Source organism: Acetobacter okinawensis, assembly GCF_002153655.1.
GTDB lineage: Bacteria > Pseudomonadota > Alphaproteobacteria > Acetobacterales > Acetobacteraceae > Acetobacter > Acetobacter okinawensis_A.
Genome location: NZ_JOPJ01000017.1, coordinates 112892 through 170562, shown reverse-complemented (window position 1 = coordinate 170562; position 57671 = coordinate 112892). Strand labels below are relative to the sequence as shown.

Sequence of the window (57671 nt, the reverse complement as noted above, 5' to 3'; positions counted from 1 at the left end):
GGTCCGACTGCCAGAGAGCCTGCATGAAGTCACAAAGATCCTTGATCTGTGGTTTGGCCTGATGTGTGCATCAGGCACTCCACGTGCGCACCATGGTCGGCCGCAGGGGCCGGTTGTGGAGTCTGGTCAGGTGTACTTCACAATGGGGCGCACAAAAGATTTTACGTGAACAGGACAGCAGAAAAGCGTGAAGCAACCATAATGTTTCCAACTCTTATCGGGGCTTGGGGGGGTGTGCCAAGTTTTTTTGTTTTCTTGGGATTTTTTACTTGCGCTTGTGTTGGTTTGGCCGCATATCCACGCCCCTACGCAGCAACGCACGTGCCACTGGCCCTCTGAGGTTACGCAACGACGTCAAGCGTTCTGGCTAATCGGGACCTCTTTGCAGGTCTGCCTTTCGCTGGTCCGTTAGACCGTTTCGCAACGTCCTTCTCCGCACATACAGGCGGGGGAGCCTGAACTGGGGGAGTGGGGACATGAATCCCAAAATCACCCGTTTTCTTGCCGAGCAAAAGCCGGCAACGCCCTGCCTTGTCGTCGATGTTGACCAGGTGGAAGCCCGTTACCGCGCACTGGGCAAAGCCCTGCCGCTCGCGCGTATTTACTATGCGGTCAAGGCCAACCCGGCCATGCCCATCCTGACCCGTCTGGTCGGGCTTGGCTCCTGCTTTGATGCGGCATCGTGGGAGGAAGTCTCCCTCTGCCTTGCCGCAGGGGCGGACCCCGAGTCCATTTCCTTTGGCAACACGGTCAAAAAAGTGTCCGCCATTCAGGCCGCTTACAAGGCTGGCGTGCGCATGTTCGTGTTCGACTGCCGCGAAGAGCTGGAAAAAATTGCCCAGCATGCTCCGGGCAGCCGCGTGTACTGCCGCCTTCTGGTGGACAATTACGATGCGGAATGGCCGCTCTCACGCAAGTTTGGCACCACGGTCGAATCCGCGCGTGACCTGATGCTGGAGGCGCGCGCGCTGGGGCTGGACCCGTATGGTCTGTCCTTCCATGTGGGCAGCCAGCAGCTCTCGGCCGAGGCGTACGAGGCCGCAATCTCCCGCGTGGCCAGCCTGTTCACGGACCTGAGTGACGCCGGGCTGGACCTGCGCATGATCAATCTGGGCGGGGGCTTCCCCATCCGCTACCGCGAGGATGTGCCCGAGATCGACCATTTTGCCGGGGCGATCTGCCGCGCCATGACCGAGCATTTTGGCAATGCACTGCCCGAAATGCTGGTCGAGCCCGGTCGCTTTATTGTGGGTGAGGCCGGTGTGGTCCGTACCGAGGTGGTACTGGTGAGCGCACGAGGCCGTCAGGACGGGCCACGCTGGGTGTATCTGGACATCGGGCGCTTTGGCGGTCTGGCGGAAACAGAGGGCGAATCCATTCGCTACGCGATCCGCACCGCACGGGACGGCTCCCCCACGGGACCGGTTGCACTGGCTGGCCCAACTTGCGACGGGGCGGACATCCTGTACGAAAAAACCCACTACGACCTGCCGCTTGACCTGTGCTCGGGCGAGCAGATCGACCTGCTGGGTACGGGGGCTTATGTCTCCACCTACTGCTCAACCCGCTTTAACGGCTTTGCGCCGCTGAGCGAGCACTACATCTGAGCCGACCTGCCGTGGAGTGTGCGCTCCACGGGTCATGCGTCAACGATCAACCCTCATCCGCCGCGCCGCTTTGGCCCGGTGGGTGGGGGTTTTTTCTGTTCTGCTCCCCTCTGCCATAAAGACAGGCCTGTATTGTGCGCGCAGCCCTTTGCAGCAGCCCCGATGCGCTTAACAATTGCCGCAGACACAGGGCCCATGATCGGGGCCTTGGGTAAAGGGAGTTATCATGACACGAATGGGTATGCTGCTGGGTACGGTTCTGGTGGCAACGGCTGGGGCAAGACCTTTGTATGCACAGCAGGCGCCAGCAGGGGCCGCCACCGCCAGCACGGTTGCACAGTCCGCCGCCACGCAGGACTTCAGCCGTCTTTCCGATGATGGCAGCATGGCGTTCGAATATCTGTCCCTCGCCCGCAACGCCATTTTTGATGGGGATCTGGCAGGGGCCAAGGCCCTTATTGCCAATGCCCAGCAGGCACTGGCCACGGCCCGCTCGGACAACACCGCCTTCCAGAAAGCCGCAGCAGAGTTGATGCCGAGCAAAACCGGCCAGTCCCGCCCGCGCCCCAGTGCTCCGGTTACGCAGCAGGTGGCATGGTTGCCCATTGATGGTGAGTTGGTGCTGAACGCCAATGCGGAGGAAACACCGGAAAAAACAGCCGTTGTGGCGGCTGCCAACCGGCACCTCAAAGCCGGTAACCCCGCCCGCGCGGCTGAAGTGCTGCGCGTGACCAGTGTGGATGCGGATTACGTCATTGCCGCCGTGCCGCTGGAGCAGGTGACGCAGGACGTGGCCCGTGCCGCCAAGCAGATTGGCAAAGACCCCTACAAGGCGAGCGAAGCCCTGCGGGATGCGCAGCAGGCCGTGCGTTATGCGTCTGTGGACATTCAGGCGGTCTCTAACGCGCAGCCTGCTGGTGGTGCGGCCCCGGCCAAGGCAGCACCGGCCCCGGCTCCCGCCCCCGCAAAATAAGGCGGGTTCAACTGGTGTGGCCTGCTCCGCCGTTCTGGCGGGCAAGAGGGCGGGCCACACAGGCTGCAACACAGGGCGGGGACCACACCAGTGGCTCCCGCCTTTTGTGTGTTTGCGGTGTTACTCTGCCGCGGCCCGCAGTCCGGCCCCTGCCGCAAGGGGGCAGAGTGGGAGCGTGCCTGCGACAAAAGCGCCCAGCAGTTCAAGGTCGGGTTGCCATGGCAGCCCGTTGGAGGCGGCATCTATTGCGGCTGCGCCAAAAATCAGGGCGGGGGTTGCCAGTGGCAGGGTCAGCAGGGGCAGCAGCACCCCCCCACGGCGCGCGCCCAGCACAATGGACGCCCCCATACCCCCGATCAGTGACAGCACGACAGAGCCCAGAAACAGCCCCCCCAGCAGCACAGGCAGGGTGGTGGCGGGCAGGCCCAGCATAATGGCCAGCGGGCCAGCCGCCAGCAGGAGCGGGACGCCGGTTGTCAGCCAGTGGGCGGTTATTTTGGCAAGGGCGACCAGTGCCGGGGGTAGGCCAAGGAGGAGCAGCTGGTCGAGCGATCCATCCTCCAGCTCCGCGCCAAACAGGCGGTCCAGCGGCAAAAGGGCTGCCAGCAGGGCGCAGACCCACAGAATACCCGGTGCCATGTGGCGCAGCAGCTCGGGCGAGGGGCCAAGAGCAAGCGGGAACAGCGTGGCGCTGACCACAAAAAACAGCACGGCACCCAGCGTATCCGCCCCGTGGCGTACGGCCAGCCGCAGGTCGCGCATGACAATGCCCCAGAACAGACGGGTCATGCGTACTCTCCCTCATACAGGCTTATGGGTCGCGGGTCGGCGGCACCGGGCAGGTCCAGCGCGCAGGTGTTGTCCAGCGGCAGGGGGACATGGGTTGTGGCAATAATTACGCCGCCCCGTGCGCGGTGTGCGGCCATGGCGTTGCCCAGCAGGGTAATGGCGGCCGAATCCAGCCCCAGACTCGGCTCGTCCAGCAGCCACAGTGGGGCCTGGGCCAGCAGCACGCGGGCAAGGGCGGTGCGCCGCTTCTGCCCGGCGGACAGCAGGCGGGCGGGCAGGTCGGCCAGTGGGCGCAGGTCCATGGCCTCCAGCGCATCGGCCATGCTGGCACCGGGGCGAGTGAACAGGTGCAGGTTTTCGCGCACGCTCAGGCCGGGTTTGAGCGCGTCCTGGTGGCCAATATAGGCCACGCGCTCCGCATGGGCGGCGGGGTCGGCAAAAATGGACTGCTCCTGCCATGTCAGCTGCCCCGAATCGGGTTTGCGCAACCCGGCCAGCACACGCAGCAGGGTGGATTTGCCCGCGCCATTGGGGCCGGTCAGCAGCATGGCGTCGCCCGCGCGCAGGCACAGGCTGACGCCATCAAGCACCAGACGGTCCCCGCGGAACACGCACAGGGAGTCCGCAACCAGCAGCGGCGCAGGGGCCGCAGCGGGGCCGCAGGGGGCATCGGCACGGGTGTTGGAGTGGCTCACGGAGATGGGACTTCTCCTTTTTGTTACCGTAATCACACAAAAAGCGGGAGTGCTCGCGCGCTCGTGGTCGCTCCCCCGCTTGTGCCTTTTATCTGTGCCGGTATGTTCTAGCCCCAACGGGATATCAAGCCGGTTGTCCGAAGAGCGGACACGCACGCAGCGCCGTGCGGAACAATACGGAACACAACGGTGTCCTGAACGCATCACCAGCCATCGGCTGTGATCGGGGAGAAAGCGACGATGAAATCGGTTGGCCACGACTCACTTAAAACAGGCCGCACCCTTGAGGTTGACGGTAAGACCTACCACTATTTTTCCATTCCCGAAGCGGCAAAAACCATTGGCGACGTAAGCCGTCTGCCGGTTTCGCTCAAGGTTCTGCTGGAGAACATCCTCCGGTTTGAAGATGCGCGCTCCTACAGCGTGGAAGATGCAAAATCCATCGCTGGCTGGCTGCCCAAAGGGGCCAGCTCCAAGGAAGTGCCCTTCAAGCCCTCCCGCATTCTTATGCAGGACTTTACGGGTGTTCCCGGCGTTGTGGACCTTGCGGCCATGCGCGACGGCATTGTCAACCTCAAGGGCGACCCGCAGAAGGTCAACCCGCTGGTGCCGGTCAACCTTGTGATCGACCATTCCGTGATGGTGGACTTTGCAGGCACCGATGAAGCCTTGCAGGAAAACATCACCCTTGAGTTTGAGCGCAACGCGGAACGCTACGCCTTCCTGCGCTGGGGCCAGGAAGCGTTTGAGAACTTCTCCGTGGTGCCGCCCGATACGGGCATCTGTCATCAGGTGAACCTTGAATACATCGCGCAGGTGGCATGGACCGCCAACGTGGGTGGCAAGGACTATGTGTACCCCGATTCGCTGTACGGCACGGACAGCCACACGACCATGATCAACGGTCTGGGCGTTCTGGGCTGGGGTGTTGGCGGGATCGAGGCCGAAGCCGCCATGCTCGGCCAGCCCATTGCCATGCTGATCCCCGACGTGATCGGCTTCAAGCTGACCGGCAAGCTGCCAGAAGGGGCTACGGCTACCGATCTGGTGCTGACCGTGACCCAGATGCTCCGCAAGAAGGGCGTTGTTGGCAAGTTTGTGGAGTTCTTTGGCCCCGCCCTTGACCACCTGCCCGTTGCCGACCGCGCCACCATTGCCAACATGGCCCCCGAATATGGTGCGACCTGTGGCTTCTTCCCCGTGGATGAGCTGACGCTGGACTTCCTGCGCCAGACCGGGCGTGACGAACACCGCATCAAACTGGTCAAGGAATACCTGCTGGCGCAGGACATGTTCCGCACCGAAAAAACGCCCGAACCCGTGTTCACGGACGTGCTGGAACTGGACCTGAGCACGGTTGTGCCGTCTCTGGCTGGCCCCAAGCGCCCGCAGGACCGCGTGGAACTGAAGAGTGCAACCACGGCGTTTGAAAAAGAACTGACCTCCTCCCTTGGTGTTCCCGCGGCCGAAGCCGACAAGAAGGTTCCGGTCGCAGGCACCAACTACGAGCTGGGCAGTGGGGATGTGGTGATTGCGGCCATTACGTCGTGCACCAACACCTCCAACCCCGCCGTGCTCATTGCCGCAGGGCTGGTGGCCCGCAAGGCACGCGCTCTGGGCCTGACGCCCAAGCCGTGGGTCAAGACCTCGCTCGCCCCCGGCTCGCTGGTGGTGACCGACTACCTCAACCGCTCCAACCTGACCGAAGACCTGGACGCCATGGGCTTCAACACGGTTGGTTACGGCTGCACAACCTGCATCGGTAACTCTGGTCCGCTGCCGGGCAACATTGTGGACGCGATTGAAAACAACAACCTTGTTGCTGTTTCCGTCCTGTCGGGTAACCGTAATTTTGAGGGGCGTATCTCCCCCAACGTGCGCGCCAACTACCTTGCCAGCCCGCCGCTGGTGGTCGCCTACTCGCTGCTGGGCACCATGCGCAAGGACATTACAACCGCGCAGCTTGGCACATCCAAGGATGGCAAGCCGGTGTACCTCAAGGACATCTGGCCTTCCAACAAGGAAATTGCGGACCTGATCGCCTCTTCCATCACGCGTGAAGAGTTTATCAAGCGCTACGCCAACGTCAGCAAGGGCACCAAGGAATGGCAGGGCCTCAAGGTCGCTACCGGTTCCGAAACCTACAAGTGGGACCCCAAGTCCACCTACGTGCAGGACCCGCCGTACTTCAAGAACATGGCGGTCGAGCCCACGGCTCCGGGCAATATCTCCGGTGCGCGTATTCTGGCCCTGCTGGGTGACAACATCACCACCGACCACATCTCCCCCGCCGGTTCCATCAAGAAGGACAGCCCCGCTGGCCGCTACCTGATCGAACATGGCGTGGAACCCAAGGACTTCAACTCCTACGGGTCCCGTCGTGGGAATGACCGGGTCATGGTCCGTGGTACCTTTGCCAATATCCGCATCAAGAACGAAATGGTGCCGGGTACGGAAGGGGGCTATTCCAAGCACTTCCCCGACGGTAAGGAAGGCGCGATCTATGACGTGGCCATGGAATACAAGGAAGCGGGCGTGCCGCTGGTTGTATTCGGTGGTAAGGAATACGGCATGGGTTCCTCGCGCGACTGGGCTGCCAAAGGCACCCTGCTGCTGGGCATCAAGGCCGTGATCGCGGAAAGCTTTGAGCGTATCCACCGTTCCAACCTTGTGGGCATGGGCGTTCTGCCCCTGCTGTTCAAGGAAGGCACGACCCGCCAGACCCTCGGTCTGAAGGGTGATGAAGTCATCAGCATTTCCGGAATAGACAAACTCACGCCCCGTATGGACGTGATTATGACAATTACAAGAAATGACGGTTCCAAGCAGGAAGTACCGCTGCTTTGCCGGGTCGATACTCTGGACGAGGTAGAGTATTACAGGCATGGTGGCATCCTTCAGTACGTCTTGCGAGGGATGACGAAAGCTGCCTGAGAACCCATCCGTTCAAGGTGAACGTCTTATTGCCGACCCGGTGCAAACCGGGTCGGCTTTTTCTATGAATGACCCCGTAGTTCTGAGTGCGGAACAGTTGCACAAGGACTTTGGTGAGGGTGAGGTGCTGTGTGGCGTGTCCATGCAGGTCCGCAAGGGGGAGCTGGTGTCCATCATCGGTCCTTCGGGTTGCGGTAAATCCACCTTCCTGCGGTGTCTCAATTTTCTGGAAATACCGGACCGTGGGACGGTCACCGCCATGGGCGTGACCATTGCGCGCAATGGTGGCCCCTGGCGCAGCGCGGAGGAGCATCTGGCCCACCGCCTGCGGACCCATGTGGGCATGGTGTTCCAGAGTTTTAATCTGTTTCCGCATCTGAGCGTGCTGGATAACGTCCTGCTTGCCCCCCGCGTGGTCAAAGGCGGCAATGCCGAAGCCGACCGCGAGGAAGCCATGGCCCTTCTGGAAAAAGTGGGTCTGGCCAAGGTGGCGCAGCGTTACCCGGTTTCGCTCTCCGGCGGGCAGCAGCAGCGTGCGGCCATTGCCCGCGCACTGGCCATGCGCCCCGAGATCATGCTCTACGATGAGCCGACATCCGCCCTTGACCCCATTGTGGCCGAGGAGGTGCTCAACGTCATGCGCACACTCGATGACGAAGGCATGACCCAGATTATTGTTACCCACGACATGCGCTTTGCCGAGGTCGCATCCGACACGGTGGTGTTCATGGATGGTGGCCATGTGATCGAGGCTGGTCCGCCAGAAGTCCTGTGTGTGAACCCCGCCCATGAACAGACACGCCGTTTTATGAGGACAGTCCTGTGAAGAACACCCCACAGCCCCGCCCTCGGCGCTTTCTGGGCGCAGTGTTTGGCCTGTTCTGCGCCCTGCTCGCGTTGGGTGGCCCACAACTGGCCTCCACCGCCCACGCACAGAGCAAGCCTTTCCACTGGGCTGCCGATTCCTCGGCCGATGTGCCTTACACGTTCCATGACCTCAAGGATCAGAACAAGCTTACCGGCTTTGAATATGACCTGATGCAGGAACTCAGCCGCCACATGGGCGCGCCGCTCGACTTTATCAACAACGACTGGGACGGGCTTATTCCCGGCCTGCAACGTGGCCTGTACGACATGGTCATCTGCGGGATCGAGATGACCGATGAACATGCCGAGGGCATTGACTTCAGCATCCCGTATTATGTGACATCCGAACGGCTGGTGGTGCGGCGCAAGGGCAAGCAGCTCACCACCATGGCGGACCTTGAGGGCCACACGGTAGGCACAATCAAGGATACGCAGGCCGAGCGTATGCTGACCAACAACACCAAGATCTCCCTGCGCACCTATGATGAAGAGACAGATGCGTTCATGGACCTGGTCAACGGTCGTACTGACGCCATCCTGATCGACGGCCCCATTGCCAAATACTACGGGGAGACCAATCCCGACCTGCATATTGTCGGCGCACCCATTGGCCGCGTGCAGTATGGCATTGCTTTTGCCAAGGGCAAAAATACGGAACTGCGCGAGCGGGTGAACGCAGCCCTTGTGGCCATGCAGCAGGACGGCAGCCTGCACCACATCCTGACACGCTGGGACCTGTGGACGCCCGAGATGGCGCAGCTGACCAACGACCAGACCCAGCCCAACGTCACCCCGGCGGCATGGAACGCCTATGTGGCCGAGTTGCAGGGCAAGGGTGGGTTCCGCGTCAAGCTGGAGCGTTATGCGGGCTTTGTGCCCCAGCTTGTCCGCGCTGCGGGGCTGACGCTGCTTGTCTCGCTCTGCGCTATGGTGGTGGCCGTGGCTCTGGGGCTGGGGCTGGCACTGCTGCGCCTGTATGGCCCGCGCCCGCTGGCATGGCTTGCGGCAACCTATGTGGAGCTGGTGCGCGGCACGCCGCTGCTTATTCAGGTGCTGTTCATTTTTTATGGCCTGCCCGAATTTGGCATCAGCATGTCGCCCTTTGTCGCCGGTGTGGTCAGCCTTGGCATGAACTACGCGGCCTACGAGGCTGAAAACTACCGCGCCGGTCTGCAATCCGTTGCACATGGGCAGATGGAAGCAGCGCTTGCGCTCAACATGACCCACGCGCAGGCTCTGCGTTACGTGCTGGTGCCGCAGGCGTTCAGGCTGGTTATGCCGGTCATGACCAACGACTTTATCTCGCTGCTCAAGGATTCGTCTCTGGTCAGCGTGATTACCCTGACCGAACTGACGCAGACCTACATCCGCCTCTCTTCGGCTTACTTTGACTATTTCGGCACGGGGCTGATGGTGGGTGCGGCCTACCTGCTGCTGGGCCTGCCGTTTGTACGGCTGGCACGGCTGGCAGAAAAGCGCCTGTCCATGCCCCACACCCGCCGCAGGTAATTCCGGCGATTCTGCTGCCATGCCTATAGCTCTAATGCGCTATAGGCATGGCGGGTTCTTGTTCTGTCTATGTTGTATCTGGCTTAACCTTGCTGCAATAGAAAAGGTAACAAGCTCGTAGCCTGACACAGCATGCTGAATACAGGGCGGGACAGTTGGAGCCCATTTTTCGGCACACTCTGAACTGTCTTTCCTGTTGTTGTTGGCAGCACTGGAGAGGGCTGACCGCCTACACAGGAAACGGTGCCGAACTCCATGGATCTTCTTTCCGCACTGCACAGTTTTGTGCGTGTTGCCGCTACAGGCTCATTCTCCGCCGTCTCGCGCGAGACGGGGGTGAGCCAGCCGACCATCTCCCGCCATATTGCCTTGCTGGAGGCGCATTACGGCACCACGCTGTTTGCGCGCACCACCCGCAGCCTGACCATGACCGAAGATGGCCGCAGCCTGCTCCCCCACGCCTATGAGGTGCTGGAAATACTGGAGACGGCGGAAACGGTTCTGGGTCGCAGGCGCGCCTCGGTTTCCGGCCTTGTCCGGCTGGGCGTGACCACGGCTTTTGGCCTGTGCCTGACGCGCAGAATGGGCGAACTGCTGGACCGCCACCCCGACCTGTCGGTGGAGGTTGTCATGCGCGATTCCTTTGGCGATCTGGTGGAGGAAGGACTGGACCTTGCCGTGCGTGTGGGCGACATTGCCGAGGGCACACTGATCGCCCGCAAGCTGGGGCTGGTGCACAAATGGCTGGTGGCTTCCCCCGCCTGCCTGCAACGTCACAACATGCCCGAACACCCCCGCGAACTGACCGAATACCCCGGTGTTGTGTACAACTACGGCTCCAGCCGGCTGGACTGGAACTTTGACCGCGAGGGGGAGGAGAGCGTGATCGCGCCGTCCGCCGTGTTCCGCGCCAATAGTAGCGAGGCGGTCCTGTACGCGGTAGAAGCAGGCATTGGTGTTGGCCTGCTCCCGGCTTTTCAGGTGCGTGACGCCGTGGCCAGTGGCCGCCTGGTCCGCCTGTTTGCTGACTGGACCATCCCCGGCCTGCCATTTTACGCCGTGCATACCGGCCCGCGCACCCTGCCGCTGCGCACGCGCACGGTTATGGATTTTCTGGTCGAAGTCTCGGGCGATCTGCTGCGTGCGGGTGGGGTTTTATCTCCCGTTTCCTAAGGGCTGCTGGTCCGTACGATCTGTGCATCCACAAAAAAGGCCGGGTTCAATGCCCGGCCTTTTTTGTGGGGTGTGCAGCCTGCCCTCTCTTGCGCTGCGGAGCCTTTGCCCCGCCATGCCATAGACCCTAGCCGTGGAAGGCAGGGTCTATGGCGTCTGCTGCCGGGGTGGTGCCGGGGGTCAGCTTGCTGTCAAACCCGCGCTGGAGTGTGGGTACCCAGCCGCGCAGCCAGCTATTGGCGCGCTGCACAAAGTCCGATACCGCAGCCGAATCGGCCATACCCGCGCGGGACCAGTTCTCGGGTGCTCCGGGCACCCGGCGCGCACCAGCCTCGGCCGGGCTGAGCAGCGTGTGCACGCTCATAAAGTCCACCCCTGTGCCGGACTTGCTTTTTTCCACCAGATTCCAGCCCGCATCGACCAGAATGGGGGGCAGGTCAAAGCCCATCATGGTCAGGCGCTGCACGGCGGGGGGAATGTACATCTGGTCACTCAGGAGCACCTGTAGAGCCTCGTTGGAGGTCAGGAACAGGTTGTTCACCACCCGTATGGGGGTGGTCATCCAGCATTCGCTGCGGCTGCCGTTCTGCGGGGCTGCTTCGTTCATGAAGTTGAAGGTGCTGTGGCATTCGTCCTGAATCATGTGCACGGCGGCCACCGGCAGGGACTGGGTTGTGGCCTGCGCAATAATCAGCCCCGTGACAATGCCTTGCGCGGAGCGGACATAAAGGGTTGTCAGCACCTCGCCGTGGGCCACGTCATCCTGAAAATTCACAATAGGGTGCCATTTGCCCGCAGGCAGGGGCAACTGCCGCCCGGCAAAGGCGACAGAGCCTTCAAACTGCGCATCCATGGGGGGGATGGAGACAGTGCGCTGGTCTTCATCAGGGTGCAGGGCGTCGCTGGCTTCACTCCCACCCAGAGCGGAGGGGAGCATGTGGTGGACCTTGCTGCTCAGGGCGGCATAGCCCGGCACGCGCGTGCTCAGCCACGGGGCGGGGAACAGAACGGACAATGTGCCGCATACGCCTGCGGTTATCAGTGCGGTGCGCCAGAGCGGGGCACGGTGCCACAGGCGGGTAAAAGCGGTCATGCGGTAGCCTTGGTTGTGGGGCGCGGGGCTGGCTGGTGGCTCAGGGGGTCAGGCGGGCGTGCAGCCCGTCATCGCGGTTGTCGGCCACTTTGGCCACCACGGTGCCATCGTCCTCCTTGACCAGCCGGACCATGGTGGCCCCCTGCTGGCGGGCAATAATCAGGGATTCGCTTATCATATCCTCAATCGAGCGGACCAGATCACGCGCGGAGGCGGCATCGCCCATGCGGCTCTGGCGGCGCATGACATCAAGCAGGAGGGAGGCGTCAATGCCGCTGGTTTCCACCTTCAGGCCGTACCCTTCGATCATGGCTTCAATTTCCAGCGCGCCAACACGGGCAATGTCGAGCCCACGCAGGGTGCGGAAGACAAAAATACGGTCCAGACGGTTGAGCACTTCTGGCGCAAAACCGGCCTGACGCAGAGCCTCCACCGATTCGGCGCGCATGCGGTCGGGGTCGTCGTGCAGGCGATCGGCAATTTCGGTCAGGGCCTCGGTGGCAATGTTGGAGGTCAGCACAAAAATGGCCCGCACGGTGGAAATCTGCTGCCCGGTGGAGGCCTCGGTAATGTGTCCGTCATTCCATGCGGTCAGGAATTTTTTGAACACATCGGGGTGGGCTTTTTCAATTTCGTCCAGCAGCACCACGGCGTCGGGCTTTTCCTTCAGCCCGCCGGTCAGCTTGCCAAAGGTATCCGAGCCTACGTACCCCTTGGGCGAGCCAAAAAGCTGGGTGGCGGCGTGGGGGCTGCTCATCTGCGTCATGTCAAAATGCAGCAGGGGGCGCTCAAGCTGGCGGGCCATCTGCTTGGCAAGGTAGGTTTTGCCCGTACCCGGCGGACCTGCGAGCAAAAAGATGCCAACCGGTTTGCCACGCACCTGTAGCGCCAGACGGCGGCGGAGCTGCACGGCAATATCCTCGCACACCTGATCCTGCCCGATCACGCGGGCACGCAGGTTTGCGGCCAGTTCCTCGGCGTCTATGGTGGTTTCGCGCTGTTCACGCGCAAGCATTTCTTCCAGTGCGGCGCGATTGGTCAGTCTGGCAAGAACGTCCATGATGAATCCCCGTCGGCGTAGTAGCCCTTTGCGGGCCAGATGTTCGGCCCGAGTTTCAAACAGCAGTCCGGCAACACTCAGCACAAGGCCACTCACGGCCAGCACCGGCCATGCGGAGGCGCACCATTGCAGCACATGCGCCACGGAATGCAGGGACAAGTGCAGGCTGAGTATGATCTGGATGCTGGCGAGTATTAAAAAGACCACCATCATCAGCGGCATCAGCCGGTTGAGTGTCGGGAGCAGGCCCTTCATTGCGCAATCACCGTAAGTGCCAGGGTGTCCCCCTGTTTATAAAGAACGGGCAGGGTCTGTGGGCCAAAAACGGTTATGGCGCCGCTGCCAATGCCCGCCGGGCCGGGGGGCGCCGAGGGGATGATGTCCACATTCCCGCTCATGCTTATGGGCAGGATAACCGTTGTGGGTTTGGCCGTAAGCCCCACGCTCTGCTGCCACGGGCCGCAGACAAGGGTTATCATGCCGCCAGCCCCTGTTGCGTCATACACCGGCATGGCCACCAGCCGCACGTCACGGCGTTTGACGGCGGCCAGAATATCCGCCTGCTGCTGGGCGGAAAAACTGGAGCCAGCCAGTGCCTGCTCTGCATTTTGCGGGGCAATCACGTTTAGCGGCAGGCCCATGCGCTGGGAGTCGGCCCCGATGGCGGAGTCGGCAGCCACGGCGTTGCCGGGCTGGGTCTTGCCCGCGCCATAAAAATGCAGGCCCGCACCCGCCATAAGCACGCAGGCCGCCATGCCAATGAGGCCAAGCCGCATGTTGGGGGATTTCTCGGCCGCCTGGGGTTGAGGCTGCCATGCCGGGTCTGGCTTGTTCTGCATGGTAACGGTCAGCCTCCTTGAGAGCGTGGTGGAGCGTTGCAGATATGTCGCAGCCAAAGCAATAAAAGCATGTCTGTGGGTTCGCGCAATGTGCAAAACTAGTCCAGCGGTAATTTATTTTTTATGGTCAGCCGTGCGCAAACAGGGTGCTGGTGGTTTCTGCCCTTGCGGTCTGGGCCTTTGTGCATTAGATAAGCCATCATCCTTCTCAATTTGAATGACGTTTCGGGGGGTGGCCTTAGAAGGGCCGCCTTTTTTGCTTTGGACAAAGATATTTCTGCCCATTCCGGCCTTGAGGGCCGCCTGCTTGCACTGATTGCTCCCGCCGTAGAGGAAATGGGGTATGAGATCGTGCGCGTGGCGGTGCTGGGGCGCGAGCGGCCTACGGTGCAGATCATGGCTGACCGGGCGGACGGAATGTTGATCAATGTTGAGGATTGTGAGCGAATCAGCCACGCCGTAGGCGCTGTGCTGGACGTGGAAGACCCCATTCCGGGGGCATGGACGCTGGAAGTGTCCTCCGCCGGAATAGATCGCCCGCTCACACGTGCCAAGGACTGGACCCGCTTTGCGGGGCATCAGGCCAAGGCGGAAGTTCTGGTTCCCATTGAAGGGCGGCGCCGTTTTGCCGGTATTTCTCTGGGGTCCGACGGGACAGTGGCCCGTATGCGTCTGGATGACGGCACGGAAGTGGCTCTGCCACTGGCCGAAATCCGCAAGGCGCGACTGGTGCTGACCGATGCGCTGATTGAAGACAGCGCCCGTATGGTACAGCCTGCAACGGATGCAGGTGTGGAGCAGGATGGCAAAAAAGAGCCCCCTGCTTCCAAGGTGCATTGATAAAGCTGCCTGTTTTGGAGAGCTGAGAGCATGGATACCTCCGTTTCCCGTCCTGAACTGCTGCTGGTGGCAGACGCTGTTTCACGCGAAAAGGGCATTGACCGTGAAGAGGTTCTGGAGGCCATGGAGCAGGCCATCCAGAAGGCTGGCCGCGCCAAATACGGGCACGAAAAGGACATTCGCGCCACAATCGACCGCCGCTCGGGCGAGGTGCGCCTCTCCCGCTGGACGGAAGTTGTGGACGTGGTGGAAAATGAAGACGCGCAGATCGCGCTCTCCATTGCCCGCAAGTTCCGCCCCGAAATTCAGGCAGGCGAATATCTGATCGACCCGCTGCCCCCGATCGACTTCGGGCGTATTGCGGCCCAGACCGCCAAGCAGGTTATTGTGCAGCGCGTGCGTGAATACGAGCGCAAACGCCAGTACAACGAGTTCAAGGACCGCGTGGGCGAGATCGTGAACGGTACCGTCAAGCGGACCGAATACGGCAACCTGCTGGTCGAGATCGGCTCCGCCGAGGCGCTGCTGCGCCGCGATGAGCTGATCCCGCGTGAAACCTTCCGCAACTCCGACCGCGTGCGCGCTTATATCTATGACGTGCGTGACGAGCCGCGCGGCCCACAGATTTTCCTCTCCCGCACACATCCGGCCTTTCTGGCCAAGCTGTTTGCGCAGGAAGTGCCCGAAATCTACGACGGGATTATTGAAATCAAGGCCGTAGCGCGTGACCCCGGTTCGCGCGCCAAAATGGCCGTGATCTCGCGCGATGCGTCCATCGACCCCGTTGGGGCCTGCGTAGGTATGCGCGGTTCACGCGTGCAGGCCGTTGTGGCCGAACTGCAGGGCGAAAAAATCGACATTATCCCCTGGAGCCCGCAGGCCGCGACCTTTGTGGTCAACGCGCTGGCCCCGGCTGAAGTCAGCAAGGTGGTGATGGATGAGGAAGCCGGGCGTGTTGAAGTTGTGGTGCCGGATGACCAGCTCTCCCTCGCCATTGGTCGGCGCGGGCAGAATGTCCGTCTGGCCAGCCAGCTGACCCGCTGGGACATTGATATTCTGACCGAAGCGGAAGAATCCGAACGCCGTCAGGAAGAGTTCCGCCGTCGTAGCGGCCAGTTCGTGGAAGCGCTGGACGTGGATGACGTGATCGCAGGCCTGCTGGTGACCGAAGGGTACCACAGCATCGAGGAACTGGCCTTTGCCGACCCCGATGAACTGGCCGGGATCGACGGGTTTGACGACTCGGTGGTGCAGGAACTTGTCCAGCGTGCTGAAGGCCACCTTGTGCGGCAGGAAGAAAAGCTGGATGAGCGCCGTCAGGAGCTTGGTGTTACTGACGATATTGCAAATATGGGTGTGTTCACCAACCAGATGCTTGTGACACTGGGTGAAAAGGGTGTAAAAACCCTTGACGACCTCGGTGACCTGGCTGGCGATGAGCTGGTCGAAATTCTGGGGTCGGATGCCATAGAAGAAGACGCCGCCAACGAGATCATCATGGCAGCGCGTGCGCACTGGTTTGAGGGTGAAGAGGGTGCAACCCCTTCCTCCACGCCAGAAGGCGGGGCAGGCGTCTGAGGCCTTGATACAGGGTGGGTGGTGATTTCTTGCCAGCAGCAGAAGAGAAGGGCAGCCTCCGCCGGTGCGCGGTCACGCGGGAGGAAGGCATTCCGGCTCAGATGGTGCGGTTTGTTATCTCACCCTCATCCATAGTTGTCCCTGACCTGGACGCGCGGCTGCCGGGACGGGGAATATGGTTGAGTGCCCGCCGGGATGTGATAGAACAGGCCAGCAAACGCGGCGTGTTCGCACGCTCCGCGCGGATGCAGGTCAAAGTGCCGGAAGATCTTCTCTCTCAGGTGGAAGTGGGTCTGCACCGGCGGATGATAGAAGTGGTTGGGCTGGCACGGCGCGCCGGTCAGGCCATTAGTGGCTTCGTCAAGGTGCGCGAATGGGTTATGCAGCGTCGTGCTGCTGTTATCGTTCACGCATCGGATGGAAGCAGGGAAGAACTGGACCGCCTGATATCGGGCAGTCGGGACATTCCTGTCGTTGATGCGTTGTCGGCCGAGGAACTGGCTAAGGTTTTCGGGCGTGAACGTGTTGTGAATGTGGCGCTGGCGGCCGGCGGGCTGGCTACGCGTCTTTGTTGTGAAAACAGACGTTTTGCGGGGGTGGCCGTTGGCGATCCCCGGGTCTGCCGGACCTTTCCGGCGGATGGGTGTGAACAGGCGGGTCAATGAGCGAAGGCAAGGATCAGGATCAGGGTAAGGGGCGTTTGTCCCTTCGGCCGGCAGGGCGTCCGGAGGTTGGACGGACGGTTGATGCCGGGTCCGTGCGGCAAAGTTTCAGTCATGGCCGTTCAAAGGTCGTGCAGGTGGAAGTGCGTAAAAAACGTGGTCCTTCCCCGGCTGGCGCCGGTGGGCGCTCCGGCGGGTCCCGCGCAGGTGGCGGCCGTACCCTGACGGCAGCCGAACTGGCTATGCGCCAGCGCGTGCTTCAGGAACAGAAGAAAGAGGCCGAAGACGCGGAACGGCGTGACGCCGAGCGGCGCGAAGCCGAGAAGATCCGCATTCTTTCCGCCGCTGAAGAAGCGCGCCGGAAGGAAGAAGAGGACAAGCGTCTGGCTGAAGAGCGCGAGGCTGAAGAAGCTGCCGCTGCCGATGCCGAGCGCAAGGCCCGGATTGACGCGATCAAGCCGATCGAGGTCAAGGCACCTGTTGTCTCTGCCGTGCCCATTCCCGGTGAAGTCACGCTGGCTCCTCCGGCCGGGCGTCTGCGCCCGCTGGCCGAGCGCGCCATCATGCCTGCCAAGCCGCTCAAGCCTGTGGCTCCGGCCCGTGCGCCTGCGGCTGCTCCCGCAGCGGACAAGGATGTCAGCGCCGCCCAGACCCTGCGTCTGCGCAGTGGTCGTGGCACGGAAGGCGAGGAAGAGCAGCGCCGTGGTCCCGCCCGTAACAAGGCCGTGCCGCCGCGCAAGAACAGCAGCGGTCGTAAGGGTGATACCGGTGGTGGCCGCCGCGCAGGTCGTATTGACGTGCAGGCCGCGATCGAGGGGGATGACGACAAGACCCGCTCGCTCGCATCCGTACGCCGTCAGCGTGAGCGTGAGCGCCGTCAGGCCGAACTGGAGCGCCTGCGCTCCGATCAGGTCAAGGTCGTGCGTGACGTCATCCTGCCCGAAACAATTACGGTGCAGGAACTGGCCAACCGTATGGCAGCCCGTCAGGGTGAGGTGATCAAGGCGCTCATGAAAATGGGTGTCATGGCAACCGTGACCCAGAGCATTGATGCCGATACGGCGGAACTGGTGGTGGAAGAATTCGGCCACCGCGTACGCCGCGTTTCCGAAGCGGATGTGGAGTTGGGGATCGAGGGCGTGGAAGACACGACCGAAGACATGCAGCCCCGTCCGCCTGTGGTCACGATCATGGGTCACGTTGACCACGGCAAGACCTCGCTTCTGGACGCACTGCGCACCACGGACGTGGCAGCGGGTGAAGCCGGTGGCATTACGCAGCACATTGGTGCGTATCAGGTCACGCTGGAATCGGGTGCGAAGATCACCTTCCTCGACACCCCCGGACATGAGGCCTTTACGGCCATGCGTGCCCGTGGTGCGTCCATTACGGACGTGGTCGTACTGGTAGTTGCAGCAGATGATGGCGTGATGCCGCAGACGATCGAGGCGATCAAACACGCCAAGGCCGCCAACGTGCCCATGATCATTGCCATCAACAAGATGGACAAGCCGGGTGCCAAGCCCGACCGTGTTCGTCAGGACCTGTTGCAGCACGAGATCGTGGTCGAATCCATGGGTGGTGACGTGATGGACATTGAAGTGTCCGCACGCCAGCGCATGGGGCTGGACAAGCTTGAGGAAGGTATTCTGCTTCAGGCAGAAATTCTGGAGCTTCAGGCCAACCCCGACCGTGCGGCTGAAGGTGCCGTGATCGAAAGCCGTCTGGACCGTGGTCGCGGTTCCGTGGCGTCTGTGCTGGTGCAGAAGGGTACCCTGCGCAAGGGTGACATTGTGGTTGCAGGTGCTGAATGGGGCCGTGTGCGTGCTCTGGTTGATGACCGTGGCCGTCAGGTCGAGGTTGCTGGCCCGTCCATGCCGGTGGAAATTCTGGGTCTGTCCGGGGTTCCTGCTGCTGGTGCACCGTTTGTAGTCGTGGAAAACGAAAACCGTGCGCGTGAAATTTCCGAGTTCCGCCAGCGTAAGCTGAAGGAGCATCAGGTTGCTGGGCAGGTTGCGGCCCGCGGCACACTTGACCAGATGCTGGCCCGTATTCAGGCCGGTGTGCAGAAGGAAGTTTCCGTCCTTATCAAGGCGGACGTGCAGGGCTCGGCAGAAGCGCTCCAGACGACCGTGCTCAAGCTGGCTAACGAGGAAGTGGGCGTGCGCGTCCTCAATGCCTCGGTCGGTCAGATCACGGAAAGTGACGTGCAGCTTGCCAAGGCATCGGATGCGGTCATTGTCGCATTCAACGTGCGTGCTACCACTCAGGCGCGGCTTCTGGCCCAGCGTGAGGGTGTGGACATCCACTACTACTCCATCATCTATCAGGTGGCGGATGACGTGGAACTGCTCGTACGTGGCAAAATGGCGCCCAAGCATCGCGAAAAGTTCCTTGGCTACGCCGAAATCCGCAAGGTTTTCGAAATCAGCAAGGTTGGCAAGGTCGCCGGTTGCTTTGTGACCGATGGTGTTGTCAAGCGTGGCTGTGGCGTGCGTCTGCTGCGTGATGGCGTGGTGATCCATGAAGGTGATCTGAGCCAGCTCAAGCGCTTCAAGGATGACCAGAAGGAAGTGACCAAGGGTTACGAATGTGGTCTGTCCTTTGCAGGCTACAACGACCTGCGTGAAGGCGATGTGGTGGAATGCTTTGAAAGCGAGTTAATTCCAGCATGAGTCGTCGCCACGGATCAGGCAGTAAAACAGGGGGACCGGCGGACTATCTCGCCGGTCTTTCCTCATCTGGCCCATCGCAGCGGCAGTTGCGGGTAGGGGAGGAGGTGCGGCGCGTTCTGGCTGAGCTGTTCGCACGCACCACATTCCGCGACCCCGACCTGTCGGATGTCGCCATTACAGTGACCGAGGTGCGGCTTGCACCCGACTTCAAACATGCCACCGTGTTTGTGACCCGGCTTGGGCGCAGCGATGTTGCAGCTCTTCTGCCCGGTCTCAAGCGGGTTGCTCCATGGCTGCGTACACAGCTTGCCCACAAGCTGACCGTGCGCACGGTGCCCGAGCTGCACTTCCAGCCCGATACCGCGCTGGATACGGCCATGCATGTGGATTCGCTCCTGCGCCTGCCCGAAGTCCAGCGTGACCTCGGCAGTGCGGACAAGGACCAGCCGGAAGAAGACTAAGCCTGTCCGCCACGTGCACGGGGTGGTTCCGATCACAGGAGCCTGCCGTGGGGTGGCGGTGCAGAATAGGTCTGGGTTGAACCTGCGTTGTGCAAGAACCTGTTGGGGTGTGACCCTGACAGGTTTTTTTGTGCTTAAGGGTGCAGGTTGCCAGTCACTCCTTTTTCCTGCTGCACAATGGGCCTAATGGCAAAGTTGCTTTGAATGCGCACCACGCCGGGCAGGCGGGAGAGTTCCTCCTTGTGGATACGTTCGTAATCCTGCATGTCGCGCGCTTCTACCCGGAGCAGGTAGTCGGCATCTCCCGTCATCAGGTAACATTCCTTTACATCCGGGCATTCGCGGATGCGGCTTTCAAAGCGGCGCAGGCATTCCTCGGTCTGGCGTTCAAGGGTGATCTGCACAATCACTGTGGCCACGGGTGGTGCGTTGCGGCGGGCGATAATGGCCTGATACCCGCGTATAACCCCTTCTTTTTCCAGCATTTTAACGCGCCTGAGGCAGGCAGATGGCGAAAGCCCGATGCGGGCTGCGAGGTCCGCATTGCTCAGGCGGCCATCGTGGCGCAGGTGGCGGAGTATGGCGTCGTTCAGGCGATCTGGCATGATCTGTCTTTTTCTGTTTTTTAGCGCAATATTGTGCGAAAATAAAAAGAATACGCTCTAACTATGCCGCATTATGGCGGGATATGCCATAAAGACTGCGGTAAAATTTTGCTACCGTAACAGACACGGATGTTCGCTGTGACCCAGGCTCCCAATTCCATCCATACAGGTTGGCCCGCATACCGTGCCGGAGCGGTTCTGAGTGTGCATCTGGACGCGGTGGTGCATAACTATCGCCTGTTAAAGGCCCGCGCGCCCCATGCGGTCTGTGCCGCTGTGGTCAAGGCCGATGCCTATGGTCTGGGCGCGGCACAGGTTGCTCCTGCGCTGGTTGGGGCGGGGGCCACACAGTTTTTTGTCGCGCATGTGGATGAAGGTCTGGCCCTGCGCCCGCATGTGGGGGCACAGGTGGGCATTACCGTGCTGCACGGCCCCCGGCCCGATGCGGTGGAGGCCTGTCTGGCGCATGGGTTGCGTCCTGTGCTCAACAGTATGGAGCAGATTGGCTGGGTCCGCGCCGTTGCACGTCAGCGCCAGCAGCAACTTGGGGTTGTGCTGCAGCTGGATACGGGCATGTCCCGCTTTGGTCTTTCCGCCGATGATGTGCGCCAGATTGCTGCTGACCCCACTTTGCTGGATGGGCTGAAGGTGGAACTGGTCATGAGCCATCTGGCCTGTGCGGATGAGCCAGCAAACCCTGCCAATGCCGCGCAGGCAGCCCGACTGGTGGAGTATGCGGCGGTACTGCCTGTGCGTGCGCCACTGAGCCTTGCTGCGTCCTCGGGTGTGTTCTTGGGGCCGGATTATCATTTTGACCTCGTGCGCCCCGGGGCTGCCCTGTACGGCGTGGCCCCACACCCCGGCGCACCCAACCCCTTGCGCGCGGTCGTGAGCCTTAAGGCTCATGTGTTGCAGACCCGTACCCTCAGCCGGGGAGACCGCGTGGGTTACGGGCTGACATGGCGGGCCGAAGGGCCATGCCGTGTGGCGACCATAGCCGTAGGGTATGCGGATGGGTTTATCCGTGCCCGTGCCAACGGGTCTGCATGGTTTGGCGGGCAGGCCCTGCCCATACTGGGTCGTATTTCCATGGATTCCATGACCGTGGATATTTCCGCCATACCCGAAGGCCAGCTGGAAGCCGACGGCATGGTGGAACTTTTGAACGATACATACGGGGTAGACGATGTGGCACGCGCCGAAGGGACAATCGGCTACGAGGTGCTGACATCGCTTGGGCATCGTTATCATCGCAATTATGAGCACGCTGCCTGAGGGCAGAGCAGCAGGGAAAGAGTGAGATCATGAAGGTTCTTGTTCTGGGCAGTGGCGTTGTGGGTGTAACAACTGCGTGGTATCTGGCGCAGGCAGGGCATGAGGTCACGGTTGTGGACCGCCAGCCCGGCGCAGGGCTGGAGACCAGCTTTGCCAATGCGGGGCAGGTCTCGCCCGGGTATTCCGCCCCATGGGCCGGGCCGGGGATTCCGCTCAAAGCTGCCAAATGGCTGTTAATGAAGTATCGCCCCTTTGTTTTCTGGCCCATGCCCGACCCGCATCTGTGGAGCTGGCTGGTGCAGATGCTGGAGAACTGCAACACCCCTGCCTATGACCGTAACAAGGGCCGTATGGTGCGGCTGGCCGAATACAGCCGTGACGTGATGTGCGACCTGCGTCACCAGACCGGCATACAGTATGATGACCGGCAGCAGGGTACGTTGCAGGTGTTCCGCACCCAAAAGCAGATGGACGGCATTGCGCAGGATATTGCCGTGCTCAAGCAGTACAACGTGCCATACGAAGTGCTGAATACGGCCCAGTGCGTTCAGGCCGAACCGGGGCTGGCCCCTTCGGCGGACAAAATTGTAGGGGGGCTGCGCCTGCCGGGTGACGAGACGGGGGACGCCTTCAAGTTCTCCCAGCGTCTGGCGGATATGGCTGCTGCTGCGGGTGTCACCTTTTTGTACAGCACCGATATCCGCAAAATCCGTACCGAGGGCGGGCGCGTCAGCGGGGTGGAAACATCACGCGGGGTGCTCAGCGCGGACAGCTACGTGCTCTCGCTGGGCAGTTTTTCCCCGGCCCTTGTGCGGCCTCTGGGGCTGAACCTGCCGATCTACCCGGTCAAGGGGTACTCGCTTACGGCAGATATTACCGATGCGGCCCGCGCCCCGGTTTCCACCATTATGGATGAGACCTTTAAAATTGGCATTACTCGGTTGGGTGATCGGGTGCGTATTGGCGGCACGGCGGAACTGGCGGGCTTTAGCACCCGCCTGCGCGCGCCCCGGCGCGCTACGTTGGAACATTCGGTCACCGATCTGTTCCCCAATTGCTGCAACGTGCCTGCGGCACAGTTCTGGACGGGCCTGCGCCCCATGACCCCCGATGGCACACCCATTATTGGCCGCACCGGGCTGGATAATTTGTACACTAATACCGGGCACGGCACCTTGGGCTGGACCATGGCGTGCGGGTCTGCCCGTGTGCTGGCAGACATCATGTCCAACCGCAAGCCCGACATTGCGTATGAGGACCTGAACCTGTTCCGTTACCGGCCGTAAGAGAGCAGAGCGGTATTTTTGGTGAGTTTGCGCCTGAACGGGAGCATATCAATCTGAGTGGCGTTGATCTGTATTACAGTCACACCAAGATCAGTTTTGGAAAATTCTGGCCGCCACAATTGTTGCGGCCAGAATTATTTTCAGAAACGTATTGTCGGACTTAAGTTCAATTACGATTTAAGAGTTTTTTCCAGTATTTTTTTGTTGATGTTTCAGACCTGAATATAATTGTATCTTTTCTATATTTTCTTGAATTCATTTTGATTTTAAAATAGCTTTTTACGAAAAACATAGCGTAGTCAGCCAGCTTTGATTTAACGATAGTTACACTTTCACCTTCTTGTTTTTCATAATCATATACTATGACTTCTTTTCTCATAATAAAGTCACTTATTTTCCGGTTAAATCCTCTGGAGGATACTCCCTGCTGTTTGGAAGGACTGAGCAAACCCAAGAAAAGTAAGGGGATCTTCTTCCGCAGTCTTTTATGTGTAAATTTATTGTCCGGATAGACAAAACCATCTCGCTTAGGAGAAGTTGATTTTAATTCATTGTTAAGCAAAGACAATCTTTTTTGAATATTAACGGGATTATCTTTATAAGCTTCTGTCAAAAAATCAATAATGGCCATTTTGTTCATGGCGAGGCCAGTATAGTTCCAAGTTGCTATATTCCTTAGAACTTTTCTAATGAAAAATTTCAGCCCAAATTGAGTTAAATTCTGCGGTGTTGAGAATGTGAAAATAAGTATATTCCGCAGAAGATAATATTCTTCCATAATTTCAGAATATTTTTTATGGAACGGTTCATGCCATACACAAATTCCAGGCAAAGAAATAATTTTTGCATTACAGCGACGCGAAAACTCAATATCATCTCCACGGATGAAAATGGGTAACGGCAAGCCATAATCACGGAAATGCTGTGTTGAAAAAGCGCAAAACCACCATCCGGCTACGCCCTCAATCGGTGCGCAAGTCGCGTTATCAATGACGTCATGATAAGTGCGCAGGTCTTGGAAATGACCTTGATGATGCATTCCGTTATTGTCGATTAAGGTATTTCGTTCGTATTGGAGCCATTTTTCATCCAAGGATAACATGGAGCCAGATAGGAAAAGGCTTTTGTATTCATCTTTAACATAGCTATAAAAATTAAATGTTCTGAATACTGATTCAAAATTTATCTCAATATCATCATCCATAAATATAATATGCGAACATTTTTCGTCTTCGGCCATAAGGGCAGACCTGGTAAATCCTCCAGCGCCACCAAAATTTTCATTTTTCTCTATTCTAACAATTTCATTGTCATTGATATCTATTGGATTGCCATTATTTGATATAAAAATTTTACAATTTATATGTGTTTCTTTGATGCCGTCAGAAATTTTTTCTACATTTTTAGTTATATAACTTTCTCTGTTGTAAGTGCAGAAGCAGCACCCTAGAGAAATATCCTGACTAGGTAGGTCGGACGTATAAAAATGAATTTCCTTTACAGTAACTATTTTATCATAAGAGGAAATTCTGCAATAAATGGCGTCATATTCCTCCCATGACTCAATATTTAAATTCACGTCTCCCGAAAGTTTTTCGGTTAAAATATTTTTTTCGTAAGAATAGCTTAATTGTTTTTTTATTCCGAATACTTCAATTTTCACTTCCCCATCTACACTCGCATATAGGGATAAATTTTGTATATTTGTATATTTGTGTATTTTTTTTGATGGAAAAATATTGTAATATGTATTAAATGAGATATTTGAAAAGCTATCAAACTTTATATTGCCGTCATCAATTATGACGTCTTTGCCGCTCCGAAAAAAAACATCTCGTTCTGCAACATGTGGTGTATCTATACTCCAAACAAAGTTCTGTAGGACAGTTTTATGCATTACATAGGCTCACTTTTAAAAAATTTATTAACTTTACAATATAATAGGTCTTTGATCAAACAAAGAAAATAAATTCAAACGTGGAGAGTTTGAAAAACTCTCTGTTTTGTCTGTGCTTCTATCTTTTCTATGGTAGTTGGGGCGGCCGTGTTTTTAGATGTGGACGCGTGGCTTGTCAGGCTGCGTGGTCTTGGTGATTGTGCCCCGAAGTTTTTTCCACGTGGTGGATTTTCAAAGGGGCTTGGCTGATCTGGGGCTTCGGCTTACTTTATCGGGTGTCAAGGAACCTGTCTGTCGTCCGATTTGGAAATAATTTTCAAGATTTGGGTTTTCGGGCGCTGAATACTTCATCTGGTAAACGGAAGGAGTGTCTGATCAACGAGCGCTAATAGTTTGTGCGTTTTCTCGGCAATGGGCTGGAAGATTGCGTGGTGGCTCCAAAGCGGCATACTGTCTGCGGGCAGAGCATTGATATGCGGCTAGAAGCCACAAGCGGGGTGATTTGTCAGAGCTGTAGGAATACAGTCGCGCAGTATTTTGGGGCCACAACACTTCCGCACGGCTCAAAACATGATGCGAAAGTCATCTCCCAGAACTATCGGTCAACAGGCCATGCACCAGATTGATCTGCGGTCCTGCTCAAGGGAGGCTGTTTGAGCAGGGCCGCCGGTCATTGTTCATAGAGCAAAAAATTGCTCGGATACGGCAAAAATCAATGGTTTTCCCATTCCTTCAAGCCGTAGGAAATACAGTTCAGGCCTTGTAGCCACCAGGGTTATTCTGACGCCAGACAAAAGCAGTCTCAACAATTTTGTCTAATTCTCCCCAGCATGGAGACCAGCCTGTTTTCTGGCGTAAGGTCGTAGAATCTGCCACCAGAACAGCCGGGTCACCCAGTCGTCGGGGGGCGGGTTCCCATGGTACTTTTTTGCCACTTACTCGTTCTACACTTTGGATAACTTCCAAGTTGGAGTAACCCCGCCCGTTACCGAGGTTGTAAACAACGCTATGGTCATGAATGTGATCCAGAACGCGAATGTGGGCGTCTGCCAGATCGGTGACATGAATATAATCACGCACACATGAGCCGTCTTTTGTAGGATAATCCAACCCAAAAAGTTTAAGGGCGGGTCTTCTGCCCAGAACGGCATCTATAGTCAGTGGAATCAGGTGGGTTTCAGGTCTGTGGTCTTCACCTGCACGTCCCTTTGGGTCGGCTCCAGCAGCGTTAAAATAGCGCAGGCACGCACTTTTTAAACCATATATCTGGTCTGCCCAGTGCAAGACCCGCTCAATCATGAATTTGCTCTCACCATAAGGGGAGCCTGGTTGAATCAAGGCAGTTTCGGCAATAGGGTCTGGGCGCTCTGGTCCACCAAAGAGTGCGGCAGTGGAAGAGAAAACAATTTTCTTCACACCATGTGCCGTGCAAGCCTGTATGAGATTCATGCTGGTCAGATAATTTTGTCGCAGGTAGTGGAAAGGGTCCTGCATACTGGCCCCGACGAGTGAGAGGGCGGCAAAGTGGAACACGCCATCCCACGGGCCTTGGGCCACAATCTGTGCTGTTGCCTCATAATCAATAAGATCAACATCATGGCTCTGTACGCCTGCCGGTATGGCATCACGATGGCCAGTGCTGAAATTGTCGAGAACTACGACGGTATGACCTGCATCAAGCAGGGCCAACACAACGTGGCTTCCCACAAATCCTGCCCCGCCAGCAACCAGATAACGCATTGTATGTTTCTCACAATTTAAATAATGACCGCGTTGCTTAAGGCATATCATCTGCTTTGTCATCTGTGGATCGCATGGATCGGTATGTTGAAATTTCTCAAGTATTTGAGGTTATTGTATATTTTTTGTAAAAACCGCGTGCAGTTTACGTAGGGCTAGGCCTAAATATTCGGTAATGATTTAATATTTAGTCGTGCAGTTATGTCGCTTTTGTTGGAATTTAGAGCTCACTTGCATCTGGATCGCATTCTGTTAGGTAAGGTGAAGCGAATGAAGAATGGTGTTGTATTCCGGAGGCTTTTATTGTCATGAGCGAACGTGCACAGCCCGAAGCACACCGCAGATTTTCTACAAAACGCCAATATGTTCTGGCGGAGGATAAGGGCTGGCTGCAGCGGTTCCATTTAATGAAAGATGACCTTCTGGAGGGCATCAGGCTTTATCATTTAGTTTGGACGCTCGCTTGTTCAGATATCAAGTTGCGTTACAGAGGATCGCTGATCGGGCCATTCTGGTTGACTCTCTCAACAGCCATCCAGATTGGAGCCATGGCTTTCCTCTACGCGGACCTGTTCCAGACAGATATTCACACCTATATCCCGTTTCTGACAGTTTCTCTGGTTTTATGGGGCTATATTAGTTCGCTTATTACGGATGGTTGTCACTGCTTTTCTGCGTACGACACGCTCATAAAAGGCACACGTATGCCCTTTTTGGTGCATGCAGTGAGAAGCGTGATACGGAACACGATTATCCTGCTGCATAATGCCGTTGTTATTGTGCTTGTGTTTGTGTTGATGGATGTACACCTTAGTTTTTATAATCTGGCAGCTATCCCCGGTTTTCTACTCTGGTTGATTGATGGGGTTGCCATATCACTTCTGCTGGGTACGATTTGTGCCCGTTTCCGGGATATTCCTCAAATTGTTGCTGCTATCATGCAGGTCGCTTTTTTCATGACACCTGTTATGTGGCAAGCCGCGACCCTGCGGGGGCACCCTGGAACAGAAAGTGTTATTTTATATAACCCATTTGTCTATATTCTGGATGTTGTGCGCAATCCTCTCCTAAATGAACCGCTTGATGCATTATTAGTCATGAAAGCGCTTATTATTTCGGGAGTGCTTATTCTTGTGTCACTTGTTAGCTTTGCCCGATTCCGCGGGCGCATTTCATTTTGGGTTTAATTGAAATGACATATTTAGAAGCTTCCAATATTTCCATTAATTTTCCTTTGTACCATGCTGAAAGTCGATCGCTAAAAAAAGCATTGCTGGGTCAGGTTTCGTCCCGTTTGGGTGTCGACAAAAAAAGCCGTCCAGTTGTGCAGGCTCTCCGAGATGTTTCGTTTTCACTCAAATCTGGGGACAGGTTGGGGCTGATTGGAGGCAATGGTTCGGGCAAGACAACGCTCCTGCGCGCTTTGTCTGGCATTTACCAGCCAACATCAGGGACGTTATCCATGGAAGGAAAACTTATTTCCCTCCTTGACCCCCAGCAGGGCATGAATTTGGAGCTGACAGGGTATGAAAACATACGCCTGAGAAGCTATTATTTGGGCCTGTCCAAAGCAGAAAGCCATGCCTTTAAAACTGACGTGGTTGATTTTACCGAGTTGAAGGAATTTTTGGACATCCCTGTTCGGAATTACTCATCCGGTATGATAGTGCGTCTGGCTTTTGGTATGGCTACGGCTTTTCCGCCCGAGATACTGCTGATGGATGAATGGATCTTGGCTGGGGATGCTGCTTTTTTGGCCAAAGCCAAAAAGCGTGTGGAAGGAATGGTCCAGCATGCTGATATTCTTGTCCTTGCAAGCCATTCCCCCTCTATTCTGGCGCAGTGGACCAATCGGTTGATTTGGCTTGATGGCGGCAAAATTGTTGCTGATGGTCCGCCCATGGAAGTTTTTGAAGCCTATTTACCCCATCAGGACTTTCAGAACTTACTAAAAGAACGTTCCTGAGCGTATGTTTCTGTTCCCTCTGTGATGCAATAAAGAGTCAGACGTGATGCAAAAAATAGCGATTGTTGGCGCGGGTTTTTCCGGTAGCGTTATCGCGCGGGAACTGGCCGAGCGTGGGTACTCCGTGGATGTGTTCGACAGCCGCGCACATGTTGCGGGCAACTGCCACACAGCACGTGATGCTCAGAGTGGGATCATGCTCCATGTTTATGGCCCCCATATCTTTCACACCAGTAATGAACGTGTGTGGGAGTATGTGCAGCGGTTTGATCGCTTTATGCCGTTTATCAACCGGGTTAAGGCGCATGCGCGAGGGGAGGTGTTTTCCCTTCCAATCAACTTGATGACGATCAACCAGCTTTTTAACAAACAGTTTTCGCCAGCAGAAGCGCGCGCGTTTATTGCAGAGCAAGGCGATCAGAGCATTACCGAGCCTCGCACGTTTGAAGATCAGGCCCTACGTTTTGTCGGGCGGAAAATATACGAAACTTTTTTCCGCGGCTATACACGTAAACAATGGGGTTTAGAGCCATCTGAACTGCCGGCCAGTATTCTTAAGCGTTTGCCCGTACGTTTTGACTATAATGACAACTACTATGGCAGCAAGTATCAGGGTATTCCAGAAAACGGCTATACCTACATTGTCGAACGTATTTTGGATCACACCAATATTCATGTGCATCTTTCTACGAGTTTTGTTCGCGAGCAGGCACGGGATTACGCGCATGTTTTTTACAGCGGCCCCATTGACGCATGGTTCAATCATACTGAAGGTCGTCTGAGCTATCGGACGCTAGATTTTGAAAGCGTACGCGCTACGGGCGATTATCAGGGAAACCCGGTTATTAATTATTGTGATGAAGATGTGCCCTGGACGCGTGTTGCCGAGCACAAGCATTTTACACCTTGGGAAGAGCACGAAGAAACCATTCTATTTCGTGAACATAGCCGTCTGTGTGGCGAGAACGATACACCGTATTACCCCATTCGTCTGGTGCATGATAAAGCCCGCCTGCAACAGTATATTGAACGCGCCAAGGCCGAGCGGGGCGTAACCTTTGTCGGCCGCCTTGGTACGTACCGGTATTTGGATATGCATATTACAATTGCTGAAGCACTGGATGCAGCCGAGCAGTTTTTGACTGCACAGGGGCTTGGTACTTCAGCACCAACATTCTGTATTGACCCACTTGCATAATGGCTTTGTTGTAAAAAAACTTGCGTTTCATGCCACCCTTTATCGTCTGAGCATAAAGGATGGCATGAACCACTCCCGTTTGCTCAGGACACTCCTGCAAGTGTCATAATCTCTCTATGTTTGCGTGTGGTATCCTGACAAAATCCGTCCCGTATTGCGGTCAGTATCAGGGCTTGAACATGGGGGATTGCTCTGTTCTTCCAGTATAATTTCAGAATACTGAATAGAAGTAAGAGTGCAAAAAATGGAAAGAGCCAGCCTGCAATTTTTTTATAAAAAAGAATTCTGTTTCTAACAATGTAGTATATTTTCCATCGGTTTTTCTCAAAGCTGATGGTGGTGCTGCAATCATGATAAAAACGGATATTGGGAGCAAACAGGATTTTCCGCCCTAAACACCGTAATTTCCAAGTGTAGAGTGTATCGTCAGCGTAAATGAACAATTCAGTCTGGGGCAGACCCAAGGGGCCACGCACCAGCTCAGATCGAACGAAAAAACCGACAAAAGACGCGTAATCGACTGCAACTGATGTATTTTGCTCATAAGCAGATAAGTCTATGGCAAACGTGCGTTTTTTGTTTTTCAGAAAACGGATAAGGCTCTGAACGCGAGTAAATGGGTTCAAACCAGGACGGTTCATGTCACACACGGTTCCGTTGAGAAAATACACTGCTGCGGCAACGCCCCCAATGGTCGATGATAAGGGTAAAGATTGAAAATTATGGAGCGCTTCAGGCTGTGGCCAAGCATCGTCGTCAAAACAGACTATCCATTCACAGTCGGTCTGGCGGGCGGCATAGTCCATACCGCGTGCAAACCCGCCCGCCCCACCGCTGTTTACGGTCTCATGCAGGGAATGTAGGCGTGGATCTGTCTGAGCTTCTAGCCAGTCTTGTGTGCCATCCTGACTGGCATTATTGACGACGATTACAGCTGTAAAATTCTGAGAAAGTGTATGCTGTATCACCACTTTTAACATGGCTAACCGATTGCAGGTGACAATTACAGCAGTCACCTTGCGTAAATTTTGTTCGGTTGCAGGGGCCTGTGGCAGGGGCATGTTGGGTCTCACAAAGCTTTTTTGATGCGTGATGCTACCCCGGATAAAGGTCCACGCAGAGGAGAGGGCAACAAGTGCCAGCCCCGCGCTAGACCTCGGCGCAATAAGCTGTACTTGAAGGGAGCTGGCTCATCCCCTGGGACTGTGTTGCCATGGAGAATGGCCTCATACCAGAATGTTTTACGCAGAAAAAACCAGTAGAAAAAGCTCAGATGCGCGTTGCGATTGTTCCATGGTTTGGCTTCATACCCGGCATAATGAACAATTTTTGGGTTCTTGATATCTTCTAGAACCTTGGCGCGCCAGTTAGCATTCAAACGCGGAAAAATATCACGAATGCTATTCACACAATTCCAGGATGTATCGAGCATTTTGGTTTTTCCGATCAGATATTTATTTAGAATATCCTGATCCAGGAACCAGTAGCATCGGCTGCTTAAGTCTTTGATGGCAGCATCGGAAATATTGGCGCTTCGGAAGGCGTTAAGATCAAACAGGATAACGCCAGCCTGAAAATAGGCATCCCCATTGTTGTCTAGTCCCAGATATTCGCTCAGATAGCGGCTGGCAGGAAGTGCGCCAGTTTCTGGTAGAGAGCGGATACCTGCACTTACAAAACTCTTCATAATCAGGTCTGGAACTGCTGCTATGACCGCACCATCCAGCGGCACGTCCCACAGGCGGCACAAATCGGTCAGGACAATGGTGTCGCAATCAATATAAAGCGCACGCGAATGGTTCGGAAGCAGTTCTCCAAGTGAAAGGCGGTAGAATGTTGCAGGAGAAAAATGCATATGCGTGTTAATGCCGCTGTACATATGCTGGCAGTCCAGAAAGGTTAGACGGCCTTTGCTGGCAGGGAAGCCAATATGGAACTGCTGCTTCAGAAGGTTATGCTTGAGGGGCGGAATGCCACCATCCAGCACAATCAACTCCAGAAAACGGTCCGGGTTGAAAGACGCCTTGATGGATTCAAGCAATGCGGCCAGATGCGGAACAAAATTTTCATCTGCGGCAGTTACAAGGGTGACGGTGCCTGCTGTTGGGGCTGGGGGGCTTGGGGGAATGGTGGTTTCCTTCCCAGTTTTTGTGTTTTCAAAAAAACAGCGTGTACGTTCAATCACACCGTCTTTGGGCACATGCGAGGAGGCCATGAAGACATTGAAAAGCCGCTCGCCTAGATAGCCGTAAACCCGGCGGGCCTGCGCGGAGTAATTGGTCAGGTCTGCTCGGCGCTCCACCTCTGAGAGAATTGCAAACAGCCATGCACAATAGGTGTCAAACAGATCTCGCCTAAAAACGAATACGTTAGTGAAGTAACCATCATCGGCTGCCATGACAGTATCAAACGCGGGCAGGTCATCTGGGCATAGGTCGGCAATAACAGAGCGCGTTAAGGCAAGGTCATGTGCAAAGTGATAATCGGATTCAACATAATGCTGGTAGAGTGACGTGCATCCAACATGTTTTACCGACCATTTTTGGGGGAGAATGGCACAGGCCTCAGGGGTATTTTCAATCGTTTTGCGGACTGTGGCCGCGTTCAATCCCATTTGTTTGACAGACTGTAACGTCATGTCTGGCAAGGTAATGCAACCGAACTGGTCAGTCTTTAATCCTGTACAAGCAAAATCCAAGAACCTTCTGTAGTGCATAAAACCAATCCACGAGGCATGATGGTCATTCTTCCATGCCCAGTAGAGAGTGGTTAGCTCACAATATTCTCCATTTTTTTCTGAAATATTTTCGCCCGTATCATCTCCCAACATGGGGAGTGCTGTGCGGGCTAGAGCTCTCCCAGCCTGAATAGGGCGAAAGACATCGTCTTCAAACGTAAAGCCTGCAGCATGATGGCAGACATAAATATGCACAGGCCCTAAGTTGGTGGCCGGAGATGTCATCATAGGGAGGTCTCTATGCAACGCACAGTATGCTTCACTCAGCCTCAGATTGTCTCAGGTTTTTCAGAAAACAATGGGTTTAGAATTTAGGCTAGAATATCAAATTTGTTCTAATCTGTATAGAAGGCGCTGTTCAGTTTGCCCGATCCGTTTGCGCACGATGCTTCGGCCAATACCGTAAGGATAGTTTCCGAAGCTCCTGTTTGCTTACGTGATAAGAATTAATCTCGGCTGTATATATTTCGTATTTTTCGTTTCATATACCTATAAAGTGGTGAATCTATATAAACAGTATATAAATATGAGATGGTTATGCTCAGACATGCAGCCATGATAATGGATAATGCAGGATTATCTGTTCTGTATTGCAAGCCTATAATAATAGCTGATGAATGAATAAGGTATAATGGGAAACTAATAAATCCAAAAAACTGAATTGGTTCAGAAAGAAAAATCTTTTTTATCAGAGATGTATCTGGTTGAAAATCAATGAGCATAAGAGGAATGAATGGTATAATGTATAAATAATCAAATTTATTGTGACTTTGACCATAAATTCCAACCAAACAAGATAGTAAACAAATAAAAAGGAAAAATTCATAATATTTTGTATTGCGAATATTTTTTATTATTTCTGGGGTTATTAGAGAATAAATCGATGATCCAAGCATTATTGCTGAAGAGGCAAGAAAAAATTGGGACATATTACATAATGTCATATCAGAAAACCCAGAAGAGGATTGTACGCATAGAGCAATAATAAATGCGAAGGTAATCAATAGCCGTTTAAGTGGCTTTATTTTTATCAGTATTATGGGAATTAAGAGAGATCCCCAAAATTCAATACTGATACTCCATGAGGGATCATTAATAAGTGGAAATTGGAGAGGTGTTACCCCGTGTAGGAAAAGCAAATTTTTTAGAATAATTTTCCAATCAAAAACATAGCTTCCCGGCACATAACCTAGATGTTTACTATTATATATATAAATTAACACCATTGAGAGGGTGGTAAAGCAATGAAGCGGCCATAAGCGAGCTAGTCGTAAAAGAAAGAAATATGTAAAACTATAATTTTTGTTGTGAGCGTAAGTAAGCACAAAACCCGACATAATAAAAAAATAAATAACGCTGATATATGCTCCAATTAAGGGACGAAGCGCATCCCAGCCTGTGACAACACCAATCATATGGCTCAGCATAACAGTTAATGCTAAAACCCCTCGGAGGCCGTCCAAGGCTTGAAAGCGTATTGTGGGTTTTTGTGTTAAATTTACGCTCATCATGTTCTGAACTAGATAATCCATAAATTAGAAATGTGGGGTTGAGAATGCTTTCATTTTACACAAACGGTTTCCGCAAAATATTAAAGATTTTTCTTAGGATACTACGCCGTACACTTCCAAGGGGGGCAAATGGTGTTGCTAATGCTCTCATTACATCTCTTATCCCTATAATATTTCTATTTGCGATTTCCTCCATGAGTTTATTGTTAATGATATTCCCATGGTTTTGCTTTGACATAAGGTTAAGCAGAAGTTCTTCGTACCAAGGCGTTTCTCGAGCCACACTCCAAAAATATGATGCAAAATCTATTTTGTGGAAGTTCCATGGTTTTTTGGGGCCAGCAAAATGGATGACGAAAGGATTTTTTCTAGATGCAAAATAAACATTTGCAATATCCTCAGGTAAATCCCTGAAAAAAGTTTCTGTGTCTCCATTCCCATGGTACACATTCCATTTGGGGTCTAAGTATAGTACATCACCGTTATAGACCTTATTTAATATATCTTGGTCCAGAAACCAATATTTTTTTTCAGAAGTCAGAATTGAACGAATTTCTTTCATTTTTTCAAGGGATTTTTTAATATCAAATATTAAAACTCCAGCCTGAAAATAATCATTATTATTTTGTATTCCTAAATATATTTTTAGATAAACATCAGCTTCCAAAGAATGAGTTTCTTGGCTGGATCGAATTTTATTTTTAATGAAACCCTGCATTGCACAGTCTCGAACTGCTGCAATACTATTTCCGTTTAGATCGATATCTAAAATATCTGCTATATCTTTTCTGACCAACGTATCGCTATCTATATAAATGACACGATCAAAGTTGGAAAATACCTCTGGTATATACAGTCTGTAGTATGTATCTACAGAAAAATGCGAGTAACTATAAAGATTATATTTTGAGAATATTGGGTCTACGTCTAAAAAAGTTATATTCACATTGGTATTATTCTGGGGGAGATCTCTGATGTATTGCTTGTTTAAATTGGATATGCCACCATCATATATAAATATATCATAATTTTTATTTATATCAGAATTGTCTATTATGGATTTAATTAAAATGCCTGCGTATGGAGCATAATTATTGTTAAAAGAAATTACAATCGGAGTATTATTTTTTTTGAAACTTGGTTTTGGATAGCATATTGGAGACGGGTTTTTTACAAAAGTCCTCTGTATTTCTTTTATTTTTATATTTTTATTATCATGCTTGTATTTTTCTATAAAAATATTTAAAAGCCATTCAGAAATGTATCCAAACACTCTTTTTTCTTGCACAGAATACTCAGATATATCAATTCGTTTCTCTAATTCGAAGAGTATATCAAAAAGCCAAGAGCAATATTGATTAAAGAAATTGCGGTTAACAATAAATATATTTGTGAAATAGCCTTCTGTCGAATTGTTTACTTTTAAGGAGAACGGATGATACGCTGGATATTTTTCTTTTAAGATATTCAGGGCTTCTAAGTAGTCATCTAAGTGTTGATATTTACCACGTTGGTAATGATCTAACATAGAAGTTGAGCCAGCGTTACGAACATCCCATTTTTCTGGAAGTATAATATCATTGTCGTCTATACAAGTTAACACACCATGATGATCGAGAGAATTTTCTAAGATGTATCGTTCATCAATAACTGGGTATTCAATAACGCCCCATTCATTACTTCTCTTTCTTGAAAAAGAGAAGTTTAAGTGGCGTCTGTAGTGAAGTAGTCCGATAAAATCCTGATTTTGTGTATTTTTCCACATCCAATACAGAGCGGTTAATTCACAAAAAGTATCATTTTTTTCAGATATATTTTCGCCCGTACAATCTTTTATAGGACAAAAATCATTGCTGGAACTCTTGCTTCCTACGTGTATGGGGATAAAGGTATCATCAAAAGATTGTTCAAAATTTTTATGAGCTGCAATATATAATTCTATCTTCATATCGGAAACTCACATAAATAAATTTAAAGATGTTACGCATTGATAAAAAACACTACATTTGTCAACCCTGTGTTTGACCGGAAGCTGCGGGTAGAGTTTATAAGGCCAGTAATCTTAGAGGGATAACCTGTTTTCGGGCTGTTCGCAGAAATGCTGGAGCCATCTGGTTGGTGCTCTTTCAACAAGGTGCACCGAGCGCACGACACCAAACGAATCCTGTGATTTTTTTCTTTTCGGCCATGGGATCGGGCTCATTCTCCGAGGGTTTTTACTCTCGGGTAACACCCGGCCCAGTGCATTCCAGATTGTACCGGGCTGCGCCATAAATGTGATAGAGCGAGCTGGCGGGCATATGGTCCACAGCTCTTTCCCCATTGGCTTCATAACGGTCAACCCAGCCGCCCTGTAAGTGGGGGGGGGCATATGTTGTAAAAAAAGCCTGTGTCAGGGCGTGGAGCAATGTGGCTTCGGTCTGGTTCGGTTGGTGGGCAGGCCCGACCTGCTGGCGGGTGGCCAGTAGGCGCATCAGCTCTGTTTGTGGCCATATGCGTGTGCTGGCGGCGGTTAAAATGCCGGTGTCGGTTATGCCATCAAACACCGTGTCATGCCGGGTTCCGTACTGTAGGCCGGTTTGCAGCAGGTGCTCGGCAAGGGCCGTTGGGGTGGCTTGGTGCGTTGGGTTGAGGCGGGCATACTCTCGCAGCAGCCATGACCATTCGAACAGGTGGCCAGGCTCTACCCAGTTCTGGCCAATGGGCTTAAGGGGGCGCCAATCGGCTGTAAAAAATTCCAGCAACATCCCTGTGCCGGGGTGCATAAAGCGGCTTTGGGCTAACGTTACAAGGTTTTGCGCGCGTTCAAGGTAAAAGCTGTCGTTTGTGACTTCAAAAAGGGACAGGTACGCTTCCAGCAGATGCATATGCGGGTTTTGGCGGCGCAGCGTGTCTTGCGGGGGGACCGTGTCCAGATACCCCGTATGCGGGGCGGCAAAAATCTGTTCGATTTCCAGTGTGGTTTGCTGTGCCACATCCAGCAATCCCGTATCGCCACTCAGCTTATAGGCCCAAGCATAAGCGTATAAAATAAAGGCATGGGCGTACAGGTCGCGCAGAGTGCTGGCAGGCTGGCCATTGGGGCCAAGGGCAAAAATCCAGCCGGGCTGTCCATCACTGTGCCAGTAACGGGATTGCACGGTATGCAGGCATGCCAGCGCATCATCTGTTGCGTTAAACACGCCGTCCAGTGCCGCTCGGCAAAAAGTGGCAATCTGGCGGGCCTGCACCATCAGACGGAGTTGGGGGAGGGCAATGGGCGCGGCATCAAAGGTCAGGCGTTCATGGTAAAGCTTGCGCGCCCGGTCATACCCCGCGGTGCTCCATAAGGGCAGGGCTTGCCGGGTCAGCCAGTTTTTCCACTGTGTGCAAGGAGGATGTTGCGGCATGGGATATTCTGCTGTGGCATGAGTCGTTATGAGGAGGCCGGTCGGGGTTCCACCATTTTGCGGACGAGATTGCTGGTGGAACAGCCTGCAACGAGCGAGACAAGCTCTACCCGCCCACCTGCCGCCTTGACCACATCGCCCCCCACAACGGCATCTTCCGTGTAGTCGGCACCTTTGACCAGCACATCGGGCTGGAGTGCGGTAATGACTTCCAGCGGGGTGTCCTCATCAAAAATGAGCACCATGTCCACCTCCCGCAATGCGCCAATGACCGTTGCGCGTGCGACTTCGTCCTGCACAGGGCGGGAAGGGCCTTTCAGGCGGCGGACAGAGGCATCGCTGTTGATGGCCACCACCAGCTTGTCCCCCTTCTGGGCTGCGGCGCGCAGCAGGGCTATGTGGCCGGGGTGCAGCAGGTCAAAGCAACCATTGGTAAAGACGACAGAAGCCCCATGCTGGTGCCACCTCTGCATAATGCTCCGGGCCTGTTCCAGTGTGGCCAGTACACCCGTGTTCGGGATGTCCTTTTTAAGCGCCTGACTGAGTTCTGTGTGTGATACGGCGGCGGTGCCGGGTTTGCCTACGGCAATGGAGGCCGCAACAGTTGCAATGACCACTGCGGTATCCAGATCCTGCCCGGCGGAGAGCACACCACCAATGGTGGCAACGACCGTGTCTCCAGCCCCCGAGACATCATATACTTCGGACTTGCGGGCTGCCTCGTGCAGGATGTGGCCGTTGCGTTGCCACAGGCTCATCCCCTCTTCCGAGCGGGTGACCAGTACGTCCCCCCCGAACTGGGCGGATGCTGCGCGGGCCGCCTGCTCGATCTGGGGTGTGTTGCGCAGTGGCAGCCCGGTTGCCGCCGCCATTTCCGCACGGTTGGGGGTAATCAGGGTTGCCCCGTAATAGGCGGAAAAATCCTTGCGCTTGGGGTCCACAATGACGGGAATGTCCCGTGCGCGGGCATGGTCGATAATGGCGCGCAGCACCCCGTCGGAGAGCACACCCTTGGCGTAGTCCGAGCAGATCAGCACATCGGCGTTTTCCAATGCTGCCTTGGTTGCCGCGATCAGGGCATTTTTGGTGGCGGGGGAAAAATCCACAATGGTTTCATCATCAATGCGGACAATCTGCTGGTTGCCACTGACCACCCGCGTTTTGCAAATGGTGGACCAGCCGGGTTCGGCCACAAGGTCCAGCACGTCAATTCCCGGCCATTTGCCAAGGGCGTGGCGCAGGGTGTCTGCGGCATTGTCCGCCCCGACAACACCTATCAGGCTGACCGAACACCCAAGGGCTGCGGCGTTGACCGCCACATTGGCAGCCCCGCCCGGCACCACGCTCTGGCGGGACTTGAGCAGCACAGGCACCGGTGCCTCGGGCGAGATACGCTCGACCGAACCAAAAATATACTGGTCCAGCAACAGGTCGCCAATAACAACAACACGGCCAAATTCAAAAGTGTCGATCATGCAAGGCTCATACAGGCTGGGGAGTGGGGTGTGCGCCTGAGCATGGAGTGGCGCAGGAGTGGTCCAGAAGGTATATTATGCGCCATGCTGCGCGTGCAGGTAAGCCACATAATCGGCTACGCCGCAGGCCACGTTGCGCAGGGGCAGGGTGCAGCCAAGGGCGCGCAGGGCGCTTATGTCGGCCTGCGTAAAGCACTGGTAACGACCGCGCAGGGTATCGGGGAAGGGGATGTACTCCAGCACATTCTGTTCCACCATCTGGGCGAGGGAGAGCGGGCCCTGCCCGCGCAGGGCGCGCACGCTGTTGACGACAGTGGATGCAACAGCGTTGAACGGCTGGGCCTTGCCGGTACCCAGATTGAACACCCCGCTATGGCCGGGGTTGTCAAAGAACCAGAGCTTGATGGCAACCAGATCGTTAATGAACATGAAGTCGCGCGTCTGTTCCCCCGCAGCGCAGCTTCCGTATGCGCCAAACAGCCTGACCCGCCCTTCCGCCATGAACTGGTGGAAATTGTGGAACGCGACCGAGGCCATCTGCCCCTTGTGCTGCTCATGCGGCCCATACACGTTAAAGTAGCGGAACCCCGCCACCTGCGTGGTCCGTTCGGGCTGGGTGCGCCGGACGATCTGGTCAAAGAGCAGCTTGGAATACCCGTAAACATTCAGCGGTTTTTCAAACGCCGGTTCGGGGCGGAAGGTGGTGGAGGCGCCATAGGTGGCCGCACTGGAGGCGTAAAGCAGACGTGCCCCGCTTTGGGTGGCATAGGCGAGCAGTTTTTTGCTGGTCTCATAGTTGTTGGCCATCATGTAGCGGCCATCATGAATGGTGGTGGCTGAACAGGCCCCTTCATGAAAAACAGCCTCGACCCGGCCAAAACGGTCCTGATGCAGGGCATCATAAAAATCGGTCTTGTCCAGATAATCGCTGATCTGCAGGTCAGCCAGATTGAGGGCCTTGTCCCCGTTGGTCAGGTTATCAACCGCAATAATATCCGTAAGGCCCCGCTGGTTAAGGCCGCGTATGATGTTGCTGCCAATAAACCCGGCCGCCCCGGTAACAATAATACGGTGTGACATGGTACGATCAGGACTTCATGCAATCAGAAGGAACGGGGCAATGCAGCGCAGGGTAGCACTGCCAGTCCGTACTGGTCCATGGCAAAGCACACGGGGTGCGGCCTCAGTCCGAGCCAAACAGGTCGCGGGTGAATACGCGGTCTGCGACATCGGCCAGTTCGGGGTGCAGGCGGTTGCTGACGATAATGGTGGACGTGGCCTTGAAGGTCTCCAGGTCCCGTATGACGCGGGAGCCAAAAAACAGGTCTTCCTTCATGGCGGGTTCATAGACCACAATTTCAATCCCCTTGGCCTTGAGCCGCTTCATGATCCCCTGAATGGAGCTTTGCCGGAAGTTGTCCGATGCGGTCTTCATGGCCAGCCGGTAAATGCCCACCACCTTGGGGCGCATGGCCAGAATGCGGTCGGCCAGAAAGTCCTTGCGGGTGCGGTTGGCATCTACAATGGCGCGGATCAGGTTTTGGGGCACCTGCATGTAGTTGGCCAGTAGCTGTTTGGTATCCTTGGGCAGGCAGTAGCCACCATAGCCAAAGGAGGGGTTGTTGTAATGCTGGCCAATGCGCGGGTCCAGGCATACGCCCTCTATAATCTGGCGGGTATCCAGATCACGCGCCAGCGCGTAGCTGTCCAGTTCGTTAAAGAACGCTACGCGCATGGCCAGATAGGTGTTGGCGAACAGCTTTATGGCCTCTGCTTCCGTGGCCTCGGTAAACAGGAGGGGGATGTCTTTTTTGATCGCACCTTCGACCATAAGGGCGGCAAAGCGTTCCGCCCGTGCGCTGCGTTCGCCCACAATAATGCGCGAGGGGTGGAGGTTGTCATACAGGGCACGCCCTTCACGCAGGAATTCAGGTGAGAAGAGAACCTGATCTGTTCCCAGTTCCGCCCGGACCTCATCCACAAAGCCGACCGGAATGGTGGATTTGATCACGATGGTTGCATCCGGGTTGAGCGCGCCAACGCTTGCGATCACATCCGTGACGGAGGACGTGTCGAAATAATTTTCCTGCGCGTCATAATTGGTGGGGGTGGCAATAATGACAAAGCTGGCATCGCGGCTGGCGGCGGCAAGGTCGGTTGTGGCGGTCAGGGACAGGGTATGGTTGCGCAGGTAGTCCTCAATCTCGGCGTCAATAATGGGGGATTCCCGATTATTCACCTTGCTGACCCGCTCTGCATCCACGTCTACGGCCATGACGTCATGGTGTTGGGCCAGCAGAATGGCATTGGACAGGCCAACATACCCCAGACCGACAACTGCAATTTTCATGACTGCTCTCCAAGCCCTGTGCGCTCCGGGGAGGCCCCGGTATGGCCAAGGCGTTGCAATACATGAGCGGCCAGAATCCGTCACGCTTTTTGCAGGCGGTAGGGGCGGGGCCTAGCGGGTCTGTGCGCGCTGGCGCAGGGTGGCCGGGCGTGCTGGAATGGCGGTCTTTTTGGGCAGAACCAGATATTCCTCGCAGTATTTGCCCAGTTTGATGTCGCGCATATGGGCCTTGAGGGCCAGCAGGGTCTCAAAGGAGTGGGGGTGGTAGTCTGCTATTGTGGCCTCGCGCCCCACAACCAGTGTGGAATCTGTAAAGGCGATCAGCAGGCAGTGCCGGGTGTTCTCCAGAAAAAGGCGGTTTTCGCCACGGGCAAAGTAGCCGCTCAGGCGTTCGCGGGTTTTGGAGAACAGGTAGTAGGCGGGTTTGTAAAAGGTTCTGCCCTCTTTTTCCTCCGCCGTCATAATCAGGAACGAGTGGCTCTGCGCGGGCGGGGGGATGAGCACGTGGCTGGTCGCAAGGCCACGCAGCGCATACTCAATGCGGGAGACCAGAATATCCAGAAGCTCGTAAAAAAAGCGTATGATATTATATTGGTAGGTCATGAATGGGTCGTATTCGGCTCTGTAATGGGCTTGCGTCTATTATAGACGCATTTGTGCACGGGGCGCACGGTGTTGTGTGGCGCGGGAACGTCATTTTTTACATGCGGACACCATTATGGACCATTCCTTGCGCCTGTGGGTGCCGTGGGGGCTGGGCTGGCATGTTGTATGGACTGTGGTGGACGGTGTAGCCTTGAGTCAGACATAAAAACGTGAATATTTTCTGAAATTCGGCTGCTTCCATGTGTCTGGCCTGTGCCGCACTCTGGTGGGTGGCCTGCCTTGCCCCCTATAGTCGGGGCTGGATGTGGCAGGTGGCCCCGGTGTTGGCCCCGGCCTGTACAACAGGACTGCCTCCGCAACGGCTGCGGGGCAGGGATGAACAGATGAGGAATGCAAGGCTTATGGTACTGGGGCGCTTTTTGGCACGCGGCACAACCAACACCACCCCGCCCGCGCGGGGGCAGTGGGGAGCAGGGCGGGCCTTGCTCTCCTGCCTTATGCTCTGCGGGGGTGCCGTGGGGGGGCTTCAGGCTGGTGGGGCGTATGCGGCAACCTCCTCCGTTGTGGCGCAGCAGGCCCACGCCCCTTTCCACCCCGACCAGACGGACAGGGCTTTTCTGGCCGATCTGGAGCACCGGACATTCCTGTGGTTCTGGGATTCAGCAGACCCCGCAACCGGGCTGGTGCCCGACCGCTACCCGTCTGACCAGACCCAGTCCAGTGTTGCCTCCATTGGTTTTGCCCTGACCGCCTATGGCATTGGGGTGGACCGGGGCTACATTAACCGCCAGCAGGCCGTGGACCGGACACTGACAACCCTGCGCTACCTGTGGAAACTCCCCCAGAACGACACGCCGGACAAAGCCGCAGGGTTCCACGGTTTTTTCTACCACTTCCTCAAGCGTGAGAACGGGCTGCGGCTGGATGCGGATATTGAACTGTCCAGCATAGATACGGCCCTGCTCATGCAGGGTGTGCTGTTTAGCGCCAGCTACTACACCCATGACACCGCCTCCGAGGCAGAAATACGCGACCTTGCCGCCAAGCTGTTCGACCGTGTGGACTGGCGCTGGATGCTCCGCCCGGACAACCGCATGAGCATGGGCTGGTCGCCCGAGCACGGTTTTCTGCCCAATTACTGGGAAGGGTATAATGAGGGGATGATGCTGTATGTGATGGGGCTTGGCTCCACCACCCATCCGCTGGACCCGACCTCATGGCAGGCATGGATTTCCACCAACAAAAGCCGGTGGGGTGAGTCCTATGGCCAGACTTTCCTCAACTTCGCACCCCTGTTCGGCCACCAGTACACCCATGCGTGGATTGACTTCCGGGGGATCAAGGATGACTGGAGCCGCTCTGCCGGGATCGATTATTTTGAGAACAGCCGCCGCGCCGTTTACGCCCAGCAGGGCTATGCAACGCAAAACCCCGGAAAATGGCAGGACTACGGGCCAAACATCTGGGGCCTGACCGCGAGCGATGGCCCGGCTGAGACCACAAAGGTGGAAAACGGCCAGCAGCGCAAGTTTCTGGCCTACAGCGCGCGTGGGGTTGGCCGCGACTACACGCTTGATGATGGCACACTGGCCCCGACAGCGGCGGGTGGGTCCGTGGCCTTTGCGCCGGAACTGGCCATCCCCGCCCTGCGTACCATGCGCGACCGTTATGGGGACCGCATTTACAGCACCTATGGGTTTGTGGATGCCTTTAACCCCAGCTACCACGACGGCAAGCAGGCTTACTGGGCGGATAACACCTACCTTGGCATCGATCAGGGGCCCATTCTGTTGATGGTGGAAAACTGGCGCGACGGCATGGTGTGGAACACCATGAAGGATAACCCGATCATCTGCCGTGGTCTGCTGCGTGCGGGCTTTAGGGGCGGGTGGCTGACAACCCGCCATGCCATTGTGGACCACGATGATGCCGTGCGGCTCAAGCAGCAGCAGGCCACACAACAGTCACACGCAGGGTAAAGTCCGCGCTACGCGGAGGGGCCTTTGGCCCGTGCTCAGGCCCATGCATGCAACGTGGGCCTGAGCAGGTCTGGCGTCCGGTGGAGTTTACTCAGGGGGCGCTCGCCCTACCCCTGATAGGATGCGATCTCGATCAGGTTTTCATCGGGGTCGTGGCAGTAGACCGAGGTAATGGGGCCAATGGCGCCAAGGCGGGCCACCGGGCCTTCCACAATGGTAATGCCGCAGGTCTTGAGGTGCTCGACCACGTCATCACTGGTAATGGCGGTAATAAAGCACAGGTCATTGCTGCCAGACAGGGCATGGGTGGCCGTGTCCCAGCCGGTTGCATCATGCGGGCGGAGGTTGAGCTTCTGCCCGCCAAAGCGCAGGGCGGTACGGTTGTTGCGCCCGTATTCCTCCCGCTCCATGCCCAGAACACGCTGGTACCATGAGGCCGAAATTTCAACGTCCCGTACGGTCAGGACAACATGGTCCAGACGATCGACTGTAAAGCGCATGAAAACCACACAGCTCCTTGGTTGTCCGCCCCGCCATGGTGTGGCGGGGCAGCCCCGTTGCGGGGTTACAGCTCAGCGTAGAAGTCGTTGCCTTTATCATCAATAACAATAAAGGCGGGGAAGTCCTCAACCTCGATTTTCCACACCGCTTCCATACCCAGCTCGGGGTATTCGAGCACCTCTACCTTGCGGATGCAGTCCTTGGCCAGCCTTGCCGCAGGCCCCCCTACGGAGCCAAGGTAGAAGCCGCCGTACTGCTGGCATGCGTCCCGCACGGCCTTGGAGCGGTTGCCTTTGGCCAGCATGACGTAGGAGCCGCCATTGGCCTGCAACTCGGCCACGTACGAATCCATACGTCCCGCTGTGGTGGGGCCAAAGGAGCCGGTGGGCATGCCCTCGGGCGTTTTGGCCGGGCCTGCGTAGTAAACGGGGTGGTCCTTAAGGTACTGGGGCAGGCCCTCGCCCCGCTGGAGCCGCTCGCGGAACTTGGCATGGGCAATATCACGCGCGACCACCACAGTGCCGGTCAGGGCAAGGCGGGTTTTGACAGGGTATTGCGAGAGCGTCTTGCGGATTTCATCCATCGGGCGGTTGAGGTCAATGCGCACGGCTTCGCCCTCAAGGTGTTCGTCCGTGGTCTCGGGCAAAAAGCGGGCGGGGTCGTGCTCAAGCTGTTCCAAAAAGAACCCTTCCGCCGTGACCCGGGCCTTGATCTGGCGGTCCGCCGAGCAGGACACGCCAATACCCACAGGGAGCGATGCCCCATGCCGGGGCAGGCGCACCACGCGCACGTCATGGCAGAAGTATTTGCCGCCAAACTGTGCGCCAATGCCCAGCTTGCGGGTGAGTTCAAGCACCTTCTGCTCCATCTCCAGATCACGGAAGGCGTGGCCCGTCATGTCCCCCGTGGTGGGCAGTGCGTCATACCAGTGGGTGGAGGCGAGCTTGACGGTTTTGAGCGTCTGCTCGGCGGACATGCCGCCAATGACAATGGCAAGGTGGTAGGGCGGGCAGGCGGAGGTGCCCAGCGTGCGCACTTTTGTGTCCAGCCAGTCCAGCAACTGCTGCTCCGAGCCAAGGAGGGCCCGTGTTTCCTGGAACAGGAATGTCTTGTTGGCCGAGCCACCGCCCTTGGCCACAAACATCAGGTCCATCTGCTCGTCATGCACGCCTGCGGGGCTGGCGAAGATGTCGCACTGCACGGGCAGGTTGGTGCCGGTGTTTTTTTCCTCAAACATGGTGAGCGGCGCCATCTGTGAGTAGCGCAGGTTGGTGCGGGTATAGGTCTCGTACACCCCGCGGGAGAAGGCGACTTCCTCATTCCCTTCCACCCAGACGCGCTGGCCTTTTTTGCCAAACACAATGGCCGTTCCCGTGTCCTGGCACATGGGCAGGATGCCACCGGCGGCAATGCAGGCGTTTTTGAGCAGGTCGAGGGCGACAAAACGGTCGTTGTCCGATGCCTCGGGGTCTTTGAGGATGTTGGCCAGTTTGTGCAGGTGGGTCGGGCGCAGGAAGTGGGCCACCTCATGGAAGGCGCGGGCCGTCAGTTCCGTCAGCGCTTCGGGGGTGACGTGCAGCACGGTTTTGCCGCCGCAGTGCGATGTGCTTACGCCGTTGGCAATATCCACCTTGCGGTACTGCGTTGTGTCCTCCCCCAGTGGGAACAGGGGGGCGTATTTGAATTCTGGCAGTGGGGGGCGGGGGGGCTGGCTGGTCATGGTCGTGTCTCTATTCTCTCCGTCGGCCTGAACCCCCGCGCACCGGGGGTCAGGCTGGTGATGGTCCTTTGCGGCGGAAGGCGTCAAGGCTCACAACCTGGGAGGAGGAGTCGCCCTGCGCTTCTGCCGTGTCCCCGGCATCGGCCGGAGTGTCGTCCGTGGGTGCGATGTCCTCATCCTCCACCGCCTCAAAGTGCAGGTTGAAGTGGATGGAAGGGTCCGCAAACCCGGTAATGGCCCGCACAGGAATGACCAGAATGGAGCCAACACCCCCAAAGGACAGACCAACGGACACAATCCCGGCATCGCGGTCCACGTTCAGGTCCCAGAACTGGTGTTGCAGCACAATGGTCATCTCATGCGGGTACTGCGCACGGAGCCGGTCGGGAATTTGCACGCCAGACAGGTCCGTGCGGAAAGTCAGATAGAAATGATGCTCGCCTGCAAGCCCCTCGCGGCTCACATGTTCGAGTGCTTTGAGCATGACATCCCTGTACGCCTCTTCCAGCCACTGGTCGTAGGGCAGCAGGCTGGTGGGGGGGAATGCGTCATTTCCCGGGGTGTTGTCGTTGTCATCAGCCATGCTTGGTCTCCTTGCTTCAGCCAGTCGGGGTGTGGCTGGTCATCCGTATCACTCTAGCGTCAGCCATGCGCGAAAGGTCGGCCCAGCGCAAGCGCCAAGACCCGTCTGCCGCCATGCCCCCGCAACGCAGGGTGCCGCGCAGACGCGCCAGAGCGGACACGCCATAAGGTTGCACGGCGCGTGCGATCATACTGGAGAATGGCATGAAGTGGGAGGGCTTCTGTTGCCCGGTGCCCCCCCCGAACCGCGCTTATTGCTTATGCAGCAACAGCGAGCACCTCAGTGTTATCATTGGCACTTGTAAAATTAGCCCGATATCGGTGGTACAATGCCGGGCAAAAAAGATGTCTTTACTGCGCGTGTCGAGCCTATTTCGTCCCCATTTGTCCGGGTTTTACAACCCGGATGTCTGGTGGAGACGCCGGGTACCGCCCCCGGGTCCACTACGCCTATGCCACATCCCGTTTATTGCCATAGCCGCAAGAAATCTTCCGGCACCCCACACATAGAAACTTGGGTGCATAAATGCAAGAGGGGGCTGGTGTTTCAGGCTTTCCCGGCTTGGGGAATGCCTGCTACAACCCGCGTGCGCGAGTGCTACGGCGAGTGCTTGCGCTGTCTGTTTTTTCTAGCATGGTGGAGAGCCTACGCATGTCACTGACCGAAGAGCAACGCGCAGAAATTGCGGCCCACGGGCAGGAAACATTCTCTACCCGCCGCCCCACGGTGGCAGCTCTGGAGGCCATGCTCTACTCCCCGCATGAGGTGCTCGACCACGGCTTTGTGCGCGTGATCGACTATATGGGCGATGATGCGGCCATTGTGCAGGCGGCCCGTGTGTCCTACGGCCGGGGCACGCGCAAGGTGTCGGAAGATGCGGGGCTGATCCGCTACCTGATGCGGCACCGCCACTCCTCCCCGTTTGAGATGTGCGAGATCAAGTTCCATGTCAAACTGCCCATTTTTGTGGCGCGGCAGTGGATTCGTCACCGCATGGCGAGTGTGAACGAGTATTCGGCCCGCTACTCCATTCTGGACAGTGAGTTCTATCTGCCCGACACCGCCCACATGGCTGCCCAGAGCGATGTGAACCGTCAGGGCCGGGGCGAGGTGCTGGCCCCGCAGGCCGCAGCCGAGGTGCTGGACATCCTGCGCGAGGACGCCGTACGCACCTATCGCAACTACGAGCGTATGCTGGACGGGGAGAACGGCTACGGCCTTGCGCGTGAACTCGGGCGCATCAACCTGACCCTGAATACCTACACGCAGTGGTATTGGAAGATCGACCTGCACAATCTCATGCACTTCCTTGCCCTGCGCATAGACCCCCATGCTCAGTACGAAATCCGGGTGTATGCCGAAGCCATGCTGAAGATCCTGCACGCATGGGTGCCCACCACCGCCGCCGCGTTTGAGGAATACCGGCGCGGGGCGGTCACGTTCTCGGCCTCCATGCTCGCGGTTGTGCGCCGCATGCTGGCGGGCGAGGCGGTGGAGCAGGCAGGCTCGGGCCTGAGCCGGCGTGAATGGGATGAGATGATGGCGATCCTCAAATCCCCCGCAGCCTGAACAGGGCCTGAGCGGGGCGGTTTGTAACGCCTGTGCCTGAGCGCCGTGGGGGCCTGCCCTTGCGGCGCTCATTTTTTATCAAGACATTTGCTTTAAATCCGTCCGGACTTGACGCTTTTCATATCCGGCGGCGGCGTGGATGCGCCATAGATGGAGTGCGGGCCATTCCTGCATGTGGGTGGGCTTTACTGGCCTGTGGCATCTGTCCCACCCGGTTCAGGCCCACCGGGGGCGTGGCCGTAGGAATTTTAGGGAATTACAAGGAGCTTTTATGTCCTGTCCGAACCGGCGGTTTGCCCGTACAGCCTCTTTTGTTGTGTCCGTGTTTGCCTGTGGCGCCGTTTTTGTGGCGGCGAGCCTTCCCGCATGGGCTGATACCGAGCGCGACCGGCAGACCAAAGCCTGCAAGGGGGATGCCCTGCGCCTGTGCGCCCTTGCCATTCCCAATGAGAAAAAAATTGCGGCCTGCATGGCGCGCAAAAAAGAAAAACTCAGCCCGGCCTGCCGTGAGTATTTTAAGGACACACCAGTCCCACCCGCCAAGACCAAGGCCAAGGGGCAGGCTGGCAGGCACACCGCTCCAGCCATGCACTAGTTCCTGCGTGGCTGTGTGGCTGCCCGCGTGTGCGGGCAGGCTTTGCCGGTGGCGTACTGGCCCTGCCAGTGGGCAGGGCGCTGTCGTGCGGTGTTTAGTGTGCGCTGGCCTGTATGGCCGTTGCTACCGTGTGGGCAATGGCGCGGTAGGCTTTGCCGCCCTCGCTATTGGGGGCGCCAATCACCAGTGGTACCCCGCTATCCCCGCTGGCGCGGATGTCAGCCAGCAGCGGGACTTCACCAAGGAACGGCACGCCCATGGCTTCGGCCTCCCTGCGGGCACCGCCGTGGCCGAACAGCTCCGTATTGTGCCCGCAGTTGGGGCAGCAGAAGTAGGACATGTTCTCCACCAGCCCCAGCACCGGCACGTGGAGTTTTTCAAACATGGTCACACCCCGGCGTGCATCAATCAAAGCGATGTCCTGCGGGGTGGAGACAATAACCGCCCCGCCCAGCGGCACCTTCTGGGTGAGCGAGAGATGGGCGTCCCCCGTGCCGGGGGGCAGGTCTACTACCAGAACATCCAGTTCCCCCCAGTCCACATCGCTCAGCAACTGGTTGATGGCACCCATGACCATGGGGCCACGCCAGATCATGGCGGCTTTTTCGTCCACCAGCATACCAAGGGATACGGCGCAAATGCCCCATGCCTGCATGGGTTGCAGCCGCCCCTCCACCACATCGGGTTTGCCTTTGGCCCCCATCATGCGGTGCAGGGAGGGGCCGTGAATATCAGCATCAAGCAGGCCGGTCCGCAGCCCTTCCATGCCCAGCCCTACGGCAAGGTTGACCGCCGTGGTGGACTTGCCCACGCCACCTTTGCCGGAGGCCACGGCAATAATGGTTTTAACGCCGGGCAGCACGGGCGTGCCCGGTGCAGGGGCAGGGCCGCCCAGCGGGCGATGGCCACCAGCACCTGCCGGGGCAGATGCCGGGCGGGCCGCCGCGCTGGCAGTCTGCCCTGCGGTGGGTTCGGGCGCACCGGCGGGGCGGTGGGCGGTCAGGATAATGGTGGCTTTGGTAATATTGGGCAGGGTTTGCAGCTTCTGGGCCGCAGCGTCACACAGGGCGGACAGGGCCGGGGCCTGCTCGCGGGCAACACCCAGTGTCAGGGTCAGGCGGCCGCCGTCATCCACCGTGCAGCTTTCCAGCCGTCCGGCGCTGGCAAGCGAAAGCCCGGTCTGTGGGTCCTGCACGGTTCTGAGCAGGTCCATCAGGGTATCAGAAGAAAAAGGGGCATTCTGCGCCAAGGGTCTTGTCCTGTGCTGGGGGGTTACAATGTTGCATGGGTGGCAACAGCAGGTCGGGCGCGCCGTCAAGGGCGTTCATGGGTATAACGCCTTTTTTCTGGCACAGACAGGGTGGTATGGGTAGAGGAACAGCCCATAGAACAACCAGCAGGCGGAGCAGAGGCGTGCCGAAAGGGTAAGATGCAGGCACACACGGACAAAGCGGATGCGGGCACGACCCGCACGGGCGTCGCGCACGCCACCCCGGCAGGTACGGGGCAGGGGAGCACACATACGGAGGGCGCGCACGTGGCGCAGACACATACAGCACAGGGGGGTGCAACGCCCGCCCCGCCCGCCCGCAGCCGCCGCGACCACAGGATTGATGCCCTGCGCGGTGCTGCCCTGCTGATGATGTTTATTGACCATATTCCCCAGAACCTGCTCAACCGCTTTACCATGCGCAACGTGGGCTTTGCCGATGCGGCGGAGGTGTTTGTGCTGCTGGCAGGCTATGCCTCGTGGCTGGCCTATGGGCGGGGCTTTACCAAATACGGTGTGTGGCCAACCCTGCAACGCCTGTTCAAACGCTGCGTGCAACTCTACATCGGCCAGACGATCATGGTCATGGCCTATGTGTTTACGGTGCGGGAGTGGCGGCACTTTACCCCTGTCTCGGTCGATTATCTGGAGCCTGAACTGGCCCACGGTCTGGACTGGATATGGCGGGTGATGATGTTTGATGCGTTGCCCAGCAACCTCAACATCATGCCGCTCTACCTTGTGCTGCTGGGCGGGTTCCCCATTTTTTACCTGCTGATGCGCGTCCACGGCTCGCTCGCCCTGCTTTTGTCGGGGGCGTTGTGGATGCTGGTGAACATGGACCCCGAGCTGAACTTCCCCAACTGGCTGGACCCCGATGGCTGGTACTTTAACCCGCTGGCATGGCAGTTCCTGTTTGCTCTGGGGCTGACGGCATCGGCCCAGACCCAGCGGCGCGGGCGCGATTTTGCGCGCGTGCCTGCCCTTGTGGCCCTGTGCTGGGTGTATCTGCTGTTCTCGGCCATTCAGGCTTTTCCGTGGACCCTGTGGGGCCTGCCCGACCTGCGCCCGCTGGGGGATGCGCTGGCCCCGTCCAAAAGCTGGCTCTCGCCATGGCGGCTGTTTGATGTGGTGGCCATTTTCTACCTTGTCCAGTCGTCCGAGCGGGCGCGCCACTGGGCGGCCGAATCGTGGGTGGGGCAGGAGTTGGCCCGTGTGGGCCGCCACTCGCTGGAAGTGTTTGTGGTGGGCACCATACTGGACCTGTACGCCCGCCTGATCTTTAGCACCTTTGGGGATGGCTGGGCCTTGCAGGTGGCGGTCAATGTGGTGGGGCTGGCCATGCTGATCGGCCTTGCCACATGGCTGGACCGGCGGCGCAACCGCGCACGCGGGGGCAGGCCCGCCGCCATGGCAGGTGCCGTGGCCACCCCCCGGCCTACAGGGGGGCAGGCGGGCTAGGGGGAGCGGGGTGCTTGCCGTTTGGGCGCACCATGAATAACCTGATGCGCGTTGTTTATGCTTTGGTCTTGTTCCGGCAGAAAGTTGTGTTGTTCATGCGTGTGTCCCTCCGCCTGCTCTGCTCTGTTTCCCTCTCCTCCCTGCTGGTGGCGGGGCTTGGCGTCTGTACGCCCGTGCATGCGGCGCAGGAGCCTGCTCCCACACCTGCTCCGGCTGTAGTGGTCGCAGGCGGGCACGCCCCCGACAGCTTTGCGGACCTTGCGGCCCGCCTGCTGCCTGCGGTGGTGAACGTGTCCACCACCCAGACCGTGCGCGAGGCGGATTCGGAGGAGGATGATGAGGACGACCAGCTCCCCCAGATGCCCAACTTCCCTCAGGGCTCCCCGTTCGAGAAGTTCTTCCATGACTTCATGAACCGCCAGACAGACCCCAACGCCCCACCCCGGCGGATGCAGGCACTGGGGTCGGGCTTTATCATTGACCCCACGGGCTACATCGTCACCAACAACCACGTGATCCGTAAGGCCGACCGCATTACCGTGACCTTGCAGGACAATACGGTGCTCAGTGCCCACGCTGTCGGGCATGATGACCGCACGGATCTGGCCCTGCTCAAGGTGGACAGCAAAAAGCCGCTTCCCTTTGTCAGCTTTGGTGACAGCGAACACCACCGGGTGGGGGACTGGGTTTTGGCCATTGGCAACCCGTTTGGCCTGTCTGGCACGGTCACGGCGGGCATTATCTCCTCCCGCGGGCGCAATATCGACCAAGGCCCGTATGATGACTTTATCCAGACCGATGCCCCCATCAACAAAGGCAATTCCGGCGGCCCGCTGTTTGACATGGATGGCAACGTCATTGGGGTGAACACCGCCATTTACTCCCCCTCCGGCGGGTCGGTGGGGATTGGCTTTTCCATCCCCTCGAACGAGGCGCGCAATGTGGTGGAACAGCTGCGCAGGAACGGCAAGGTCTCCCGCGGGTGGCTGGGTGTGCGCATCCAGAATGTCACGCAGGAGATTGCAGACGGGCTGGGCCTGAGCACGCCCACCGGCGCCCTTGTGGCCGGGGTGGAAAAAGGCGGCCCCGCCGACAAGGCCGGGCTTAAAACGGGCGATGTCATCCAGAGCCTTAACGGTCAGCCGGTGGAGGGCAAGGCCCTGCCGCGCCTGTCTGCCCAGCTCCCCGTTGGCACACAGGCCAAGCTGGGCCTGTGGCGGCATGGCAAGGTGACGGAGGTGCCCATCACCATAGGTGCTCTGCCCGAAATGCCGGAGGAGGCTCCGGCCAAACCCGCAAGCCCCCCCAAATCCCCCGCATCGGTCAGCTTTGCGGACTTTGGCTTTACCGTTGGCCCGCTCGATGGGGCGGGGCGGAGCAAATACAACCTGCCCACCAGCCTGAAAGGGGTGCTGGTCACCAGTGTCAAACCCGATGGCACGGCGGCTGACCGGGGGCTGAAGGAAGGGGATGTGATTACCGAGGTGCAGCAGGCCGAAGTGGCCACCCCCGCAGCACTGCGGCAGCGGATAGATGCGGCACGTAAGGCCAAAAAGCGCTCTGTCCTTTTGCTGGTGCATGATGCGGACGGCCTGCGCTGGATTCCCTTCCCCCTGAGCGCGGAGGACGCGCCCTGATTGCACTGCTAACGGGCAGACGCACGCCTGTACTGGATATGGGGCGGTATTGCCCCTGGCTTGCACGGTGGTTGAGCAATGCCACCGTATGCCAGACCGTGCGCCTGCTCAGCGCTGTGGGGGTTGCGGGGTTTGTCGCATGGCTGACCAACCTGCAAGAACCCGGCTGGGCGCTGATAACCTCGGTCATTGTGACCCAGAACAGTATTACGGACACAATCTCCAAGGGGCGTGACCAGCTTGTGGGTACGCTCATCGGGGCCACGGTCAGTATTGTCCCCATTACGCTGCTCATGTTTGCGCACTGGCCGGTGTGGATGGCGTTCACACTTGCGTTTGTGCCGCTGGCCATTCTGGTCTCCTGGAAGCCGGAGGCCCGCATGGGCGTGGTCACGCTTATGGTGGCCATTCTCTTCCCCACCGACAACGACCCCTACCTGCGCCCGATCGAGCGTGTGCTTGCTATTTTAATCGGGGTTGGCGCAGGCACGCTGGTCACTTACGTCGTGCTACACGAACAGGCACGGCGGGATGCATTCCGCAACGCGGCCCTGACGGTGCGCCAGATTGTGGCCATGCTGCAAAAGGCCCGCACGGGGCATGTGGAATGGTCGGTCATTCAGGACATGAATGACGAGTGTGCGGCCTCTTTGCGCAAGGTGCAGGCTGCACTGGAGGAGGCGCGGCGCGAGCACTGGCGCCCGCTGGATGAGCGCGACCCCATGCTGGCCCGCCTGCCCGCGCGGATACGGCAGTTGCAGATGGATGCGCTGGTGGTGGCCCGCGCCATTCTGGTGCTGCCCCAGAGTGCCACGGTGGAGGAGCTGGAGCACGCGGCCAGCGTGCGCGCGGGTATGCTGCGCGGCTTCCAGTGGATTATCCAGCGGTGCGAGAGCGAGGCCGTGGCCCGCACGGGGGATGAATACCGCATAGCGGCCGAGGTCATGGCGGCCCTGCCGGTGGAGAACGACACAACAGACCCGATCATCCGCTTTGTGGTGGGGATTCTGCTGACCGACCTGCGCCAGCTTATCCAGCTTCTGGGCGAGGATGACGCGGAGCGCACGCCCCCCGCCACGCGCTAGGTCTGGCGGGTCCATCAGTATTTTGCGCGGCAGGCATGAGGTGGGGCGGTAGTTATGGTTGCCAGATGGCATGACGTGGTCCACCAATTACGCTACAACAAACCCGAAACGCCCGACCCGTGTTGGGCGGAACCCCATATTGAGGATGCTCAAGACATGGCAAAATGCCCCAAGTCCCCCTGTGCACGTGGTATTCTGGCTCTGGGCCTGATTGCAGCGGTTGTATACTTCATCCGCAAAAAGAAATGCTGCGGCTAAGCCCGCCTCGGGCCTGTTCCTGAACACCCGAGACACGGCAAAAACCCGTCTGGCTTCCCAGACGGGTTTTTTCTTTTGTGGCGGAGGGGGCTCCCATGCCGGAGCAGACGCAAATACGCCACGCAAGACCGTGGGTTGTGTTATGGTGTGGGCGTTGTATCACTGCCGGTAACACATCTGGCCTGGCGCAGTCCGCCTCAGGCTTCTGACGGAAAGGATTGAGAGTGTTGCATCCTCTTGTTTCCCGCTTTTCCTCCAAGGCTGCGGCGTCTGTTGCGGCCTGTGCCCTCGGTTTTGCCGGGCTGGCCACACTGGCCGCCCCAACGGCTGCCCATGCGCAGGCTTCTGTTCTGCTCAAAAGCCAGGAAGCCACCGCAGTGGTGGAAAGCGTTGACCGCGACGCACGTGAACTGCTGCTGCGTGAAGGCAATGGCCACCTGCTGACCATTGAATATGGCACGGCCGTCAAGGACGTTCCCCACCTGCATGAAGGTGACATGCTGAAAATCCAGTTTGTGGAAACGCTGGGCGCGCAGCTTGCCCCGCCGGGCAGCCCGCTGCCCGAATCCACACTGACCACGGCCCGTGGCTTTGTGCATGGTCACCCGCGCGGCATTATTGCGGCCTTTAACCGCGAGCGCGCCACAATCAAGACCATTGATCTGGCATCGAGCACCATTTCCTTCACCACGGAAGGGGATGACTCCCTGCATGTGGCCGCACTCAAGACCAAGGCCATGCAGGACTTCCTCAAAACCCTCAAGGTTGGGGATGTGGTGGATATTACCCGTGCCGAATCCATTACCTACATCGTAACCAACAAGACCGTGCCGCAGCCTGTTCCGGCCACACCCCAGCTTGCCGCTCCGGCAGGGGATGTGATGGCTCCAGCACCCGCAGCCGCACAGTAAGACCGCACACGGTTTTACCCGCCTCCCGCATTGGGGTTATGCCCCGTGCGGGAGGTCCGGCTGGCCGCAGCGTTTGCACACACGTCCTGCGTGCTGCCGTTATGGGAGCATCAGTTTTGTGGTGTGGAGTGCGGATTTAAAAGCCCAAGTATATTACTTGTAATTTTCTATAAATATTATCCGGTTGATTGTCTCATCCAGGTGGCAGCCTGCCGCGTCAACCTGTGCCATCTGCCCGTCTTCGCCTGCCAGTTTTTTATCACACGGCGCAGAGCGGTTTTTTATCCATGCGCGCTCGGACTCCCGCAAGGCAGTTTTTTGGGCCGGACCCAGCCGAGACATGGTGGCCTTGTAAGCTTGATTTAACTGCTTGTCCTGCTGCGTATCTTCATGTGTCATGCACGCGATCATGGCGTAGTTCACACCCTGCGCGGCATCTCCAGTCGACATACATTGCTCAAAGGCAGGGCTGTACCGTTGCTCAGCAGGTGTCTTGGCAGGTGCGGCCAGTGCTGGGCCTGCGAGCATGAGCCCTGCCAGTAATGCCAGTTTACGCATAGGGACCTCATTGTCAGTGTGGCGTGAACCGCTTGCCCGGCCTGTGGGCTGCGGGTGGTTGTGTCAGGTATGGCAACCCATAAAAAACCCCGCAAGGCCAATGCCCTGCGGGGTTTTTTGTAGGGGCAAGTAGCGTTGCCTTACCGTGGGGTGCGGCGGGTTAGCTGGCTTACGTCACGCACTGCGCCGCGTGCTGCGCTGGTGGTCAGGGCCGCATAGGCCTTGAGCGCGTTGGAGACCACGCGCTCGCGCTTGGGCTGCCATGCCTGATCGCCCAGATCATCCATGCGCGCACGGCGGTCGGAGAGCACGCTGTCCGCCACAGCTACGGACAGGCGGCGGTTGGGAATGTCGATCTCGATCGTGTCCCCTTCTTCCACCAGTCCGATAACCCCGCCTTCACCCGCTTCTGGCGAGATGTGACCAATGGACAGGCCCGAGCTGCCGCCAGAAAAACGGCCATCGGTAATGAGCGCGCATTTTTCCGCCAGTCCCTTGGATTTAAGGTAGCTGGTGGGGTACAGCATTTCCTGCATGCCGGGGCCGCCCTTGGGGCCTTCGTAGCGGATCAGCACCACATCGCCGGGGTTGATTTTGTTGCCCAGAATGGCGGAAACCGCATCATCCTGACTTTCAAAAATCCGGGCGGGGCCGGAGAATGTCTCAAGCCCTGCGGCAACGCCTGCGGTTTTAACAATGGCGCCATCCTCGGCCAGATTGCCGTAGAGCACGCACAGCCCGCCGTCCTGATTATAGGCATGGGCACCATCGCGGATGGCGCCGTTGCTCTGGTCCGTGTCCAGCGTTTTGTAGGTGCTGGACTGCGAGAACGCGACCGTTGTGCGCACGCCGCCGGGGGCTGCGCTAAAGAATTCACGCGCCGCTGTGCGGTTCTCGGCCCCGGGGGCGCGGATGTCCCATTTATCCAGTGCTTCGGGCAGGCTGGCGGCGTGGACCATGCCCACATCGCGGTGCAGCAGACCCAGCCGGTCCAGCTCGCCCATAATCGCGGGAATACCGCCTGCGCGGTGCACGTCCTCCATATGCACATCCGCGCGGGAGGGCGAGACCTTGCACAGATGCGGCACCTTGCGGGACAGGCGGTCAATGTCCTTCATGGTAAAGGGCACGGCCCCTTCGTGGGCTGCGGCCAGCAGGTGCAGCACCGTGTTGGTGGAGCCACCCATGGCAATATCCACCGACATGGCGTTCTCAAACGCGGCCATGCTGGCAATGCTGCGGGGCAGGACGGAGGTATCGTTCTGCTCGTAGTAGCGGCGGGCAAGGTCCACAATGCGGTGGCCTGCCTCCACAAACAGGTTGCGGCGGGCGGCGTGGGTGGCCACAAGGCTGCCGTTGCCGGGCAGGGACAGGCCAAGGGCTTCGGTCAGGCAGTTCATGGAATTGGCGGTGAACATGCCCGAACAGGAGCCGCAGGTGGGGCAGGCCGAGCGCTCGATGGCAAGGGAGTCGGACTCGCTCACGCCCGGGCTTGCCGCTGCGACCATGGAGGTCACAAGGTCTGCGCGCTGTTCAATGTCATTCAGCGTTACGCGGCCTGCTTCCATCGGGCCACCGGAGACAAAAATGACCGGAATGTTCAGCCGCATGGAGGCCATGAGCATGCCCGGCGTGATCTTGTCGCAGTTGCTGATGCACACAATGGCGTCCGCGCAGTGGGCGTTGACCATGTATTCCACCGCATCGGCAATCAGCTCGCGCGAGGGCAGGCTGTACAGCATGCCGCCGTGGCC

General features: G+C 57.1%; 49 protein-coding genes and 1 other RNA gene (2 of these 50 running past the window's edge). 24 read left to right on the top strand and 26 right to left on the bottom strand.

What is annotated here, in order from left to right; translation table 11 throughout:
- Positions 1-25, bottom strand: the 5' portion of a protein-coding gene (locus HK26_RS09300; protein ID WP_086639514.1) for a YihY/virulence factor BrkB family protein. Its footprint begins 1016 nt before the window's first position; 25 of the gene's 1041 nt are visible here — the first part of the coding sequence; the start codon lies at positions 23-25; its stop codon lies off the left edge, out of view.
- Between the two features lie 451 nt (positions 26-476).
- On the opposite strand from HK26_RS09300, the gene HK26_RS09295 reads away from it, so the two are divergent.
- Together HK26_RS09295 and HK26_RS09290 are read left to right on the top strand one after the other, a co-directional pair.
- Entirely contained in the window at positions 477-1607 is a 1131-nt protein-coding gene (locus HK26_RS09295) for a type III PLP-dependent enzyme (RefSeq protein ID WP_035372800.1), read from the top strand.
- 226 nt (positions 1608-1833) lie between these two features.
- Positions 1834-2580 carry a YfdX family protein gene (locus tag HK26_RS09290; protein ID WP_086639513.1) on the top strand — a complete coding sequence of 249 codons (747 nt, stop codon included), beginning with the start codon at positions 1834-1836 and terminating at the stop codon, positions 2578-2580.
- 120 nt (positions 2581-2700) lie between these two features.
- Here the strand turns inward: HK26_RS09290 and ccmB are convergent, their stop codons facing one another.
- Together ccmB and ccmA are read right to left on the bottom strand one after the other, a co-directional pair.
- Complete coding sequence (gene ccmB, locus HK26_RS09285; RefSeq protein ID WP_025829105.1) at positions 2701-3369, bottom strand: heme exporter protein CcmB; 669 nt, start codon at positions 3367-3369, stop codon at positions 2701-2703.
- Positions 3366-4064, bottom strand: a complete 699-nt coding sequence (gene ccmA / locus HK26_RS09280; protein ID WP_374188233.1) for a heme ABC exporter ATP-binding protein CcmA — start codon at positions 4062-4064, stop codon at positions 3366-3368. The genes ccmB and ccmA overlap by 4 nt, the downstream gene beginning before the upstream one ends.
- A gap of 240 nt (positions 4065-4304) precedes the next feature.
- On the opposite strand from ccmA, the gene acnA reads away from it, so the two are divergent.
- The 4 genes from acnA to HK26_RS09260 all read left to right on the top strand — a co-directional run bounded on the left by acnA (position 4305) and on the right by HK26_RS09260 (position 10547).
- Positions 4305-6998 (top strand): aconitate hydratase AcnA, encoded by a 2694-nt coding sequence (acnA, locus tag HK26_RS09275; RefSeq protein WP_086639511.1) that lies wholly within the window; start codon positions 4305-4307, stop codon positions 6996-6998.
- A 64-nt stretch (positions 6999-7062) separates the two neighbouring features.
- Positions 7063-7824: an amino acid ABC transporter ATP-binding protein gene (locus tag HK26_RS09270; RefSeq protein ID WP_086639510.1), complete on the top strand. Its 762-nt coding sequence runs from the start codon at positions 7063-7065 to the stop codon at positions 7822-7824.
- A 71-nt stretch (positions 7825-7895) separates the two neighbouring features.
- Positions 7896-9374, top strand: a complete 1479-nt coding sequence (locus tag HK26_RS09265; protein ID WP_257640952.1) for an ABC transporter substrate-binding protein/permease — start codon at positions 7896-7898, stop codon at positions 9372-9374.
- Between the two features lie 255 nt (positions 9375-9629).
- Positions 9630-10547 carry a LysR family transcriptional regulator gene (locus HK26_RS09260; protein ID WP_086639508.1) on the top strand — a complete coding sequence of 306 codons (918 nt, stop codon included), beginning with the start codon at positions 9630-9632 and terminating at the stop codon, positions 10545-10547.
- 127 nt (positions 10548-10674) lie between these two features.
- On the opposite strand, the gene HK26_RS09255 is transcribed toward HK26_RS09260, so the two are convergent.
- Genes HK26_RS09255 through HK26_RS09245 form a run of 3 tightly spaced genes read right to left on the bottom strand, consistent with a single transcriptional unit; the run spans position 10675 to position 13539 of the window.
- Positions 10675-11640, bottom strand: coding sequence for a hypothetical protein (locus tag HK26_RS09255; RefSeq protein WP_086639507.1), 966 nt, complete (start codon positions 11638-11640; stop codon positions 10675-10677).
- A gap of 40 nt (positions 11641-11680) precedes the next feature.
- Positions 11681-12955 carry an AAA family ATPase gene (locus HK26_RS09250; protein ID WP_086639506.1) on the bottom strand — a complete coding sequence of 425 codons (1275 nt, stop codon included), beginning with the start codon at positions 12953-12955 and terminating at the stop codon, positions 11681-11683.
- Positions 12952-13539 carry a hypothetical protein gene (locus HK26_RS09245; protein WP_086639505.1) on the bottom strand — a complete coding sequence of 196 codons (588 nt, stop codon included), beginning with the start codon at positions 13537-13539 and terminating at the stop codon, positions 12952-12954. The genes HK26_RS09250 and HK26_RS09245 overlap by 4 nt, the downstream gene beginning before the upstream one ends.
- 261 nt (positions 13540-13800) lie before the next feature.
- Between HK26_RS09245 and rimP the strand changes: the two genes are divergently transcribed.
- From rimP to rbfA, 5 genes are read left to right on the top strand one after another with little or no spacing between them, the layout of a single operon-like run.
- Positions 13801-14379 (top strand): ribosome maturation factor RimP, encoded by a 579-nt coding sequence (rimP, locus tag HK26_RS09240; RefSeq protein ID WP_086639504.1) that lies wholly within the window; start codon positions 13801-13803, stop codon positions 14377-14379.
- 30 nt (positions 14380-14409) lie between these two features.
- Entirely contained in the window at positions 14410-15957 is a 1548-nt protein-coding gene (gene nusA / locus HK26_RS09235; RefSeq protein ID WP_025828940.1) for a transcription termination factor NusA, read from the top strand.
- Positions 15958-15971: 14 nt separating this feature from the next.
- Positions 15972-16622 carry an RNA-binding protein gene (locus HK26_RS09230; RefSeq protein ID WP_086639503.1) on the top strand — a complete coding sequence of 217 codons (651 nt, stop codon included), beginning with the start codon at positions 15972-15974 and terminating at the stop codon, positions 16620-16622.
- Positions 16619-19294, top strand: a complete 2676-nt coding sequence (infB, locus tag HK26_RS09225; RefSeq protein WP_086639502.1) for a translation initiation factor IF-2 — start codon at positions 16619-16621, stop codon at positions 19292-19294. Before HK26_RS09230 ends, infB begins: the two co-directional genes overlap by 4 nt.
- On the top strand, positions 19291-19755 hold the full coding sequence (gene rbfA, locus HK26_RS09220; protein ID WP_025827883.1) for a 30S ribosome-binding factor RbfA: 465 nt from the start codon (positions 19291-19293) through the stop codon (positions 19753-19755). Before infB ends, rbfA begins: the two co-directional genes overlap by 4 nt.
- Positions 19756-19889: 134 nt before the next feature.
- Here the strand turns inward: rbfA and HK26_RS09215 are convergent, their stop codons facing one another.
- Positions 19890-20360 (bottom strand): Lrp/AsnC family transcriptional regulator, encoded by a 471-nt coding sequence (locus HK26_RS09215; RefSeq protein ID WP_086639501.1) that lies wholly within the window; start codon positions 20358-20360, stop codon positions 19890-19892.
- A gap of 129 nt (positions 20361-20489) precedes the next feature.
- Here HK26_RS09215 and alr point away from each other — a divergent pair, with 129 nt between their 5' ends.
- Positions 20490-21635 carry an alanine racemase gene (alr, locus tag HK26_RS09210; protein ID WP_086639500.1) on the top strand — a complete coding sequence of 382 codons (1146 nt, stop codon included), beginning with the start codon at positions 20490-20492 and terminating at the stop codon, positions 21633-21635.
- A gap of 29 nt (positions 21636-21664) precedes the next feature.
- Entirely contained in the window at positions 21665-22921 is a 1257-nt protein-coding gene (locus tag HK26_RS09205; RefSeq protein ID WP_086639499.1) for a D-amino acid dehydrogenase, read from the top strand.
- 166 nt (positions 22922-23087) lie between these two features.
- Here the strand turns inward: HK26_RS09205 and HK26_RS13250 are convergent, their stop codons facing one another.
- Entirely contained in the window at positions 23088-24818 is a 1731-nt protein-coding gene (locus HK26_RS13250) for a glycosyltransferase family 2 protein (protein WP_143296328.1), read from the bottom strand.
- A 753-nt stretch (positions 24819-25571) separates the two neighbouring features.
- Positions 25572-26558, bottom strand: coding sequence for a UDP-glucose 4-epimerase GalE (gene galE / locus HK26_RS09195; RefSeq protein WP_086639497.1), 987 nt, complete (start codon positions 26556-26558; stop codon positions 25572-25574).
- A gap of 308 nt (positions 26559-26866) precedes the next feature.
- On the opposite strand from galE, the gene HK26_RS09190 reads away from it, so the two are divergent.
- The 3 genes from HK26_RS09190 to glf are packed head-to-tail and all read left to right on the top strand — an operon-like array spanning position 26867 to position 29722.
- Positions 26867-27745 (top strand): ABC transporter permease, encoded by an 879-nt coding sequence (locus tag HK26_RS09190; RefSeq protein WP_086639496.1) that lies wholly within the window; start codon positions 26867-26869, stop codon positions 27743-27745.
- Positions 27746-27750: 5 nt separating this feature from the next.
- Positions 27751-28524, top strand: a complete 774-nt coding sequence (locus HK26_RS09185; protein WP_086639495.1) for an ABC transporter ATP-binding protein — start codon at positions 27751-27753, stop codon at positions 28522-28524.
- 46 nt (positions 28525-28570) lie between these two features.
- Entirely contained in the window at positions 28571-29722 is a 1152-nt protein-coding gene (glf, locus tag HK26_RS09180) for a UDP-galactopyranose mutase (RefSeq protein ID WP_086639494.1), read from the top strand.
- Positions 29723-29805: 83 nt separating this feature from the next.
- Here the strand turns inward: glf and HK26_RS09175 are convergent, their stop codons facing one another.
- The 9 genes from HK26_RS09175 to HK26_RS09135 all read right to left on the bottom strand — a co-directional run bounded on the left by HK26_RS09175 (position 29806) and on the right by HK26_RS09135 (position 41787).
- The gene (locus HK26_RS09175; RefSeq protein ID WP_086639493.1) at positions 29806-30783 is read right to left on the bottom strand and encodes a glycosyltransferase; all 978 of its coding nucleotides are present in this window, start codon (positions 30781-30783) and stop codon (positions 29806-29808) included.
- A gap of 8 nt (positions 30784-30791) precedes the next feature.
- Positions 30792-32687 carry a DUF4422 domain-containing protein gene (locus tag HK26_RS09170; RefSeq protein ID WP_086639492.1) on the bottom strand — a complete coding sequence of 632 codons (1896 nt, stop codon included), beginning with the start codon at positions 32685-32687 and terminating at the stop codon, positions 30792-30794.
- Positions 32688-32905: 218 nt separating this feature from the next.
- On the bottom strand, positions 32906-33991 hold the full coding sequence (locus HK26_RS09165; protein WP_086639491.1) for an acyltransferase family protein: 1086 nt from the start codon (positions 33989-33991) through the stop codon (positions 32906-32908).
- A 34-nt stretch (positions 33992-34025) separates the two neighbouring features.
- Entirely contained in the window at positions 34026-35918 is a 1893-nt protein-coding gene (locus HK26_RS09160) for a DUF4422 domain-containing protein (RefSeq protein ID WP_086639490.1), read from the bottom strand.
- A gap of 268 nt (positions 35919-36186) precedes the next feature.
- The gene (locus HK26_RS09155) at positions 36187-37359 is read right to left on the bottom strand and encodes an AGE family epimerase/isomerase (RefSeq protein ID WP_086639489.1); all 1173 of its coding nucleotides are present in this window, start codon (positions 37357-37359) and stop codon (positions 36187-36189) included.
- Between the two features lie 26 nt (positions 37360-37385).
- A complete protein-coding gene (gene rfaE1 / locus HK26_RS09150) occupies positions 37386-38834 on the bottom strand; it encodes a D-glycero-beta-D-manno-heptose-7-phosphate kinase (RefSeq protein ID WP_086639488.1) in 1449 nt (482 codons plus the stop codon).
- 75 nt (positions 38835-38909) lie between these two features.
- Positions 38910-39914, bottom strand: coding sequence for an ADP-glyceromanno-heptose 6-epimerase (rfaD, locus tag HK26_RS09145; RefSeq protein ID WP_086639487.1), 1005 nt, complete (start codon positions 39912-39914; stop codon positions 38910-38912).
- Between the two features lie 103 nt (positions 39915-40017).
- Complete coding sequence (locus tag HK26_RS09140) at positions 40018-41184, bottom strand: nucleotide sugar dehydrogenase (protein ID WP_086639486.1); 1167 nt, start codon at positions 41182-41184, stop codon at positions 40018-40020.
- Between the two features lie 111 nt (positions 41185-41295).
- The gene (locus HK26_RS09135) at positions 41296-41787 is read right to left on the bottom strand and encodes a hypothetical protein (RefSeq protein WP_086639485.1); all 492 of its coding nucleotides are present in this window, start codon (positions 41785-41787) and stop codon (positions 41296-41298) included.
- A 500-nt stretch (positions 41788-42287) separates the two neighbouring features.
- On the opposite strand from HK26_RS09135, the gene HK26_RS09130 reads away from it, so the two are divergent.
- On the top strand, positions 42288-43769 hold the full coding sequence (locus HK26_RS09130) for a glucoamylase family protein (protein ID WP_374188238.1): 1482 nt from the start codon (positions 42288-42290) through the stop codon (positions 43767-43769).
- Between the two features lie 107 nt (positions 43770-43876).
- Here the strand turns inward: HK26_RS09130 and HK26_RS09125 are convergent, their stop codons facing one another.
- The 5 genes from HK26_RS09125 to ssrA all read right to left on the bottom strand — a co-directional run bounded on the left by HK26_RS09125 (position 43877) and on the right by ssrA (position 47108).
- Entirely contained in the window at positions 43877-44269 is a 393-nt protein-coding gene (locus tag HK26_RS09125; RefSeq protein WP_025827916.1) for a VOC family protein, read from the bottom strand.
- 65 nt (positions 44270-44334) lie between these two features.
- Complete coding sequence (locus tag HK26_RS09120; RefSeq protein WP_086639483.1) at positions 44335-45990, bottom strand: fumarate hydratase; 1656 nt, start codon at positions 45988-45990, stop codon at positions 44335-44337.
- Between the two features lie 49 nt (positions 45991-46039).
- Positions 46040-46573 (bottom strand): SspB family protein, encoded by a 534-nt coding sequence (locus HK26_RS09115; RefSeq protein WP_025827918.1) that lies wholly within the window; start codon positions 46571-46573, stop codon positions 46040-46042.
- A 16-nt stretch (positions 46574-46589) separates the two neighbouring features.
- Positions 46590-46778 (bottom strand): hypothetical protein, encoded by a 189-nt coding sequence (locus HK26_RS13245; protein WP_143296327.1) that lies wholly within the window; start codon positions 46776-46778, stop codon positions 46590-46592.
- Positions 46779-46780: 2 nt separating this feature from the next.
- Positions 46781-47108, bottom strand: a transfer-messenger RNA (tmRNA) gene (ssrA, locus tag HK26_RS09110).
- A gap of 116 nt (positions 47109-47224) precedes the next feature.
- On the opposite strand from ssrA, the gene thyX reads away from it, so the two are divergent.
- Both thyX and HK26_RS09100 read left to right on the top strand, forming a co-directional pair.
- Positions 47225-48142, top strand: a complete 918-nt coding sequence (gene thyX / locus HK26_RS09105; protein WP_086639482.1) for an FAD-dependent thymidylate synthase — start codon at positions 47225-47227, stop codon at positions 48140-48142.
- A gap of 271 nt (positions 48143-48413) precedes the next feature.
- Complete coding sequence (locus HK26_RS09100; RefSeq protein WP_244983447.1) at positions 48414-48737, top strand: hypothetical protein; 324 nt, start codon at positions 48414-48416, stop codon at positions 48735-48737.
- Between the two features lie 94 nt (positions 48738-48831).
- Here the strand turns inward: HK26_RS09100 and HK26_RS09095 are convergent, their stop codons facing one another.
- The gene (locus HK26_RS09095; protein WP_374188232.1) at positions 48832-49986 is read right to left on the bottom strand and encodes an Mrp/NBP35 family ATP-binding protein; all 1155 of its coding nucleotides are present in this window, start codon (positions 49984-49986) and stop codon (positions 48832-48834) included.
- A 180-nt stretch (positions 49987-50166) separates the two neighbouring features.
- On the opposite strand from HK26_RS09095, the gene HK26_RS09090 reads away from it, so the two are divergent.
- The 5 genes from HK26_RS09090 (at position 50167) to HK26_RS09070 (ending at position 55359) form a co-directional block, all read left to right on the top strand.
- Positions 50167-51468, top strand: coding sequence for an OpgC family protein (locus tag HK26_RS09090; RefSeq protein ID WP_086639481.1), 1302 nt, complete (start codon positions 50167-50169; stop codon positions 51466-51468).
- 95 nt (positions 51469-51563) lie between these two features.
- The gene (locus HK26_RS09085; RefSeq protein WP_086639539.1) at positions 51564-53105 is read left to right on the top strand and encodes a DegQ family serine endoprotease; all 1542 of its coding nucleotides are present in this window, start codon (positions 51564-51566) and stop codon (positions 53103-53105) included.
- A gap of 71 nt (positions 53106-53176) precedes the next feature.
- Entirely contained in the window at positions 53177-54190 is a 1014-nt protein-coding gene (locus HK26_RS09080) for an FUSC family protein (protein ID WP_257640947.1), read from the top strand.
- Positions 54191-54244: 54 nt separating this feature from the next.
- Positions 54245-54448, top strand: a complete 204-nt coding sequence (locus HK26_RS09075; RefSeq protein WP_086639479.1) for a hypothetical protein — start codon at positions 54245-54247, stop codon at positions 54446-54448.
- A 227-nt stretch (positions 54449-54675) separates the two neighbouring features.
- Positions 54676-55359 (top strand): hypothetical protein, encoded by a 684-nt coding sequence (locus tag HK26_RS09070; RefSeq protein WP_374188237.1) that lies wholly within the window; start codon positions 54676-54678, stop codon positions 55357-55359.
- Positions 55360-55512: 153 nt separating this feature from the next.
- Here the strand turns inward: HK26_RS09070 and HK26_RS09065 are convergent, their stop codons facing one another.
- Positions 55513-55917 (bottom strand): lysozyme inhibitor LprI family protein, encoded by a 405-nt coding sequence (locus tag HK26_RS09065; protein WP_086639478.1) that lies wholly within the window; start codon positions 55915-55917, stop codon positions 55513-55515.
- A gap of 140 nt (positions 55918-56057) precedes the next feature.
- Positions 56058-57671, bottom strand: partial view of a dihydroxy-acid dehydratase gene (gene ilvD / locus HK26_RS09060; RefSeq protein ID WP_086639477.1) — the 3' portion only. Its footprint extends 255 nt past the window's final position; the window shows 1614 of its 1869 coding nt (coding positions 256-1869); the start codon falls outside the window, past its right edge; it ends in the stop codon at positions 56058-56060.

Bases quoted from the DNA above. Each gene is read 5' to 3' on its own strand.
- HK26_RS09295 (WP_035372800.1), top strand. From the start codon at position 477: ATGAATCCCAAAATCACCCGTTTTCTTGCCGAGCAAAAGCCGGCAACG.
- HK26_RS09290 (WP_086639513.1), top strand. From the start codon at position 1,834: ATGACACGAATGGGTATGCTGCTGGGTACGGTTCTGGTGGCAACGGCT.
- ccmB (WP_025829105.1), bottom strand. From the start codon at position 3,369: ATGACCCGTCTGTTCTGGGGCATTGTCATGCGCGACCTGCGGCTGGCC.
- acnA (WP_086639511.1), top strand. From the start codon at position 4,305: ATGAAATCGGTTGGCCACGACTCACTTAAAACAGGCCGCACCCTTGAG.
- HK26_RS09270 (WP_086639510.1), top strand. From the start codon at position 7,063: ATGAATGACCCCGTAGTTCTGAGTGCGGAACAGTTGCACAAGGACTTT.
- HK26_RS09260 (WP_086639508.1), top strand. From the start codon at position 9,630: ATGGATCTTCTTTCCGCACTGCACAGTTTTGTGCGTGTTGCCGCTACA.
- HK26_RS09255 (WP_086639507.1), bottom strand. From the start codon at position 11,640: ATGACCGCTTTTACCCGCCTGTGGCACCGTGCCCCGCTCTGGCGCACC.
- HK26_RS09250 (WP_086639506.1), bottom strand. From the start codon at position 12,955: ATGAAGGGCCTGCTCCCGACACTCAACCGGCTGATGCCGCTGATGATG.
- HK26_RS09245 (WP_086639505.1), bottom strand. From the start codon at position 13,539: ATGCAGAACAAGCCAGACCCGGCATGGCAGCCTCAACCCCAGGCGGCC.
- nusA (WP_025828940.1), top strand. From the start codon at position 14,410: ATGGATACCTCCGTTTCCCGTCCTGAACTGCTGCTGGTGGCAGACGCT.
- infB (WP_086639502.1), top strand. From the start codon at position 16,619: ATGAGCGAAGGCAAGGATCAGGATCAGGGTAAGGGGCGTTTGTCCCTT.
- rbfA (WP_025827883.1), top strand. From the start codon at position 19,291: ATGAGTCGTCGCCACGGATCAGGCAGTAAAACAGGGGGACCGGCGGAC.
- HK26_RS09215 (WP_086639501.1), bottom strand. From the start codon at position 20,360: ATGCCAGATCGCCTGAACGACGCCATACTCCGCCACCTGCGCCACGAT.
- alr (WP_086639500.1), top strand. From the start codon at position 20,490: ATGTTCGCTGTGACCCAGGCTCCCAATTCCATCCATACAGGTTGGCCC.
- HK26_RS09205 (WP_086639499.1), top strand. From the start codon at position 21,665: ATGAAGGTTCTTGTTCTGGGCAGTGGCGTTGTGGGTGTAACAACTGCG.
- HK26_RS13250 (WP_143296328.1), bottom strand. From the start codon at position 24,818: ATGCATAAAACTGTCCTACAGAACTTTGTTTGGAGTATAGATACACCA.
- galE (WP_086639497.1), bottom strand. From the start codon at position 26,558: ATGCGTTATCTGGTTGCTGGCGGGGCAGGATTTGTGGGAAGCCACGTT.
- HK26_RS09190 (WP_086639496.1), top strand. From the start codon at position 26,867: ATGAGCGAACGTGCACAGCCCGAAGCACACCGCAGATTTTCTACAAAA.
- HK26_RS09185 (WP_086639495.1), top strand. From the start codon at position 27,751: ATGACATATTTAGAAGCTTCCAATATTTCCATTAATTTTCCTTTGTAC.
- glf (WP_086639494.1), top strand. From the start codon at position 28,571: ATGCAAAAAATAGCGATTGTTGGCGCGGGTTTTTCCGGTAGCGTTATC.
- HK26_RS09175 (WP_086639493.1), bottom strand. From the start codon at position 30,783: ATGCCCCTGCCACAGGCCCCTGCAACCGAACAAAATTTACGCAAGGTG.
- HK26_RS09170 (WP_086639492.1), bottom strand. From the start codon at position 32,687: ATGATGACATCTCCGGCCACCAACTTAGGGCCTGTGCATATTTATGTC.
- HK26_RS09165 (WP_086639491.1), bottom strand. From the start codon at position 33,991: ATGGATTATCTAGTTCAGAACATGATGAGCGTAAATTTAACACAAAAA.
- HK26_RS09160 (WP_086639490.1), bottom strand. From the start codon at position 35,918: ATGAAGATAGAATTATATATTGCAGCTCATAAAAATTTTGAACAATCT.
- HK26_RS09155 (WP_086639489.1), bottom strand. From the start codon at position 37,359: ATGCCGCAACATCCTCCTTGCACACAGTGGAAAAACTGGCTGACCCGG.
- rfaE1 (WP_086639488.1), bottom strand. From the start codon at position 38,834: ATGATCGACACTTTTGAATTTGGCCGTGTTGTTGTTATTGGCGACCTG.
- rfaD (WP_086639487.1), bottom strand. From the start codon at position 39,914: ATGTCACACCGTATTATTGTTACCGGGGCGGCCGGGTTTATTGGCAGC.
- HK26_RS09140 (WP_086639486.1), bottom strand. From the start codon at position 41,184: ATGAAAATTGCAGTTGTCGGTCTGGGGTATGTTGGCCTGTCCAATGCC.
- HK26_RS09135 (WP_086639485.1), bottom strand. From the start codon at position 41,787: ATGACCTACCAATATAATATCATACGCTTTTTTTACGAGCTTCTGGAT.
- HK26_RS09130 (WP_374188238.1), top strand. From the start codon at position 42,288: ATGCTCTGCGGGGGTGCCGTGGGGGGGCTTCAGGCTGGTGGGGCGTAT.
- HK26_RS09125 (WP_025827916.1), bottom strand. From the start codon at position 44,269: ATGCGCTTTACAGTCGATCGTCTGGACCATGTTGTCCTGACCGTACGG.
- HK26_RS09120 (WP_086639483.1), bottom strand. From the start codon at position 45,990: ATGACCAGCCAGCCCCCCCGCCCCCCACTGCCAGAATTCAAATACGCC.
- HK26_RS09115 (WP_025827918.1), bottom strand. From the start codon at position 46,573: ATGGCTGATGACAACGACAACACCCCGGGAAATGACGCATTCCCCCCC.
- HK26_RS13245 (WP_143296327.1), bottom strand. From the start codon at position 46,778: ATGCCATTCTCCAGTATGATCGCACGCGCCGTGCAACCTTATGGCGTG.
- thyX (WP_086639482.1), top strand. From the start codon at position 47,225: ATGTCACTGACCGAAGAGCAACGCGCAGAAATTGCGGCCCACGGGCAG.
- HK26_RS09100 (WP_244983447.1), top strand. From the start codon at position 48,414: ATGTCCTGTCCGAACCGGCGGTTTGCCCGTACAGCCTCTTTTGTTGTG.
- HK26_RS09090 (WP_086639481.1), top strand. From the start codon at position 50,167: ATGCAGGCACACACGGACAAAGCGGATGCGGGCACGACCCGCACGGGC.
- HK26_RS09085 (WP_086639539.1), top strand. From the start codon at position 51,564: ATGCGTGTGTCCCTCCGCCTGCTCTGCTCTGTTTCCCTCTCCTCCCTG.
- HK26_RS09075 (WP_086639479.1), top strand. From the start codon at position 54,245: ATGGTTGCCAGATGGCATGACGTGGTCCACCAATTACGCTACAACAAA.
- HK26_RS09065 (WP_086639478.1), bottom strand. From the start codon at position 55,917: ATGCGTAAACTGGCATTACTGGCAGGGCTCATGCTCGCAGGCCCAGCA.